46 protein-coding genes and 2 pseudogenes are annotated in these 55,407 nt (G+C 58.0%); 22 read left to right on the plus strand and 26 right to left on the minus strand.

Translation table 11 applies throughout. The annotated features are described in order from the left end of the window. Positions 1-185: 185 nt before the first annotated feature. The 6 genes from BW686_RS23610 to BW686_RS23635 all read right to left on the minus strand — a co-directional run bounded on the left by BW686_RS23610 (position 186) and on the right by BW686_RS23635 (position 5,487). Entirely contained in the window at positions 186-731 is a 546-nt protein-coding gene (locus BW686_RS23610) for a C40 family peptidase (protein WP_084920006.1), read from the minus strand. A gap of 94 nt (positions 732-825) precedes the next feature. Beyond that, a complete protein-coding gene (locus BW686_RS23615; RefSeq protein WP_084920009.1) occupies positions 826-1,557 on the minus strand; it encodes a C40 family peptidase in 732 nt (243 codons plus the stop codon). A gap of 74 nt (positions 1,558-1,631) precedes the next feature. After that, on the minus strand, positions 1,632-2,396 hold the full coding sequence (locus BW686_RS23620; RefSeq protein ID WP_179149364.1) for an NAD-dependent deacylase: 765 nt from the start codon (positions 2,394-2,396) through the stop codon (positions 1,632-1,634). After that, positions 2,390-3,094 carry a DnaA regulatory inactivator Hda gene (gene hda, locus BW686_RS23625; protein WP_007251488.1) on the minus strand — a complete coding sequence of 235 codons (705 nt, stop codon included), beginning with the start codon at positions 3,092-3,094 and terminating at the stop codon, positions 2,390-2,392. Before hda ends, BW686_RS23620 begins: the two co-directional genes overlap by 7 nt. A 215-nt stretch (positions 3,095-3,309) precedes the next feature. Further along, positions 3,310-4,383, minus strand: coding sequence for an AI-2E family transporter (locus BW686_RS23630; protein WP_084920114.1), 1,074 nt, complete (start codon positions 4,381-4,383; stop codon positions 3,310-3,312). Between the two features lie 39 nt (positions 4,384-4,422). Continuing rightward, positions 4,423-5,487: a DUF2066 domain-containing protein gene (locus BW686_RS23635; protein ID WP_084920012.1), complete on the minus strand. Its 1,065-nt coding sequence runs from the start codon at positions 5,485-5,487 to the stop codon at positions 4,423-4,425. 340 nt (positions 5,488-5,827) lie between these two features. On the opposite strand from BW686_RS23635, the gene purM reads away from it, so the two are divergent. From purM to BW686_RS23660, 4 genes are all read left to right on the plus strand, one after another. Next, a complete protein-coding gene (gene purM / locus BW686_RS23645; protein WP_004884166.1) occupies positions 5,828-6,886 on the plus strand; it encodes a phosphoribosylformylglycinamidine cyclo-ligase in 1,059 nt (352 codons plus the stop codon). Beyond that, positions 6,886-7,536, plus strand: coding sequence for a phosphoribosylglycinamide formyltransferase (purN, locus tag BW686_RS23650; RefSeq protein WP_084920015.1), 651 nt, complete (start codon positions 6,886-6,888; stop codon positions 7,534-7,536). Before purM ends, purN begins: the two co-directional genes overlap by 1 nt. An 8-nt stretch (positions 7,537-7,544) precedes the next feature. Continuing rightward, on the plus strand, positions 7,545-8,258 hold the full coding sequence (locus BW686_RS23655; protein ID WP_084920017.1) for a DUF3108 domain-containing protein: 714 nt from the start codon (positions 7,545-7,547) through the stop codon (positions 8,256-8,258). Between the two features lie 445 nt (positions 8,259-8,703). Beyond that, complete coding sequence (locus BW686_RS23660) at positions 8,704-8,883, plus strand: hypothetical protein (protein ID WP_084920021.1); 180 nt, start codon at positions 8,704-8,706, stop codon at positions 8,881-8,883. Positions 8,884-8,966: 83 nt separating this feature from the next. Here the strand turns inward: BW686_RS23660 and BW686_RS23665 are convergent, their stop codons facing one another. The 5 genes from BW686_RS23665 to cysM form a co-directional block, all read right to left on the minus strand. Beyond that, entirely contained in the window at positions 8,967-9,506 is a 540-nt protein-coding gene (locus BW686_RS23665; RefSeq protein ID WP_084920024.1) for a DUF2058 domain-containing protein, read from the minus strand. 30 nt (positions 9,507-9,536) lie between these two features. Then, entirely contained in the window at positions 9,537-10,370 is an 834-nt protein-coding gene (gene mazG / locus BW686_RS23670) for a nucleoside triphosphate pyrophosphohydrolase (RefSeq protein ID WP_084920026.1), read from the minus strand. 27 nt (positions 10,371-10,397) lie between these two features. After that, the gene (gene relA, locus BW686_RS23675) at positions 10,398-12,641 is read right to left on the minus strand and encodes a GTP diphosphokinase (protein WP_084920029.1); all 2,244 of its coding nucleotides are present in this window, start codon (positions 12,639-12,641) and stop codon (positions 10,398-10,400) included. A 156-nt stretch (positions 12,642-12,797) separates the two neighbouring features. Next, positions 12,798-14,153 carry a 23S rRNA (uracil(1939)-C(5))-methyltransferase RlmD gene (rlmD, locus tag BW686_RS23680; protein ID WP_084920031.1) on the minus strand — a complete coding sequence of 452 codons (1,356 nt, stop codon included), beginning with the start codon at positions 14,151-14,153 and terminating at the stop codon, positions 12,798-12,800. Continuing rightward, on the minus strand, positions 14,153-15,055 hold the full coding sequence (gene cysM / locus BW686_RS23685) for a cysteine synthase CysM (protein WP_084920034.1): 903 nt from the start codon (positions 15,053-15,055) through the stop codon (positions 14,153-14,155). Before cysM ends, rlmD begins: the two co-directional genes overlap by 1 nt. A gap of 263 nt (positions 15,056-15,318) precedes the next feature. Here cysM and BW686_RS23690 point away from each other — a divergent pair, with 263 nt between their 5' ends. The 3 genes from BW686_RS23690 to BW686_RS23700 all read left to right on the plus strand — a co-directional run bounded on the left by BW686_RS23690 (position 15,319) and on the right by BW686_RS23700 (position 19,117). Next, positions 15,319-18,072, plus strand: coding sequence for a response regulator (locus BW686_RS23690; RefSeq protein WP_084920037.1), 2,754 nt, complete (start codon positions 15,319-15,321; stop codon positions 18,070-18,072). Between the two features lie 203 nt (positions 18,073-18,275). After that, positions 18,276-18,713, plus strand: coding sequence for a hypothetical protein (locus BW686_RS23695; protein ID WP_084920040.1), 438 nt, complete (start codon positions 18,276-18,278; stop codon positions 18,711-18,713). Continuing rightward, entirely contained in the window at positions 18,710-19,117 is a 408-nt protein-coding gene (locus BW686_RS23700) for an META domain-containing protein (protein ID WP_084920043.1), read from the plus strand. The genes BW686_RS23695 and BW686_RS23700 overlap by 4 nt, the downstream gene beginning before the upstream one ends. Before the next feature lie 594 nt (positions 19,118-19,711). Here the strand turns inward: BW686_RS23700 and BW686_RS23710 are convergent. Beyond that, on the minus strand, positions 19,712-20,179 hold the full coding sequence (locus BW686_RS23710) for a TlpA disulfide reductase family protein (protein WP_084920049.1): 468 nt from the start codon (positions 20,177-20,179) through the stop codon (positions 19,712-19,714). 145 nt (positions 20,180-20,324) lie between these two features. Between BW686_RS23710 and arsC the strand changes: the two genes are divergently transcribed. The 3 genes from arsC to BW686_RS23725 all read left to right on the plus strand — a co-directional run bounded on the left by arsC (position 20,325) and on the right by BW686_RS23725 (position 22,052). Then, complete coding sequence (gene arsC / locus BW686_RS23715) at positions 20,325-20,678, plus strand: arsenate reductase (glutaredoxin) (RefSeq protein ID WP_084920052.1); 354 nt, start codon at positions 20,325-20,327, stop codon at positions 20,676-20,678. Beyond that, entirely contained in the window at positions 20,675-21,280 is a 606-nt protein-coding gene (gene wrbA / locus BW686_RS23720; protein ID WP_084920054.1) for an NAD(P)H:quinone oxidoreductase, read from the plus strand. The genes arsC and wrbA overlap by 4 nt, the downstream gene beginning before the upstream one ends. Positions 21,281-21,380: 100 nt before the next feature. Then, a complete protein-coding gene (locus BW686_RS23725; RefSeq protein WP_084920056.1) occupies positions 21,381-22,052 on the plus strand; it encodes a DNA-3-methyladenine glycosylase I in 672 nt (223 codons plus the stop codon). Between the two features lie 6 nt (positions 22,053-22,058). Here BW686_RS23725 and ttcA read toward each other — a convergent pair whose 3' ends face one another. Beyond that, on the minus strand, positions 22,059-22,883 hold the full coding sequence (gene ttcA, locus BW686_RS23730; protein WP_084920059.1) for a tRNA 2-thiocytidine(32) synthetase TtcA: 825 nt from the start codon (positions 22,881-22,883) through the stop codon (positions 22,059-22,061). A gap of 195 nt (positions 22,884-23,078) precedes the next feature. Between ttcA and BW686_RS23735 the strand changes: the two genes are divergently transcribed. Further along, positions 23,079-23,573 (plus strand): SprT family zinc-dependent metalloprotease, encoded by a 495-nt coding sequence (locus BW686_RS23735; protein WP_084920061.1) that lies wholly within the window; start codon positions 23,079-23,081, stop codon positions 23,571-23,573. A gap of 67 nt (positions 23,574-23,640) precedes the next feature. Here the strand turns inward: BW686_RS23735 and BW686_RS23740 are convergent, their stop codons facing one another. The 4 genes and pseudogenes from BW686_RS23740 to BW686_RS23755 all read right to left on the minus strand — a co-directional run bounded on the left by BW686_RS23740 (position 23,641) and on the right by BW686_RS23755 (position 27,763). Then, the gene (locus tag BW686_RS23740; RefSeq protein ID WP_084920062.1) at positions 23,641-24,993 is read right to left on the minus strand and encodes a dicarboxylate/amino acid:cation symporter; all 1,353 of its coding nucleotides are present in this window, start codon (positions 24,991-24,993) and stop codon (positions 23,641-23,643) included. Positions 24,994-25,374: 381 nt separating this feature from the next. After that, positions 25,375-26,721: an ATP-binding protein gene (locus BW686_RS23745; protein WP_084920064.1), complete on the minus strand. Its 1,347-nt coding sequence runs from the start codon at positions 26,719-26,721 to the stop codon at positions 25,375-25,377. After that, a pseudogene (locus BW686_RS23750) lies at positions 26,718-27,385 on the minus strand (response regulator). Before BW686_RS23750 ends, BW686_RS23745 begins: the two are co-directional and overlap by 4 nt. Positions 27,386-27,412: 27 nt before the next feature. Beyond that, positions 27,413-27,763 (minus strand): hypothetical protein, encoded by a 351-nt coding sequence (locus BW686_RS23755; RefSeq protein ID WP_084920066.1) that lies wholly within the window; start codon positions 27,761-27,763, stop codon positions 27,413-27,415. Positions 27,764-27,939: 176 nt separating this feature from the next. Here BW686_RS23755 and BW686_RS23760 point away from each other — a divergent pair, with 176 nt between their 5' ends. Beyond that, positions 27,940-28,728, plus strand: coding sequence for a dienelactone hydrolase family protein (locus BW686_RS23760; protein WP_084920069.1), 789 nt, complete (start codon positions 27,940-27,942; stop codon positions 28,726-28,728). Between the two features lie 377 nt (positions 28,729-29,105). Here the strand turns inward: BW686_RS23760 and BW686_RS26945 are convergent, their stop codons facing one another. Further along, the gene (locus BW686_RS26945) at positions 29,106-29,639 is read right to left on the minus strand and encodes an REP-associated tyrosine transposase (protein ID WP_084920071.1); all 534 of its coding nucleotides are present in this window, start codon (positions 29,637-29,639) and stop codon (positions 29,106-29,108) included. 344 nt (positions 29,640-29,983) lie between these two features. On the opposite strand from BW686_RS26945, the gene BW686_RS23775 reads away from it, so the two are divergent. Continuing rightward, entirely contained in the window at positions 29,984-30,709 is a 726-nt protein-coding gene (locus BW686_RS23775) for a 4'-phosphopantetheinyl transferase family protein (RefSeq protein WP_218775760.1), read from the plus strand. Here BW686_RS23775 and fhuF read toward each other — a convergent pair whose 3' ends face one another. The 3 genes from fhuF to BW686_RS23790 are packed head-to-tail and all read right to left on the minus strand — an operon-like array spanning position 30,710 to position 33,754. Continuing rightward, positions 30,710-31,444: a siderophore-iron reductase FhuF gene (gene fhuF / locus BW686_RS23780; protein ID WP_084920074.1), complete on the minus strand. Its 735-nt coding sequence runs from the start codon at positions 31,442-31,444 to the stop codon at positions 30,710-30,712. Next, positions 31,402-33,012: an ATP-binding protein gene (locus BW686_RS23785; RefSeq protein ID WP_084920076.1), complete on the minus strand. Its 1,611-nt coding sequence runs from the start codon at positions 33,010-33,012 to the stop codon at positions 31,402-31,404. Before BW686_RS23785 ends, fhuF begins: the two co-directional genes overlap by 43 nt. 4 nt (positions 33,013-33,016) lie before the next feature. Then, complete coding sequence (locus BW686_RS23790) at positions 33,017-33,754, minus strand: response regulator (protein WP_084920078.1); 738 nt, start codon at positions 33,752-33,754, stop codon at positions 33,017-33,019. A gap of 719 nt (positions 33,755-34,473) precedes the next feature. On the opposite strand from BW686_RS23790, the gene BW686_RS23795 reads away from it, so the two are divergent. The 5 genes from BW686_RS23795 to BW686_RS23820 all read left to right on the plus strand — a co-directional run bounded on the left by BW686_RS23795 (position 34,474) and on the right by BW686_RS23820 (position 44,025). Then, positions 34,474-37,386: a ribonucleoside-diphosphate reductase subunit alpha gene (locus BW686_RS23795; protein ID WP_084920080.1), complete on the plus strand. Its 2,913-nt coding sequence runs from the start codon at positions 34,474-34,476 to the stop codon at positions 37,384-37,386. Between the two features lie 442 nt (positions 37,387-37,828). After that, complete coding sequence (locus BW686_RS23800) at positions 37,829-39,076, plus strand: ribonucleotide-diphosphate reductase subunit beta (RefSeq protein WP_003393710.1); 1,248 nt, start codon at positions 37,829-37,831, stop codon at positions 39,074-39,076. Positions 39,077-40,500: 1,424 nt separating this feature from the next. Next, positions 40,501-41,766 (plus strand): nucleotidyltransferase domain-containing protein, encoded by a 1,266-nt coding sequence (locus tag BW686_RS23810; protein WP_084920085.1) that lies wholly within the window; start codon positions 40,501-40,503, stop codon positions 41,764-41,766. After that, the gene (locus BW686_RS23815; RefSeq protein ID WP_084920088.1) at positions 41,750-43,534 is read left to right on the plus strand and encodes a ThiF family adenylyltransferase; all 1,785 of its coding nucleotides are present in this window, start codon (positions 41,750-41,752) and stop codon (positions 43,532-43,534) included. The genes BW686_RS23810 and BW686_RS23815 overlap by 17 nt, the downstream gene beginning before the upstream one ends. Next, entirely contained in the window at positions 43,531-44,025 is a 495-nt protein-coding gene (locus BW686_RS23820; protein ID WP_084920090.1) for a Mov34/MPN/PAD-1 family protein, read from the plus strand. Before BW686_RS23815 ends, BW686_RS23820 begins: the two co-directional genes overlap by 4 nt. Here BW686_RS23820 and BW686_RS23825 read toward each other — a convergent pair whose 3' ends face one another. Continuing rightward, positions 44,026-44,577 (minus strand): 3'-5' exonuclease, encoded by a 552-nt coding sequence (locus BW686_RS23825; RefSeq protein WP_084920093.1) that lies wholly within the window; start codon positions 44,575-44,577, stop codon positions 44,026-44,028. 945 nt (positions 44,578-45,522) lie between these two features. Here BW686_RS23825 and BW686_RS23835 point away from each other — a divergent pair. Then, positions 45,523-46,635 (plus strand): SAVED domain-containing protein, encoded by a 1,113-nt coding sequence (locus BW686_RS23835; protein ID WP_084920096.1) that lies wholly within the window; start codon positions 45,523-45,525, stop codon positions 46,633-46,635. Positions 46,636-47,244: 609 nt separating this feature from the next. On the opposite strand, the gene BW686_RS23840 is transcribed toward BW686_RS23835, so the two are convergent. Further along, a complete protein-coding gene (locus BW686_RS23840; RefSeq protein ID WP_084920098.1) occupies positions 47,245-47,991 on the minus strand; it encodes a hypothetical protein in 747 nt (248 codons plus the stop codon). A gap of 247 nt (positions 47,992-48,238) precedes the next feature. Between BW686_RS23840 and BW686_RS23845 the strand changes: the two genes are divergently transcribed. Beyond that, a complete protein-coding gene (locus BW686_RS23845; protein WP_084920101.1) occupies positions 48,239-48,586 on the plus strand; it encodes an aldehyde dehydrogenase family protein in 348 nt (115 codons plus the stop codon). Positions 48,587-48,831: 245 nt separating this feature from the next. Beyond that, positions 48,832-50,133 (plus strand): SAVED domain-containing protein, encoded by a 1,302-nt coding sequence (locus BW686_RS23850; RefSeq protein WP_084920103.1) that lies wholly within the window; start codon positions 48,832-48,834, stop codon positions 50,131-50,133. 33 nt (positions 50,134-50,166) lie between these two features. On the opposite strand, the pseudogene BW686_RS23855 reads toward BW686_RS23850, so the two are convergent. The 3 genes and pseudogenes from BW686_RS23855 to BW686_RS23865 all read right to left on the minus strand — a co-directional run bounded on the left by BW686_RS23855 (position 50,167) and on the right by BW686_RS23865 (position 54,614). Further along, positions 50,167-51,329: pseudogene (locus BW686_RS23855) on the minus strand (IS3 family transposase). Positions 51,330-51,807: 478 nt separating this feature from the next. Beyond that, on the minus strand, positions 51,808-53,064 hold the full coding sequence (locus tag BW686_RS23860) for an McrC family protein (RefSeq protein WP_084920105.1): 1,257 nt from the start codon (positions 53,062-53,064) through the stop codon (positions 51,808-51,810). Further along, the gene (locus BW686_RS23865; RefSeq protein ID WP_084920107.1) at positions 53,061-54,614 is read right to left on the minus strand and encodes an McrB family protein; all 1,554 of its coding nucleotides are present in this window, start codon (positions 54,612-54,614) and stop codon (positions 53,061-53,063) included. Before BW686_RS23865 ends, BW686_RS23860 begins: the two co-directional genes overlap by 4 nt. 369 nt (positions 54,615-54,983) lie before the next feature. Here BW686_RS23865 and BW686_RS23870 point away from each other — a divergent pair. Beyond that, positions 54,984-55,407 (plus strand): DUF6861 domain-containing protein (locus tag BW686_RS23870; RefSeq protein ID WP_373271061.1); only part of this gene is annotated, 424 nt, incomplete at its 3' end.

Genomic DNA, 55,407 nt, shown 5'->3' on the forward strand with positions numbered 1-55,407 from the left:
AGTTGAGATTTATCGTTCCCTACGCTCCAGCGTGGGAATGCAGTTCTCGACGCTCTGCGTCGCCAAGAGGACGCAGAGCGTCCTGAACGGCATGGCGACGCGGAGCGTCGCACGATAGTTGAAATAAACGCGGCGCGGCGCACTACAGGTTTGCTGCAGGTTGGTAGATCGCGGGCAAGGAAGCGCTACGGCCGAATCTGCGCCAGGCTCGCTGGCTGGATCACGCGCTTGGCGTTGAGGTAGGCGCGCTGCCAGTAGGGTTTGTCGAGGCTGTCGAGTTTGACCGTGCCTCCGCTGGCCGGGGCATGCACGAAGCGGCCTTCGCCGACGTAGATGCCTGCGTGGGAGACCTGCGAGCCACCGGACGTGGCGAAGAACACCAGATCCCCTGACTGCAATTGCTCGCGACGAATATTCGGCGCGCCCATCACGATCATCTCGCGGGTGGAGCGTGGCAGGGAGATACCCGCCGCATCCCGATAGACATACCCTATGAGACCGCTGCAATCAAAACCGGAGTCAGGCGTGTTGCCGCCCCATCGATAAGGCGTGCCGACAAGCCCCAACGCGCGAAACAGCACGTCTTCGGCAGCCGGAGAGAGAATCTGGGGAGGTGCGGTGACCACCGGACGCTGAACGATCCGGGGCGCTTTGGGCGGAGGCGGCGCGCTGGCACAGGCGCCTAGCAACGCAGCAACAGAGATGACTATCAGGCGCAAAGCAATCGACATACACACAACAACCTGATCCGGGTGCGGCTTACGCTGCCGAGAAGCTCAAAAACGCAGAAAGACCCGAAGGTCTTTGTCAGCGATTTCTATTGGTTCACTTGTTCACGTTGCGCCGCTTTGGCGCGGTCTTGACTGTAGTCGATGTCATCGCTGTTGTCTGCGTGTCAGCCGCTGCAGATTTTACAGCCACTGTACCGGGCGCCATCGCCAAAGGCCGCTTGGCCTCGATGAAGGTCTTGCTCCAGTAGGCATCATCGAGGCTGTCGATGCGCACCCCGCCGCTGCGGCGGCTGCTGGAATGAATGAATTGCTGATTGCCAGCGTAGATCGCTGCATGGCTGACACGACCGCGGCCGCGGGTGCTGAAGAACAGCAGATCGCCAGGCTTGAGGTTGCCGCGCGAAACCAGCGGCGCGTCAACGTTGATCATTTCACGAGTGGAGCGCGGCAGGCTCATGCCAGCCTCTTCACGGAACAGATAACCGATGAAACCGCTGCAATCGAAGCCCGAACGGGTCGACGTGCCGCCGAACTGGTAGCGCGTACCGATCAGCGACTTGCCGCGTTCAAGGATACTGTCGGCCAGAACCGGCAGTTTGTAAGATTTGTTGTCAGCGAACTGAGCCAGTTCGTCTTCAGTGGCCAGTTCGTCCTGCAAGGCTGCCGCATCAGCGCGACGGGCTGCGGACTGTGCCGTTACCGTGTTCTGGTAATGCGGAACCGGCTGAGCCTGCTCTTGCTGTGCAACCGGCATATTGGCCGAGCAACCGAAGAGGAAGGTGACAAGTGCGAGAGGCACGAGGGGTGCGAAGCGAACAACTTGCATGGGCACAACCGTGGCTGACTTCTAAGAAGCCGAGACTATGCCCGCAATCAAAGCGATTTGCAAATTCAATCGAACTAGATGTGACTTATGAGTTCGGCCATGACATGTGCCGCGCGGCACTGCAGAAAAACGTCCATTTGCGCGCTGTGATCAGTGGGCTGTGGATTGATTTCTGCGGTAAATCCCCCGGAAACACGGGTGCGGATGACCGGCTCATGAATGTAGGGGAAGCTGGCGGTGGTGCCGATACTCAACACCGCGTCATAGCCTATAGCCAGTTGTTCATACAGTGTTTCCAATGCCCTTTCCGGGAGCATTTCCTGAAAAAGAACGACGGGCGGTCGCAGAATGCCACTACAGCTGCGGCATAACGGCGGCAATGGACGCTGCAAATGCTCACTCAGTTGAGAATCCTGCGCACCACACGACTGACAGAACAACGGCGAAAGCTGCCCGTGAATCTCGATCAGGCGCTCGGGCGGACTGCCAGCGGCGCGATGATAACCGTCGACATTCTGGGTCAGCACCCAGCACTCGGGTTTGAGGCGCTGCAACTGGGCGATGGCGTAATGAGCCACATTGGGCTCGCCGCCCAGGCACGCCTTGCCCAGTTCGGCGATATATTTCCAGCACAGTTCAGGGTCACGGCGCAGCATCGGCCCGGACAGGGCCACTTCTATCGGCAGGCCGTCATCCGTCTTGCCGTTGTAGAGCCCGCCGACGCCGCGGTAGGTCGGCAACCCGGAATCCGCCGACAACCCGGCGCCAGTGATCACCAGAATCCGCTTTGCATGGCGTAACGCTGCTGCGGTTTGCAGGATCAGCGCCTGATCTACCACCCAAGCGTCTCTTTAAGGAAGGGAATGGTCAGCTTGCGTTTTTCCTGAAGCGAGGCCTGATCGAGGCGCTCCAGCAATTCGAACAAGGCGCTCATGCTGCGCGTACCGCGCGTCAGGATGAAATGGCCGACATCGTCGGTCAGGTGCAGGCCGCGGCGTGAGGCGCGCAGTTGCAGCGCTCGCAGTTTGTCCTCGTCGGACAGCCCGCGCATCTGGAACACCAGCGCCATGGTCAGACGGGATTTGAGGTCGGGGAGTTTGACCGGCAGTTCGCGAGGCGACTTGGACGCTGCAATCAATAGACGACGGCCGCTATCACGCAAACGATTGAACAGGTGAAACAGGGCTTCTTCCCAGTCCGGCTTGCCGACCACGGCTTGCAGGTCGTCGAGGCAGACCAGCTCGTACTGTTCAAGGTGGTCGAACAGCTCGATACCTTCATCGATGACTTCCGCCAATGGCAGGTACACCGCCGGCTCGCCCATCTGCTCGAAACGCAGGCACGCTGCCTGCAGCAGATGCGTGCGCCCTACTCCGTCCTTGCCCCACAGGTAAATGAGGCTTTCCGTCCAGCCGGCATCGGCTTCGCACAGCCGCTCGACATAGCCGAGTGCAGCGGCATTGGCGCCTGGATAGTAATTGACGAAAGTGGCGTCATCACGCAGACGCACACTCAGGGGCAGCTGAATCGGTTTCATGCTGACTAACGGCTCATGCAAACCGTCAAGGGCCTCTGTGTAAAGTACGCGAAGTTTATACCCGTGAGGCGGGTCGCACAATGCGACAGACCTCAAGCAAAATCAAAGGTTTGCAGCAGCGCGGCGAATGCGGGGATGGAGAAAGGAGGTTTGGCGCGCGGCCCACGCCATTCCAACGGCCTCTTGCGCAGCGCTGCGCAGAGGCCGTGTTCAGCTTACAGCTCCGGATCTTCCGCACCGGCGTAGATTTCCGAGTCCTTGTAGACGTCGTGCATGTGGCGCACCAGCACCATGATCACCGCCGCGACCGGCAAGGCCAGCAAAATGCCGGTGAAACCGAACAGTTCGCCCCCTGCCAGAATCGCAAAAATCACGGCGACCGGGTGCAGACCGATGCGATCGCCCACCAGCAGCGGCGTGAGCACCATGCCTTCGAGGGCCTGACCGATCATGAACACCGCCACGATCCCCATCATCGGGTACAGGTCACCCCCGAACTGGAACAACCCGGCCACCAGCGCCGAACCGATGCCGATCACGAAGCCCATATAAGGCACGATGGCAGCCAGACCGGCGATCACGCCGATCAACAGCCCCAACTCCAGACCGACCAGCATCAGACCGGCCGCGTAGATCACACCCAGCCCGACCATGACCAGCAACTGGCCGCGAATGAACGCCCCCAGCACTTCATGACATTCGCCCGCGAGTTTGACGATCTGGCTTTCACGCTGGCGCGGCAACAGACCACGAATCTTGCCGGTCATGATGTCCCAGTCACGCAACAGATAGAAGCAGACCACCGGGATCAGCACCAGATTGGTCAGCCAGCCGATCAGCGCCAGGCTGGACGCCGTGGCCTGCGACAGCACGACGGAGACGATGTCCCCGGCCTGCCCCATGTGCTCGGAAATGGCCGCCTTTATCTTGTCGAACTTCCAGAAGCCGTCCGCCAGACCAAACTTCGCCTGCACCCACGGCATGGCCGAATGCTGCAACCAATCGAGGATCTGCGGTGCCAGCTCGTACAGGCGAAACAGCTGCTTGGCCAGCATCGGTACCAGCACCAGCAGCAAGGTCATCAGCACCAGCGTGAACAGGCCGAAAACTGCCACCACGCTCAAGGTTCTGGACAAGCCCGCACGCTCCAGACGGTCCACCAGCGGATCGCCCATGTACGCCAGTAGCAACGCCACCAGAAAAGGAGTGAGGATCGTGTGCAGCAACACCACGAAAGCGACCAGCAAAGCCAGCCCGCCGATCCAGAACCAACGCCGCGTATCAGTCATCAACATCCCTCAACCCAATGGAAAAGCGTTCTTGCCGAATTACCAGCGGAAATACAGCTGTGGCGCAGACGCCGGGACAATCATCGGCGCCTGAGCGGGTGCAACGGGAGCGGCCGCATCGACAGGCGCAGCGGGCGCTGCCGCAACCTCACTGGCAGGCACTTCCTGCAGTTTGGCCAGCGACATCTGCGAGCGTAGCTGATCGGTGCTGCCACTGACGTCGAACACCATCCGGTCACCCTCGACAGAACTCAGACGCACGCCGAACGGTTCAAGTAACTGAAGCAGTTGCGCATAACGCTCAAGTGTCATGCCTTGCACCTGGATCGACAGGCCGGTAGACGCACCGGGCTTGGTCACAAAGCGCGGGGCCAGACGCTCGCTCACGGACAACAGCACCGCGTCGGCCAACGCTTCGGAGGTTGCACCCGTCGCGGTGCCCTGCTCGCGTTGATCGCCCAGCCACAGGCGCCATTTGCCCTGCCATTGCCCGGCGTCTTCCTTGGCATGCACCGCCAGGATCGCGTCGGCGCCGTAGCGCTCGGAGGCTTCCTTGAGCGGCGCCGGATCGGTGGCCTCCAGCGTCTTGGCATTGCCGATACCTTGTTCACCCAGGTCGGCAAGCGGCAAGCGCAACGGCAGACCCCGGTGCTGTGCGGCGCGTCGCAACGGTTCGGCAGCCGCCTGACCATCGCCGACCAGGTTGGCGCCTTCGACCGAGTCGTTCAGCCACCAGCCCAGAATCGACGGACGGTTGCTGCCCCAGATCGACAACCCGGCGTCACGCAAGGCGCGCTCAGTGGTTGCCGGATCGAAATCCACCAACAGGGTTTCCGGCGGACCGGCTTCATAGCCGTACTGGCTGATGATCTGCTGCGGGTCCTTGCGCAACGCGGCGATGGCTGAACCCTGCACCGCCTTGGCGTCGCCGGTCAAGCGCAGCACCAGCGTGTCGACGGCGGCCTGGGTAGCGCGAGTGCGCTCGTCGGGCGACTGACCGTTGACCGGTTCACGCACCTGATAAAGATTGCTCACCGTTTCGGCAAGGCTGGGAAGGCTGATCAGGGATAGACAGCCGACGAGAAGGATTCTGGAAAAACGCATGGACAGTTCCCGAACGGAAAAAAGTAAAAGAAGCAGCTTCAGGAGGTACACAGCCTGGGACAGCCGTGAGCCACCAATCATTCAATTTCGGCATAAAGTACACCTTAAACGTCTGCACTCGCACTGATCGTACCGGCCAGAACAGGTTTATTTAGTGCAACACGGCCCCTGTTGTCGGCGCAAGGATGGCCCCTAGGGAGCAAGCCTGATAAAATCGCGCGCCTTCGCAGACCGGCAATCGCCACGGCCCAACCTTAACATCGCCTTGCAACGCGGTGCTGAACGGGTCCTAACGCAGCGGTCGATACCTCCGAATCCCCCCTAAAGGCCTGGATTTTCTATGAGCAAGCAACCCTCCCTGAGCTATAAAGACGCCGGTGTAGACATCGACGCCGGTGAAGCATTGGTCGAACGCATCAAGAGCGTCGCCAAGCGCACCAAGCGTCCGGAAGTCATGGGCGGCCTGGGAGGTTTCGGCGCCCTTTGCGAAATCCCGGCGGGCTACAAGCAACCGGTTCTGGTTTCCGGCACCGACGGCGTGGGCACCAAGCTGCGCCTGGCCCTGAACCTGAACAAGCACGACAGCATCGGCATCGACCTGGTCGCCATGTGCGTCAACGACCTGGTGGTGTGCGGCGCCGAGCCGCTGTTCTTTCTCGATTACTACGCCACCGGCAAGCTCAACGTCGAAACCGCCACTCAGGTGGTGACCGGAATCGGCGCGGGCTGCGAACTGGCCGGCTGCTCGCTGGTCGGCGGCGAGACCGCTGAAATGCCGGGCATGTATGAAGGCGAAGATTATGACCTGGCAGGCTTTTGCGTCGGCGTCGTGGAAAAGGCCGAGATCATCGACGGCTCGAAAGTCGCTGCCGGTGACGCCCTGCTTGCCCTGCCATCGTCCGGCCCGCACTCCAACGGTTACTCGCTGATCCGCAAGATCATCGAAGTCGCCGGTGCCGACATCGAAAACATCCAACTGGACGGCAAGCCACTGACCGAACTGCTGATGGCGCCGACCCGCATCTACGTAAAACCTTTGCTCAAGCTGATCAAGGAAACCGGCGCGGTCAAGGCGATGGCCCACATCACCGGTGGCGGCCTGCTGGACAACATCCCCCGCGTTCTGCCGCAAGGCGCACAGGCGGTGGTCGATGTCGCCAGCTGGCAGCGTCCGGCCGTCTTCGACTGGTTGCAGCAGCAAGGCAACGTCGAAGAGAACGAAATGCACCGTGTGCTGAACTGCGGCGTCGGCATGGTCATCTGCGTGGCTCAGGAACACGTCGAAACAGCCCTGAACGTTCTGCGTGAAGCCGGCGAGCAGCCGTGGGTGATCGGCCAGATCGCTACCGCTGCCGAAGGCGCTGCACAAGTCGAGCTGAAAAACCTCAAGGCGCATTGATGCCAGCCATCTGCGAGGTCGTGGTGCTGCTGTCCGGCACCGGCGGCAACCTGCAAGCCATGATCGACAGCTTCAAGGACGAGGCCAGCCCGGTCCGCATCCGCGCGGTGATTTCCAACCGTGCCGATGCGTTCGGGCTGCAGCGCGCCAGAGACGCGGGCATCGAAGCCTGCGTACTGGATCACACCGCCTACGAAGGTCGCGAGGCCTTCGATGCGGCGCTGATGGAACTGATCGACACGTTTCAACCACAACTGGTGGTACTGGCCGGATTCATGCGCATCCTCAGTGCAGGGTTCGTTCGTCACTATCAGGGGCGCCTGCTGAATATTCACCCTTCCCTGCTGCCGCGTTACAAAGGCTTGCACACGCACAAGCGCGTGCTGGAGGCCGGCGACGCCGAGCATGGGTGCAGCGTGCATTTTGTCACTGAGGAACTCGATGGCGGCCCACTGGTCGTACAGGCAGTTATTTCGGTACAGTTGGACGACACGCCAGCGGCGCTCGCGCAACGGGTTCACGCTCAAGAGCACCGTATTTACCCACTGGCTATTCGCTGGTTTGCCGAAGGTCGATTGGCCCTTGGTGAACATGGCGCATTACTGGATAACCAGTTACTCCCGGCCAGCGGCCATCTGATTCGACATTAGGAGATATTATGCGTCGCGCTCTGCTCTTCGCTTTCGCTCTGCTCGCATTGCCTGCCGTACAGGCCGCAGACCTTCAACCCTTCTCCGCCAGCTACACCGCCGACTGGAAACAGCTGCCGATGAGCGGCACCGCCGAACGCAGCCTGGAAGCCGGCGCCAACGGCACCTGGACCCTGAGTTTCAAAGCATCGATGATGATCGCCAGCCTGACGGAAGTCAGCACGCTGAAGGTCGACAAGGACACCCTGCTGCCACAGACCTACAGCTTCGAGCGTAGCGGCCTGGGCAAATCCAAGAAGGTCGATCTGGCCTTTGACTGGAACACCAAGTTCGTCACCGGGACCGACCGTGGCGATGCAATCAAGCTGCCGCTTAACCGGGGCATTCTCGACAAGTCCACTTATCAGCTGGCGTTGCAACACGACATCGCCGAGGGCAAGAAGAGCATGAGCTACCAGGTCGTCGACGGCGACGAAGTGGACACTTATGACTTCCGCGTACTGGGCTCGGAAAAGGTCACCACTAAGACCGGCCAGGTCGACGCCATCAAGGTCGAGCGCGTGCGTGACCCGACGCAAAGCAAGCGCACCACCGTGCTGTGGTTCGCCAAGGACTGGGACTACCTGCTGGTCCGCCTGCAACAGGTTGAAACCGACGGCAAGGAATACAACATTGTGCTGCTCGACGGCACCGTCAACGGCAAGGCCGTCAAAGGCACCTGATTGACCTGACCGCCGCCGCGACACAGAGCCCCGCTTTCAGCGGGGCTTTTTTATGCCTTCTCGTTCCGCACGGCCCAGTGGAATGCCCTTCGTACCGCGCCGCCTGCTCAAGACCGGACGCGGAGCGTCCAGAACAGCGCTACCACGCAGAGCGTGGGAGCGATAATGCACGGACTCGCTACCACGCAGAGCACGGGAGCGATAATGCACGGGCTCTCGCTCCGCACGCTCACGGCACATGAAAAATCCTTCACTTAGCCATGAATCCGCTGAAAGCCTCGCCATACGTGGCCTGTAGCCACACTGACGATTTATGAACCGCCGGGAACCTGAACGGGCTATTTACTTAGGCAGCTAACAACTTCTATAAAAGAGTCCTGCGACACATCGCCGCAGTATCCAGAGGCCTAACCATCAAGGCCATTAAAGTCAGGAGCTTACTACTATGACTGTCAGAGTTACTGAACGCGACGACGCCCACCTCTCCCACGAAGCCGTAGCCGACGGCATCCAGATCTGGGATGTGCATCAACAGGACCAGCTCGTGGGGATGTTCCACGTCGAGGCCGAGGCCCTTCGCTACAAGGAAGAGCTGGAAGCGAAGGAAAGCCAGGGCAATCACTGAGCACCTTCCCTGAACCAGAAACCCCAAGAACAAGAAAAGACAAAACCCGCAGAATGCGGGTTTTGTTTTAACCGGTCAGCGGGTTACCACATCAGGTCATCGGGCACCTGGTACGCCGCGTACGGATCATCGGCATCCGGCGCTTCGGTCGGCGTGTTGAGCAACACGACACGGCGCGGGTCGCGCTCCTGAATCTTCAGCGCAGCTTCGCGCGGAATGATTTCGTAACCGCCACCGTGATGCACGATCGCCAGCGAGCCACTGCTGAGCTTGTTGCGCACCAGCGCATTGACCGAGATCCGCTTGACCTTCTTGTCGTCAACGAAGTTGTAGTAGTCCTCGGTGATCAGCTTGGGCAGGCGTGACACTTCGATCAGTTGCTTGACCTGAGCGGTACGCGCCTTCTGCTCGACCTTCTCTTGCTGCTGACGGTTCAGTTCCTGGTCACGCTTGGCCTTCTCGGCCATCGCTTCCTGAGCCGCACGCTTTTGCGAGTCGTCGGCCTGAGCCTGCCCTTTGTGTACCAGACGCTGTTCTTTCTGCTTTTCTTTGCCGACCTGCTTGGCCTGCTTTTGGTTGACCAGACCTGCCTTGAGCAACTGATCGCGAAGGGAAAGGCTCATTGTCTACTCACTTATGCCGTTACCGCACGCTCAGCCGCAGCCGGGCGTGCTCTTTTCCTGACGTTTGGCTTCGCCCCACAACGCATCCATCTCTTCGAGTGTGTACTCTTCAATGGGACGCTGAAGGTGGCGCGATGCCTGTTCAATGAATCGAAAGCGTCTGTCGAATTTGCTGTTGGCCGCGCGTAACGCCGTTTCCGGATCAACGTTGAGGTGCCGGGCCAGATTCACGACGCTGAACAGCAGATCACCGACTTCTTCAGCGATGGCTTCAGCATCATTGTCGACCATCGCTTCGAGAATTTCATCGAGTTCTTCACGCACCTTGTCGACCACCGGCAAGGCCGCAGGCCAGTCGAAACCGACCTGTGATGCACGCTTCTGCAGTTTGGTGGCACGACTCAGCGCCGGCAAGGCACCTGGCACATCATCCAGCAGCGACAACTGCTCAGGCACTCCGGACTTTTCGGCGCGTTCCTCGGCCTTGATTTCGTCCCAGCGGCGGTTGACCTGCTCATCGGTCAGACGCGGGGTTTCCGGCGGCGCATACAGTTCGCCGGTCGGGAACACGTGGGGGTGGCGACGCAGTAACTTGCGCGTGATTCCGTCCACCACACCGTCGAACTCGAAGCGCCCTTCTTCCTTGGCCAGTTGCGCGTAAAAGACCACCTGAAACAGCAGGTCGCCCAGTTCACCCTGCAGATGATCGAGATCGCCCTGCTCGATGGCATCCGCCACTTCGTAGGCTTCTTCCAGCGTGTGCGGGACGATACTGGCGTAGGTCTGCTTCAAGTCCCAGGGGCAGCCGAACTGCGGATCACGCAGCCGGGCCATGAGATAAAGCAGGTCCTGAACGGTGTACACGGGGCTCCCGTGGGTCGGCGCTGACACTTACGGCGTCCTGTTTCTGCGTGTTTCGATGATGTTCGGCAACTGGGAGATGCGCCCCAGCAACCGCCCCAGCGCATCCAGCCCCGGAATCTCGATGGTCAGGGACATGAGCGCAGTGTTGTCTTCCTTGTTCGAGCGGGTGTTGACCGCCAGCACGTTGATGCGCTCGTTGAGCAGCACCTGAGTGACGTCACGCAGCAGCCCGGAACGGTCGTAGGCGCGGATGATGATGTCCACCGGATAGGTGAGCACCGGCACCGGCCCCCAGCTGACCTGGATGATCCGCTCGGGTTCGCGACCGCCCAGTTGCAGCACCGAGGCGCAATCCTGGCGGTGGATGCTAACGCCGCGGCCTTGAGTGATGTAACCGACAATCGCGTCGCCCGGCAGCGGCTGGCAGCAGCCAGCCATTTGCGTCATCAGGTTGCCGACGCCCTGAATCTGAATGTCGCCGCGCTTGCCGGGCTTGTAGCCGGTGGCCTTGCGCGGAATCAGCTCCAGCTGTTCATTGACCCGATCCGGCTCGACCTGCTGCTGAGCCAGGTTGACCAACTGCGCCAGCCGCAGATCGCCCGCCCCCAAGGCCGCGAACATGTCGTCGGCGGTCTTGTGGTTGGCCTTGTCCGCCAGTTTGTCGAAGTCGACCTGCGGCAGCGCAAGACGCGCCAGCTCACGCTCGATCAGGGTCCTGCCAGCCGCGACGTTCTGGTCACGCGCCTGCAATTTGAACCAGTGAACGATCTTGGCCCGCGCCCGGGACGTGGTGATGTAGCCCAGGTTGGAGTTCAGCCAGTCGCGGCTCGGCGTACCGTGCTTGCTGGTGATGATCTCGACCTGCTCGCCGGTCTGCAGGCTGTAGTTGAGCGGCACGATGCGGCCGTTGATCTTCGCACCACGGCAGTTATGGCCGATCTCGGTGTGTACCCGATAGGCGAAGTCCAGCGGCGTCGCGCCCTTGGGCAGGTCGATGGCGTGGCCGTCAGGGGTGAAGACATAGACGCGATCGGGTTCGATATCGACCCGCAACTGCTCGGCCAGACCCCCGATGTCGCCCAGTTCTTCATGCCATTCCAGAACCTGACGCAGCCAGGAAATCTTCTCTTCGTAATGATTGGAGCCGGATTTGACGTCGGTGCCCTTGTAGCGCCAGTGCGCGCAAACGCCCAGCTCGGCTTCTTCGTGCATGGCGTGGGTGCGGATCTGCACTTCCAGCACCTTGCCTTCCGGCCCGATGACGGCCGTGTGCAGCGAGCGGTAGCCGTTTTCCTTGGGGTTGGCGATGTAGTCGTCAAACTCCTTGGGAATATGCCGCCACAGCGTATGCACAATCCCCAGCGCGGTGTAGCAGTCGCGCATTTCCGGGACCAGCACGCGCAACGCACGCACGTCGTAGATCTGGCTGAACGCCAGGCCCTTGCGCTGCATTTTGCGCCAGATGGAGTAGATGTGCTTGGCACGGCCGCTGATGTCAGCCGTCACGCCGGTGGCTTGCAGCTCGTTGTCCAGCTCGGACATGACTTCGCTGATGAAGCGCTCGCGATCCAGCCGGCGCTCGTGCAGCAATTTGGCGATCTGTTTGTACTGATCAGGCTCCAGGTAGCGGAAAGACAGGTCTTCCAGCTCCCACTTGATGTGACCGATGCCCAGCCGATGCGCCAGCGGCGCATAGATATCGAAGACCTCGCGGGCCACCCGGTTGCGCTTTTCGTCATCGGCGTTCTTCACCGCACGAATCGCGCAGGTGCGCTCGGCCAGCTTGATCAGGGCGACGCGCACGTCGTCGACCATCGCGACCAGCATCTTGCGCAGGTTTTCGACCTGCGCCTGGCTGCCCAGCACCAGCGACTGCCGGGGGCTGAGGCTGGCGCTGATCGCCGCCATGCGCAGCACACCGTCGATCAGTTTGGCGACCGTCGGGCCAAAGTGCTGTTCGACCTCCGGCAACGGGATCACGCCTTCGCGCACACCGCGGTAGATGACCGCAGCGACCAGAGAATCCTGATCCAGCTTGAGGTCAGCAAGGATTTCAGCGATTTCCAGACCCGTCTGGAAACTGGAGGTGCCTTCTGCCCAATGATTCTTGTGGACCTTGTCGTTCTGCTCGGCTTGCCGGGCAAATTCACAGGCCTGCTTCATGACTTCCCGGTCCAGGACCAGGTCGACGCTGACAATATGATCGAGCCATGCGTCGAGATTGATACTGCCGTCTGTGTTTATCGGCTGGTTCGCTCTCACCTGTACCATGCTGCTTACCTTCCCTACGGCGCGATGAATAGCGCCATCAGTCGCCAGCCTTCTGAGCGAATGCCACTTGCCGGGCAAGCAAGGACCGGCATTCGCGGGCCAGTCGGATTAAATGAGATTCCCTGTCAGCCGCTGGACTCTATCCAATGAAGCCGCTCACTTACTCATTTCAAATAAAGCCATCGCCTCGACATGCGCCGTCTGTGGAAACATATCGAGGATTCCGGCACGTTTTAATCGGTAGCCCTGATTCACCAGCTCGACCGTGTCACGAGCCAGTGTTGCCGGGTTGCACGACACATAAAGCAGCCGCCGGGCGCCTGTTTTGCGGATCTGGCGAACCACTTCGAAGGCCCCGTCACGCGGCGGGTCCAAGAGTACCGCAGAAAACCCGTCCACTGCCCACTCGGCATGTATCAGCGGCTGGGAAAGATCCGCCTGAAAAAACTGCACATTGTGCAGATCATTACTCATTGCGTTGACGGCTGCACGTTCGACCATCGTCGCAACGCCTTCCACCGCCACCACTTCTTTTGCCAGCCCCGCCAGCGGCAAGGCAAAATTGCCCAGGCCGCAAAACAGGTCCATCACACGTTCATCCGCCGCAGGTGCCAGCCATTGCAGCGCTTGCTCGATCATCGCGGTATTGACCGCCGCATTGACCTGAATGAAATCCCCCGGACGCCACGCCAGTTGCAGGTTCCACGGCTCCAGCCGATAGCCCAGCGTATCGCCTGGGCTGACCGGTTGCGGCTCGCCTTCGCCGTGCAGCCAGAGCTGCGCGTCATGCGCCGAACAGAACGCTTGCAGGGTGGCCAGATCGGCCTCTGCCAACGGCGCGGTATGACGCAACAGCAGCGCAGTCGAAGAGCCGCTGAACAGTTCGACGTGACCCAGCACTTGGGGCTTGCTGAAACTTTTCAGCATCGCCGGCAACTGACTCATGACCGGTTGCAAGGCCTGTACCAGCACCGGACATTCCTCGATGCTGACGATGTCCTGACTGGCCGCCGCACGAAAGCCGACGTCCAGCCGTTTGGCCTTGGCGTCCCAGCGCACCGCGACCCGCGCGCGTCGGCGATAGGCCAGTTCGGACCCGCTCAGGGGCGCGGCCCACTCGTCCGGCACCACGTTCGCGACCCGCAGCAATTGCTCGGCGAGCATGCGCTGTTTCAGGGCAAGCTGCTCTTCATAGGGCACGTGCTGAACGCTGCACCCGCCGCAACGCCCGAAATAATCGCAGGCGGGCGCGCGACGCATGTCGCTGGCAACAAACACGCGCTCGGTGCGCGCTTCGACGACCTTGCCCCGTGCATTGAGCACCCGCGCCTCGACCTCTTCGCCGGCCAGACTGCCCGCGACGAACCAGGTCCTGCCCTCGACAAACGCGATGCCGCGCCCGTCGTCAGACAGGCGTTCGATCGTCAGCCGCTGCTTTTTACCGGCAGGCACCTGCACGCTCTTGACGCCGCCGGTGGGCTGGAAGCGCAGGCCTCTTTCATGCTTGGCCATCAGTTGGGCGTGTCGTAGATACCGGTCGACAGGTAACGGTCGCCTCGGTCACAGATGATTGCCACAATCGTGGCGTTTTCGACTTCACGGGCGATGCGCAGCGCACCCGCCACCGAACCGCCGGACGACACCCCGCAGAAGATCCCCTCTTCCCGGGCCAGCCGACGCATGGCTTCTTCGGCTTCGACCTGCCCCATATCGATGATGCGATCAACACGGCTCGACTGATAGATTTTGGGCAGGTATTCGGTCGGCCAGCGACGAATGCCGGGAATGGACGCGCCTTCCATCGGTTGCAGACCGACGATCTGCACGTCGGGATTCTGTTCCTTGAGGTAGCGCGAGGTGCCCATGATGGTGCCGGTAGTGCCCATCGAGCTGACAAAATGTGTGACGGTGCCGGCGGTCTGCTGCCAGATTTCCGGCCCCGTGGACGTGTAATGCGCCTCGGGATTGTCGCCATTGGCGAACTGATCGAGCACCTTGCCACGCCCTTCGGCCTGCATGCGGTCGGCCAGATCGCGAGCGCCCTCCATGCCTTCCTCCTTGCTGACCAGAATCAGCTCGGCGCCATAGGCCGTCATGGCGGCCTTGCGTTCGGCACTGGAGTTGTCCGGCATGATCAGGACCATGCGGTAACCCTTGATCGCCGCAGCCATCGCCAGCGCGATGCCGGTGTTACCGGAAGTGGCTTCGATCAGCGTATCGCCCGGATGAATCTGGCCGCGCAGTTCGGCACGGGTGATCATCGACAGCGCCGGACGGTCTTTTACCGAACCCGCAGGGTTGTTACCTTCCAGTTTCAACAGGACGGTATTGCTGGTATGGCCGGCCATGCGTTGCAGACGCACGAGCGGGGTGTTGCCGACGCAATCGGCGATGGTTGGATACTGCAGGGTCATGGCGTATTCGCGGTCCAGTCTGCGGGGGCGCCTATCATAACGGCAAACGCTCAAAGCCCATATCACGCAAAGTGCGGTAGATATTCCCAAAAGGCATAACGCGCATTTTATGACAGCCTGCGATTGGCGTGGTTTTTGAAGGAAATCGCATCACGGCATGCCCACACCTTCGTTAAATGGCTAAACTCGTCCGCTGATGCCGATACAGACGGGCAGCCGATGCCCGATATCGACAGATTGATACCTGTTGCTGGAGAGAAAGCGTGCTGACCAAGCTGGGTATAAAAGGCCGTGTGCTGCTGCTGACAATTTTGCCTGCCAGCCTGATGGCCGCGACGCTGGGCAGTTATTTCACCTGGATGCAGCTCAATGAACTGCAAAGCCAGTTGCTGCAGCGCGGCGAAATGGTCGCTCAGGACCTGGCGCCTCTGTCGGCCAATGCGCTGGGGCGCAAGGACAAAGTGCTGTTGAGCCGTATCGCCTCGCAGACACTTGAGCAGACCGACGTGCGCGCCGTGTCGTTCCTGGATGTTGATCGCACGCCTCTGGCCCACGCCGGCCCGACCATGATCAGCCCGGTGCCAATCGGCAACAGCTCGCAACTGCTCAGCTCCACCGGCAACGACGCCACCCGCTACCTGCTGCCGGTGTTCGGCCATCAACGGCACCTGACCAGCCCGATCATCCCCGCCGAAGCCGACACGCTGCTGGGCTGGGTCGAGCTGGAAATTTCCCACAACGGCACTCTGCTGCGCGGCTACCGAAGCCTGTTCGCCAGCCTGCTGCTGATTCTCACCGGGCTGGCCGTTACCGCCACCCTGGCCGTGCGCATGAGCCGGACCATCAACGGCCCGATGAGTCAGATCAAGCAGGCGGTGTCACAACTCAAGGACGGCAACCTCGAAACCCGCCTGCCGCCGCTGGGCAGCCGAGAGCTGGACGAGCTGGCGTCAGGCATCAATCGCATGGCGGCCACGCTGCAAAACGCGCAGGAAGAACTGCAGCTCAGCATCGATCAGGCCACCGAAGACGTCAGGCAAAACCTGGAAACCATCGAGATCCAGAACATCGAGCTGGACCTGGCGCGCAAGGAGGCGCTCGAAGCCAGCCGAATCAAGTCGGAGTTTCTGGCCAACATGAGCCATGAAATCCGCACGCCATTGAACGGCATTCTGGGCTTTACGCACCTGCTGCAAAAAAGCGAACTGACGCCGCGCCAGTTCGATTATCTGGGCACTATCGAAAAGTCAGCCGACAACCTGCTGAGCATCATCAACGAGATCCTCGACTTCTCGAAAATCGAGGCCGGCAAGCTGGTGCTCGACAACATTCCGTTCAACCTGCGTGACCTGCTGCAGGACACCCTGACCATTCTTGCCCCGGCGGCCCATGCCAAGCAGCTTGAGCTGGTCAGTCTGGTGTACCGCGACACACCGCTGGCACTGTCTGGCGACCCGTTGCGCCTCCGGCAGATCCTGACCAATCTGGTCAGCAACGCGATCAAGTTCACCCGTGAAGGCACCATCGTCGCGCGCGCCATGCTGGAAGATGAAACCGAAGAACACGCGCAATTGCGCATCAGCGTGCAAGACACCGGGATCGGCCTGTCCAGTCAGGATGTGCGGGCGCTGTTCCAGGCCTTCAGCCAGGCGGACAACTCGCTGTCCCGCCAGCCGGGCGGCACCGGCCTGGGGCTGGTCATTTCCAAGCGCTTGATCGAACAGATGGGCGGCGAGATCGGTGTCGACAGCACGCCGGGCGAAGGCTCGGAGTTCTGGATCAGCCTGAAACTGCCCAAGGCCCGTGAAGACAAGGAAGAGTCGCTCAATATTCCACTGGGCGGGCTGCGCGCCGCAGTGCTTGAGCATCACGACCTTGCACGTCAGGCGCTGGAGCATCAGCTGGAAGACTGCGGCTTGCAGACCATCGTCTTCAACAACCTGGAAAACCTGCTCAACGGTGTGACGGCGGCGCACGAGACACCGGCAGCGATTGACCTGGCAGTGCTCGGCGTCACCGCACTGGAAATATCCCCGGAGCGGCTGCGCCAGCACATCTGGGACCTGGAAAACCTCAACTGCAAAGTCATGGTGCTGTGCCCGACCACCGAGCATGCGCTGTTCCAGTTGGCCGTCCACGACGTTTACACCCAGTTGCAGGCCAAACCGGCCTGCACCCGCAAACTGCAAAAAGCGTTGTCCGAGCTGATTGCCCCACGGGCGGTTCGTGCCGACATCGGGCCGCCGCTGTCGAGCCGTGCGCCTCGAGTACTGTGCGTGGATGACAACCCGGCCAATCTGCTGCTGGTGCAGACCCTGCTCGAAGACATGGGCGCCGAGGTTGCCGCCGTCGAGGGCGGCTACGCAGCGGTCAATGCCGTGCAGCAGGAAGCGTTCGACCTGGTGCTGATGGACGTGCAGATGCCAGGCATGGACGGGCGTCAGGCCACCGAGGCGATTCGCGCCTGGGAAGCTGAACGCAGCCAGAGCTCCCTGCCGATCGTGGCCCTCACCGCTCACGCGATGGCCAATGAAAAGCGCTCGCTGCTGCAGAGCGGCATGGACGACTACCTGACCAAGCCGATCAGTGAGCGGCAACTGGCTCAGGTGGTCCTCAAATGGACCGGGCTGGCGCTGCGCAACCCGGCACCGGAACGCCAGACTGAAGCACTCGAAGTGCATGTCGGCCCGCTGGTACTGGATCACGAAGAGGGCTTGCGCCTGGCGGCAGGCAAACCGGATCTGGCCGCCGACATGCTGGCCATGCTACTGGCCTCTCTCGACGCCGACCATGAAGCCATCCGCACGGCCCGGGCCAATCAGGACATGCTGGGCTTGATCGAGCGGGTTCACCGCCTGCACGGCGCGACCCGCTACTGCGGCGTGCCACAGCTGCGCACCGCCTGCCAGCGCGCCGAAACCCTTCTCAAGCAAAACGCGCCACACACTGAAGATGCGCTGGATGATCTGGAGAAAGCCATCATCCGCCTGGAGGCCGAAGCGCGAGTGTCGGCGTGATGACAGCGCTCGGTCCTCACAATCGGGGTCGATGAGCCCATGACCGGACACCGCTCGCTCCCCACGCTCCAGCGGGGCAATGCCGTTCCGGACGCTCTGCGTCCAACGCTCAATCCAAGGCGCTGCACATCATCGGCTCGACGCCCGATGGGCCTGCCCGCCGTGCAGAGCGTGATAGGATGCGCGCAATTTTTGGAGGATCCATGGCCGAACACGATTTTCGCTACAGCATGCTCAACCCGCAGCACACCCTGACCGAATGCCGCACCTTGGCGCCCGGCCGTTACCAGGTCACTGGCAACGGCGGCTCGCTGCATGACAATGACCAGTTGCTGGTGACCATCAAGGGCAGCAAAAGCCTGCACATGCGCCTGACCGTCGAGAAAGTCCGGCACTTGATCAACCCGCCAGGCCAATGGATTGCAGTGGCCAAAGGCCCGGTATTTGATGAGCTGGCGATCCACCAGTGGCAAGTCCACTGCGACAGCTGCAACGCCGAGCTGAATTTCGAGTTCATGGTAGAGAGCAAGCTGGGCGTCAAGGCGCAGAAACCCGCTGCCGCCGCACGCATCGCGGAGCTGGGCTGGAAAACCGAGGGAGAAAAACACGTTTGCAAGAAGTGCCAGGAGAAGGCGGCATGAAACAGTTTGCGCTCTTGAGCCTGATCGGCGGCGCGCTGCTGGCCGGCTGCACCGCTGACCCGTTGCCGATTCATCAGGATCACAGTTACGTGATGGAATGGATCGGCGAACGCCCGCTGATCGATAACAGCCGTTTGACCATGACCTTGGGGGCCGATGGCCGCGCCTATGGCAATGCCGGCTGCAATCATTGGTTTGCGCCTTACACCCTGAACGATCACACCATCAGCTTCGGCGCAGTGGGCAAGACCCGCAAGATGTGCGCCCCGGCCTTGATGGAGCAGGAACAGCGTTTCATCAAAGCCATCAGCAGCGTGCAACGTTGGGACATTTCACCCATCGAGCAACTGCGCCTGTGGCCTGCGCAAGGCAAGCCGCTGCGCTTCTGGCTCGAAGATAGCTGAGGCTTGCGGTCTTGAGATGACTATCGTTCCAACGCTCCGCGTCACACAGCGGTTCTGCGAAATCAGGTGAGTTGGGGTTCGACTCAGGTCAGCTTTTGATTATCGTGCCGACGCTCCGCGTGGGCATGCAGTTCTGGACGCTCTGCGTCCTCTTTGTGGCGCTTAGCGTCACACAAGGGTTCTGCGATTTCAGATAGATTGAGGTTCGACTCAAGGCACCTTTTCGCCCCTCGGCGAGTTACTTTGATGGGGCCAAAGTAACCAAAGCCCCTGGCTCCGTTTCCGGCCCGACTTCGTCGGGTTCCTTCGCCCTGTCACTGATCCGGGGGTCGCCGCAACGGGCCATCCATGGCCCGGTGCGGCTAGCCTGGCGTCCTGCCAGGCTACCCCCGGATCAGCGCCAGGACTCAGCCGTCACTTACGTCGCACTCTGCGTCGTCAGTGCCATTGCGGTTAAAAAGCACTGCAGTTCGTGACGCTATGCATCACAGCTCTACGTCACACCGCGTAGTCAAGATCGGGCGCGGAGCGTGGCAATTTGCATCCCCGTGCTGGAGCACAGTGAGCAATGATCTCAACTAATGGCGTCTCTGCTCAGCCCTCCCCGCGCAGCGCCTTGAGCTTCTGAATCACGGTCGCCGCCGATTGCTCACCCAGCAGTTGCTCGCGCATCTTGCCTTTGTCATCAATGATGTAAGTCACCGGCAGCGCTTCGGAAGGCGGCAGGCTGTATTGTTCAGCCGGGTCCTGAGCCAGCACGGTGAACTTGATACCCAGCGCGTTCGCGGCGTTTTTCAGTTCATCGCCTTGCAAGTTGTCGAAGTTGACGCCCAGCACTGTCACCTGCTTGTCCTTGAGCTGCTCGGACAGCGCATTGAATTCCGGAACCTCGGTACGGCACGGGCCACACCATTCGGCCCAATAGTTCACCACCAGCCAGTGGCCTTTTATACGCTCGCTGGCGACCTTTTCACCGTTCTGGTCGGTGCCCAGGTCCACGCCACAGCCGCTGAGCAGCAGACTGCCGAAAAGTATCACCGCCGCTGTCAATCGCATTGCCATTTATGTCCTTCCTCGCCTCGTTCCGCCTGCGTGACTGATAGCAGGCTTTCTTATACCCAAGCCACGACTATTGGCCATCCGATATGTCGAACAGCGTCATCACTGGGTAGAATACGCCCCACCCCATACAAGATGCGACCTGCAAATGACCGATCTGACGCTGTATCACAACCCGCGCTGCACCAAATCCCGCGGCGCGCTGGAACTGCTTCAGGCGCGTGACCTGAGCCCGGACGTCGTTCTGTATCTGGAAACCCCGCCCGACGCCGCCACTTTGCGTGACCTGCTCGGCAAGCTGGGCATCAGTGCCCGGCAACTGCTGCGCACCGGTGAAGAGGATTACAAGCAACTCAATCTGGCCGACCCGAGCCTGAGCGACGAGCACCTGATTGCCGCCATGGCTGCCCACCCCAAACTGATCGAGCGTCCGATTCTGGTCGCAGGCGACAAGGCCGTGATTGGCCGTCCACCCGAGAACATTCTGGAGCTGCTGCCGTGAGCACACCTTACATTCTGGTTCTGTATTACAGCCGCAACGGCTCCACCAGCGAAATGGCCCGGCAGATCGCCCGGGGTGTCGAACTGGGCGGCATGGAAGCGCGACTGCGCACCGTACCCGCCATTTCTGCCGACTGTGAAGCGACCGCGCCGGACATCCCGGAAAACGGCGCGCTGTATGCAAGCCTCGACGACCTGAAGAACTGCTCCGGCCTGGCACTGGGCAGCCCGACCCGCTTCGGCAACATGGCCGCGCCGCTGAAATACTTTCTGGACGGCACCAGCAACCTGTGGCTGACCGGCGCACTGGTCGGTAAACCTGGCGGCGTGTTCACCTCCACCGCCAGCCTGCACGGCGGCCAGGAAACCACGCTGATGTCGATGCTGTTGCCGTTGCTGCACCACGGCATGTTGATCATGGGCCTGCCCTACAGCGAAGCGGCATTGATCGAAACCACGGGCGGCGGCACGCCATACGGCGCCAGCCACCACGCCGGTGCGGATGGCAAACGCCCACTGGACCGTCACGAAACCGATTTGTGTCGCGCCCTTGGCCAGCGCCTGGCGAAAACGGCATTGCAACTGGACACGCCGCGCCATTGAATCGGCGCAGCGTGTTCAAGGCATTCCGTTAAATCGCAAACTTGCAGCGCAAGGGCGGGTCTGAGCCCTTGACCTGCCTGTTTAATTCTCTGGAGAACCGATGCACGACTACAAATGGCTGAACGAGTATTGCCTGAATCGATTCGGTTCCGCCAAAGCACTGGAAGCTCACCTGCCCACGCCCAAGACCCCGAAACAACTGCACGCCATCAGCGCCGACCGCTACCTGTCGACCATGGCCCTGCGGGTGTTTCGTGCCGGCCTGAAACACAGCCTGGTGGACTCCAAGTGGCCAGCGTTCGAGGAAGTCTTTTTCCGCTTCGACCCTGAGAAAGTCGTGCTGATGGGGGCCGACCATCTGGAGCGGCTGATGCAGGACGCGCGCATCATTCGCCATTTGGGCAAGCTCAAAAGCGTGCCGCGCAATGCGCAACTGATTCTGGACATCGAACAGGAACACGGCAGTTTCGGCAAATTCATCGCTGAATGGCCTGTCGATAACATCACCGGCCTGTGGCAATACCTCGCCAAACACGGCAACCAGATGGGCGGCCTGTCATCGCCGCGTTTTCTGCGCATGGTGGGCAAGGACACGTTTATCCCGACCTGGGACGTGGTCGCCGCCTTGAATGCGCAGGACATTGTCGACCGCGTGCCGACCAGCAAACGCGATCAGGCCATCGTGCAGGACGTGTTCAACCAATGGCACGCCGAAAGCGGCAGGCCCATGTGCCAGCTTTCAGCGATGCTGTCCTTCACCGTCAACCACTGATCGCGATCAGATATTGACCACATTGACGAACCGCGACGCAGCGGTTTCGTCGATGCGCAGGCTGGTGAAGTCGAACAGGTTGCGGTCGGCCAACTGTGACGGTTGCACGTTCTGCAAGGCGCGGAAGATGCTGTCGGTACGACCCGGCGTCTTGCGCTCCCAGTCGATCAGCATGTCCTTGACCACCTGGCGTTGCAGGTTTTCCTGCGAGCCGCAGAGGTTGCACGGGATGATCGGGAACTGCTTGAAATCCGAATAAGCCTGAATGTCCTTCTCGTGACAGTAGGCCAACGGGCGAATCACCACGTTGCGACCGTCATCGGCACGCAGCTTGGGCGGCATGGCCTTGAGCGAGCCATTGAAAAACATGTTGAGAAAAAACGTCTCGACGATATCGTCGCGATGATGCCCCAGCGCCATTTTGGTCGCACCGATTTCGTCGGCGAAGGTGTACAGCGTGCCGCGACGCAGGCGCGAACACAGCGAGCAGGTGGTCTTGCCTTCCGGAATCAGCTCCTTGACCACCGAATACGTGTCTTTCTCGACAATGTGGTACTCGACGCCCAGTGCCTTCAGGTAAGCAGGCAGCACATGCTCGGGAAAGCCCGGCTGCTTCTGGTCCATGTTGACCGCAACAAGGTCGAACCTGATCGGTGCCACTTTCTGCAGGTGCAGCAATACGTCGAGCAGGGTGTAGCTGTCCTTGCCACCGGACAGGCAGACCATGACCTTGTCACCCTCTTCGATCATGTTGAAGTCGGCAACCGCCTCGCCGGCCAGCCGACGCAGACGTTTCTGCAGTTTGTTCTGATTGACTGAAAGGGTGCCCATTGATGAGAGGTATCCGCTAACGGTGGCGTGAGAAAAGCCGGACATTTTACGCATAACCGACGCATCGTTAAACAGGCTGCGCTCATGCCGTTCAGGCTGGCCACAACGCCGGATCAGAAATGACCATCGGGCAGTCAGCATTTTCAGAGCGTAGCCACATTGCGGCATACTTGGCGCACTGGAGAACCTCAAAGCATGCCCGAACAACTCAATGCCCGCGTCGAAACCTGTTATCAGCAGGCCGAAGCGTTTTTCAAGCGAACCTTCAAACGCCCGGTCGTCAGTTTTCAACTGCGCGGCCAAAAAGCAGGCGTCGCGCACCTGCATGAAAACCTGCTACGTTTCAATCCACAGCTCTACACGGAAAACGCCGAGGACTTCCTGCGCCAGACCGTGCCGCACGAAGTCGCGCACCTGATCGCTCATCAACTGTTCGGTGGCAGCATCCAGCCGCACGGTGAAGAGTGGCAATTGATCATGCGCGGCGTCTATGAGCTGCCGCCGAACCGCTGCCATACCTACGCAATCAAGCGCCGTAGCGTGATCCGCTACATTTACCGTTGCCCGTGCCCGGACAGCGACTTCCCGTTCTCGGCCCAGCGCCACAGCATGGTGCGCAAGGGGCGCCGCTACCTGTGTCGCCGTTGCCGTGAACCACTGGTGTTCAGCGGCGAGACGCGTACCGAATAGCCCACCGGCAATCAGCAGGCATAAAAAAACCCATCCGAAGATGGGTTTTTTCATGCCTGAGGGCTAATCAGACCGTTTTGGTGGTATTCACCGCAGCAGCCGGAGTCGGGCCTTCGGCAACGCCGAGGTCGTCTTCAGGGCGGGTTTCCAGGATGGCGCTGCCACCGGAAGCCAGTTCGGATTGCAGCTTGTCGGTGTCCAGCTCGCCGACCCACTTGGCAACCACGACGGTCGCAACAGCGTTACCCACCAGGTTGGTCAGGGCGCGGGCTTCGGACATGAAGCGGTCGATACCCAGAATCAGCGCCAGACCGGCAACCGGCAGGTGGCCAACAGCCGACAGGGTCGCGGCCAGTACGATGAAGCCGCTACCGGTCACGCCGGCAGCACCTTTGGACGACAGCAGCAACACCAGCAACAGAGTGATCTGGTGAGTGATGTCCATGTGCGTGTTGGTCGCCTGAGCGATGAACACCGCAGCCATGGTCAGGTAGATCGACGTACCGTCCAGGTTGAACGAGTAGCCGGTCGGGATGACCAGACCTACGACGGACTTCTGGGCACCCAGACGTTCCATCTTGATCAGCATGCGCGGCAGGGCCGATTCCGACGAGGAAGTACCCAAGACGATCAGCAGCTCTTCACGGATGTAGCGAACCAGCTTGAAGACGCTGAAACCGTGAGCGCGGCAGATTGCACCCAGCACCAGCACCACAAACAGCACGCAAGTGATGTAGAAGCAGATCATCAACTGACCCAGCTGCACCAGCGAGCTAACCCCATAGGCGCCGATGGTGAAGGCCATGGCACCGAACGCACCGATAGGCGCCAGCTTCATGATCATGTTGATGATGTTGAACATCACGTGGGCGAAGCGATCGATGAAGTCCAGCACCGGCTTGCCGTAGGCACCCAGGCGATGCAGGGCGAAACCGAAGATCACCGAGAACATCAGGACTTGCAGGATATCGCCATTGGCAAACGCGCCGACGATGGTGTTCGGAATGACGTTGAGGATAAAGCCGACGATGCTCTGGTCTTTACCGGCCGTCACGTAAGCCGCGATCTTCGAAGCGTCTAGCGTGCTGACGTCGATGTTCATGCCGGCACCCGGCTGAACCACGTTCACGACGATCAGACCGATCAGCAGGGCGATGGTCGAAACGATCTCGAAGTACAGCAGCGCATAACCGCCGGTCTTGCCGACCGACTTCATGTTCTGCATGCCGGCGATACCGCTGACAACGGTACAGAAGATGATCGGAGCGATGACCATCTTGATCAGCTTGATGAACCCGTCACCCAGCGGCTTGAGGGCCTTGCCGGTGTCAGGGTAGAAGTGGCCGATCAGGATACCGATGACAATCGCTACGATTACCTGAAAATAGAGGGACTTGTAGATGGGCTGACGAGTCGTCATTGCAGTTTTCCTCAAGGGCATCGTCGGCATCGTTACCTGATGCACGCGAGCCTATAAAGCGCTAACCCTCCTGCACTGGAGGGATTTGTTTTGTCGAGCTGCGCAAGGCAGACATCTACCCTCTGAATAGCAATAGCCGTGCCATGCCGTCAAAATGCCATCAAAGCCCCGTCAAGCAAGGCGCATACGGGTAACGATAGACGGAACAGGAGAGATGAGGTGGCGGTTTTCCGCCGTATGGAGGGTAAATAGCAGAAACAGTGGCGGGTATCCGCCTTTCGGCGATCTTGAGGGAAGCAAATCCGGACACCCGCCACCCTGTCTCAAGCGCACAGCACAGCGCGACGGCCTGATTCTCGTTCCGACGCTGCACGCTGATCTTCACTGCGCCAGAAAATGAATCCTGAACGCCGCCCCGCCCAGCGGCGAATCCCCCAGGGTCAGTTGTGCGCCGTAGCTTTCGATGATGTCCTTGACCACCGCCAGGCCAATGCCTTGCCCGGGGTTCTGGCGGTCCAGTCGTTCGCCGCGTTCAAGGATGCGCGCGCGCTGGCTTTGCGGGACGCCGGGGCCGTCGTCTTCGATGCAGAGTTCATCACCGGTCGCAGAGTGCCTGAAGCTCACACGCACTTCGCTCAGGCACAGCCGGTAAGCGTTTTCCAGCAGGTTGCCCAGCATCTCCAGCAGTGCGCCCTCTTCCATATGCACCTGGCAATGTTCCGGCAGGTCGAGGGTGGCATGGACCTGTTTGTCGCGATAGACCTTGTCCAGCGTGTTGCACAGGCTTTCGACCACTGGCCGCAGCATGACGTTATGCCGTACCAGACCGCTCTTGCGCAGGCTGGCACGTTGCAGTTGATAGCCGATCTGCTGGCTCATGCGTTCGATCTGCGATTGCAGAACCCGAGCCTGTTCCACGTCTTCGGGCCGCTTGGCGATGTTTTCACTGACGCCCTGCAACACCGCCAGCGGTGTTTTCAGGCTGTGGGCCAGATCGTCGAGGGAGTCGCGGTAACGAATGCGCTGCTCACGCTCGCTGCGCAGCAGGCGGTTGAGGGAGTCGGTCAGGCGCAACAGTTCGCTGGGATGCTCTTCGCTCAGGCTGTCGCGCACGCCCGATTCGACCTGATCCAGCTCCTGACTCAAGCCGCGTAAGGCACGCAGCCCCCAGGTCAGGCCCATCCACAGCAACCCGAGCAGGACCACCAACGCCGCGCCGAAGCCCAGATAAAGCTTGCGCCGCAAGCCGTCGATGGTTTCCTGATAACCGCGCAGCGGCTGAACCGCGACGATGCTGAAGGCCGCGTTACGGCCGCCAAGCAGGCGAATTTCGACATCGTAGACGAAGTATTCCTCGCCATTGATTTCCTTGACCTTGGTGAACTCGCTGCCCTGCCCGTCATAACTGGGGTGGTAATCGATGTCTTCGCCTTCGGTGGACAGCGAACGCCAGACCATCTGCCCCTGGCGGTTATAGATGTAGCCCAGCAAGCGGCTGCCGGGCAGATTGAATTGTTCGCCGGGCAACACCGACGGCATCATCAGGTGGCCGTCTTCGACCCGTGCGGCGGAAATCATGGTGGTGACATCGGACGCCAGCCGCTGCTCGATTGCCCCGCGTAACGCCAGGCTGAACGCGCCCTGCAAAGCAGGCAGCATCAGCAACATGAAGATCACCGCTAACGTGGCGGCACCCAGCATCAGGCGCAGGCGAAGCGAACGAATCACGTACAGCGCTCATTGAACAGGTAGCCCATGCCACGCACGGTTTCGATGGGTTTGAAGGCCACGCTGCTATCCAGCTTGCGGCGCAGACGACCGACCAGCACTTCGATCACGTTCGGATCGCGCTCGTCGTCATCAGGATAGAGCTGTTCCATCAAGCGCTCTTTGGGCACCACTTGCTGATGATGGAGCATGAGGTATTCGAGGATGCGGTATTCGTAGGCGGTCAACGCCAACGGCTGCTCGGCCAGCGCTGCATGCTTGCGAGCAACAGCGGGCCAGCCGTGATCGTCGACTGAATGAACCCGCTGGAGCGCCGCAGCAGGGCATTGAGGCGCGCCTCAAGCTCTTCGAACTGGAAGGGTTTGACCACGTAGTCGTCAGCCCCGGCAGCCAGCCCTTCGACCTTGTCCTGCCAGTTGCCGCGTGCGGTCAGGATCAGAATCGGAAACGCCTTGCCCAGTGCGCGCAACTGACGAATCAGGTCCAGCCCGCCGATCCCCGGCAGCCCCAGGTCGATCACAGCCAGGTCATGATTGAATTGCGCAACCTGATACAACGCTTCTTCGGCGTTGGCCACCGCTTCCACCACATGCCCCGCTTCGGTCAGACGGGTTCTCAGGTGGTGACGCAGCAGCGCTTCATCCTCAACTACCAACAACTTCATGCAGCTCTCCCAGGCACAATCACAGCCTCAAGACAAAGAATGAAACGACATCGTCGCCTCAGTACTCAACAGGTGGGCGCTGACGGGCACGTGCTGTGTCACATCATAGCTGCCCAGCAGGATTTCGCGGCTGACAGGCACGCCATTGTGAGTCCCTGTCAGGTTGCCGTAAACCGGCGATGAATAGAGTGTCCCCACCGACACGTTGGCGTGGGCCGGCTCTCCAAGCGAGCGCCCCCAGCTGTTGACATCATCCAGGCGCTCGCTGGTCTTGCCGAATTCGATACGCGCAACATCAAGTCTGGCATCGCCAGCCTGCGCCGCTGCACTGCCCCCCAGAAAAGCCAGGGCCAGGAAAAACTTGTTGAGGTTCAACATATCGACTCCTTTTGCGCTCGGGGACGCCGTCAAGGTAGGGCTCAACAGTAATCGCGCCGGGCTGAACCCCGACTGAACACTGCTTGAACCGGCGCTGAACAGTCGTGCGCGCCACGTACGGCAGAATCGGCTATCGTTGGGCGTTCATGCTGCACACACCCGAGAAGGAGCTGAACATGCGTTTGTGGATTGCAATGATCATGATGGGCCTGGCCGGGTTCGCCCAAGCCGCGATCAAGACCGAGCAGATTGATTACAAAAGTGCCGACGGGACAAAACTGGTGGGGTATTACGCCTACGACGACGCCGTGAAAGGCCAGCGTCCGGGGATTCTGGTGGTTCACGAATGGTGGGGGCTGAACGACTACGCCAAGCGCCGCGCCCGTGACCTGGCGGCATTGGGTTACAGCGCAATGGCCATCGACATGTACGGCGAGGGCAAGAACACCGAGCACCCGAAAGACGCGATGGCGTTCATGCAGGCTGCACTCAAGGACAGCGATGCTGCCGACAAGCGCTTTGACGCAGGCCTCGAGCAGTTGAAGCAGCAGCCACAGACCGACCCGGCCAAAATCGCCGCCATCGGCTACTGCTTCGGCGGCAAGATCGTGCTGGACGCCGCCCGTCGCGGCGAACCGCTGCTGGGCGTGGTCAGCTTCCACGGCGCACTGGTCACCAACACCCCGGCCAAACCGGGCATCAAAGTGCCGATGCTGGTCGAGCATGGCGCCAAGGACAGCATGGTCACCCCGGAAAACGTTGCCGCGTTCAAGAAGGAAATGGACGACGCCAAGGCCGACTATAAATTCGTCAGCATCGAAGGCGCCAAACACGGCTTCACCAACCCCGACGCCGACCGCCTCAGCCACGGCGAACACGGCGGCCCGGACATCGGCTACGACAAGGCTGCCGATGAGAGTTCCTGGGCGGACATGAAAGAGTTTTTCAAGAAGATATTTGGTTGAGCGATAGCTGACACTCCGCGTCCGCCCGAAACTGGGAGGACGCAGAGCGTCCAGAAAGGCATGCGACGCAGAGCGCCGCACGATAGTTGATCATCGTTCCCTATGCTCCAGCGTGGGAATGCAGTTCCCGACGCTCTGCGTCGCAAAGGGGACGCAGAACGTCCGGAAAGGCATACGACGCAGAGCGTCGCACGATAGTTGATCATCGTTCCCTACGCTCCAGCGTGGGAATGCAGTTCTCGACGCTCTGCGTCGTCAAGAGGACGCGGAGCGTCCGGAAAGGCATGCGACGCAGAGCGACGCACGATAGTTGATCATCGTTCCGCACGCTCCAGCGTGGGAATGCAGTTCCCGACGCTCTGCGTCGCAACAATGCGTCAATACCAGCGCTGAATATCGATCAAACCGCGCTGTCCCTCATAATCACGAGCGCTGGAGTATCTCCAATGCTCACCTACATCCACATAACCTCTCTTTACCGGGTTATGGTGAATGTAATCGAGCTTCTGCCGCATAACCTTTTCATTCCACACAAGCTCGGCATGAGCCCCCTCCTGCCAGACTTGATAAACCCTGTCACTCTTGTGCAAGCGCTTGACGAACCGCAGACGCTCCAACGTGCTCTCAGCGCTCATTTTTTCGAGGTGATCAACTATCTGTCTGGCGGTGAAGGACTTGAAGCTGTTCACACACTTGTCCAGCTCAGGCGCCTGAGCTACGAAGTGCAGATGATTTTCCAGAACAACGTACCCGTAAAGTCGTAGTCCTTGATGAGCCTGCTGATAACGCCATGCGCTCAACAGAATGTCCACCAGAGCAGGCCGAGTAAAAAGCGGCAACCACTCCACTACCGTACACGTCAGAAAATGAGGTTTTTCAGGTTCTGTGATGGTGTACCTGCTTCGGCCCATGAGTTCATCCTTGAATCGTCAGAAGCCTGAAGGCTACATCCTGATCGAGTGCGCTGGAAACGATGAAAGTGTGACCTGTTTTTATTCGCCAAGAGGACGCAGAGCGTCCGGAAAGGCATGCGACGCAGAGCGTCGCACGATAGTTAAGATAGTTGAGATCATCGTTCCCTACGCTCCAGCGTGGGAATGCAGTTCTCGACGCTCTGCGTCGCCAAGAGGACGCGGAGCGTCCGGAAAGGCGTACGACGCGGAGCGCCGCACGATAGTTGCGATTCTCGTTCCGCACGCTCCAGCGTGGGAATGCGCTCTTCCCTCCGCTCCAATCCCCCGGCAAAATGCCGTCCATGACTCAACGACCCGATCTCCCCATCTGCTGCCCTGAACTTGTCCAGCACTGGCCGCTGCCGCACGCCGTGCCTGGGGCGGTGCTGGTCAGTGGGTATTTTGATCCGCTCAAGCTGGCCGAGGGCGACTTTCAGCGCTGCGCGGTAGGGACTCCGGCGAGCATTCAGCGCTCGGTTGCCAAGCGCCAGGCCGAGTTTCTCGCGGGCAGGCTCTGCGCACGGGAAGCCATGCGCCAGCTGGATGGTCGCCTGCACATCCCCACCCTCGGTGAAGACCGTGCGCCGGTCTGGCCCGGCGATGTCTGTGGTTCTATCACCCACAGCACCGGTTGGGCCGCTGCCGTGGTTGCCCACTCGCGGCAGTGGCGTGGGTTGGGGCTGGACACGGAAAACCTGATGAGCCACGACCGTGCCTCGCGACTGGCCGGGGAAATCCTGACCGCTGCCGAGCTGGCCGACATGGCAGCAGGCCCGCAAGATCAAGTGGCGTTGCGCGTCACCCTGACTTTTTCGATCAAGGAAGCATTGTTCAAGGCGCTCTACCCCATCGTGCAAAAGCGCTTTTACTTTGAGGACGCGCAACTGCTGGAATGGTCCGCCGATGGCAGCGCTCGTCTGCGCTTGTTGATCGACCTGTCCAGCGAATGGCATGCGGGCAAGGAACTGGAAGGCCAGTTCAGCGTGACGGGCGATCACCTGTTGAGCCTGATCGCCGTCGAAAGCTGATCAACCAGGCAGCGGGCAATGTTCGCAGCGTCCGACCCACTCGACCCGATGGCTCAGGCAGCACACACGCCGCTGCCGACGCGGTGGGGCGCCGTCCGGCTGCGGCACATAACACACCGCCTGGAACAACGGATTGCCCTGCCCGTCCGGCCTTTTTCTTTCGTTCAACAGCGCCAGCCCTGCCGCCAGGGACACGTCGCTGCACGTGGCCAACTCGGCAAGACAGCCTTCCAGATAATCCCCGGCGCTGCTCCACAACACCGCGCCCGGCAGTCCGCCATAGGCACTCAACGCCGCAATGAAAGGCTGCAGATGATCGTCAATAAAGCCGGCATACAGTTGAGACGTGGCGGCCGAAACCTCGCCTTGCCCCCTCAGCCTGACGCCGCCCGGCACCCCGCGCTCGTCCAGCGCCACACCCACCTGATCAAGCGACAGCGGCCAGTGCCGGCCATGCACCAGGCTGGCAACCAGCACTGGCGGAATCAGTTGCATGAAATAGAACTTGGCCCATTGCGAGACCAGCACCGGCAACTGGCTGGGCATCAATGCCGGCCCGTACACCCTCAGCAGCAGTTGATCGAGCCGCTCAGCCCGCAGCAGATCAGGCAACGCCACCACCGGGCGCGGATCATCTGACGCGAGCAGTGTGCGGCCAAAACGCGCAAGCGCCCCGCTGAACAGGGCCGAACTCAACGCGGCACCTGCGTACGCGGCCAGGACAGGCTGAAACACGCACCGCCCAGACTGACGCTGTTACCCACCAACGCACGGCCCTCGTGCCAGTTGATGATCCGCCGCACAATCGACAGCCCCAGCCCATGCCCGCCCGACGCTCGGGTGCGGCTGTCATCAATGCGCATGAACGGCGTGAATATCTGCTCCCACGCCTCTTCAGGAACGCCGGGGCCGTCGTCCTCCACGTCAATGCGACACTGCTGCAAGCCCAGTCGATAGCTGATGCGCACTTCGTTCTCGGCATGGCGCATCGCATTGCTGACCAGGTTCTGCACCGCCCGATGCAGATAGCGCGGCTCGGCCTCGACCCAGGCCGGCTGGCCCTCTTCAGGCGTCAGGCAGTCGCCCCGTGTGACCCGCACATCAGCGCGCAATGGCGCCAGTTCGGCGATGACCTGATCGATCAGCGCTTCCAGATCAACCCGTTGAAAATTCAGGGTCGGCGCGCCTTGCTCCAGGCGCGCGTAGGTGAGCATTTCGTCCACCAGCTTGTCGAGGTCCTGAATATCGCTGTCCATGCCACGCATGTACTTGAGCCGCGCCTCTGGCGTGGTGGCATCGCTGACCATCTCCAGCCCGAAACGCAGACGCGCCACTGGCGTGCGCAGCTCATGAGACACCGCCCGCACCAGTTCGCGCTGGATCATCAGCGAGCGCTGCAGGTTCTCGGCCATGCTGTTGAACGCTGCCGCCACGCGCCCCACCGAATCGGAACCCTCGGTGGGCACACGGGTTTGCAGGCTGCCTTGCGCGATCAGCGTGGCGGCGGCTTCCAGTTCCAGCACGCGACGCTCAAGACGCCGCACCAGCAGATACACCACAAGACCGATGAAACACAGCCCCAGCAAGGCGATCAGCAGCAACCAGTGCAGCGGATAAGGATTCATCTGATACAGCGGGCCGATTTCCAGCACCCAGTTGGTGTCGACAATCCCGGCCAGCACGCGGATGGAATCGCCACCCTTGCCCAGCGCCATCACCGTGTCGCCTTCATAAACGCGACGCCGCTGGTCATCGTCCAGGTCGGCCTGATCCAGCGCCAGCAGGTGCAGGTCGAAACCGAACCCCTTGTCGATGCGCAGGGCCTGCAGGCGTGCCGGTTGCTCATCGACCGGAAACCGCACCAGTTCGTCGATCAACAGGTAAATCGTCGCCCGCGCCAATTGCTCGGTGATCTGCTGCACTTCGCCGGTCAACAGCAGCGGCTCCTTGTCACTCAATTGACGGTAGACCTTGGCGGCGTGCGGGCCGATCTGCTCGACCACCACTTGCCCACGGGCCAGCCGACCGCGCGCGCCGCTGTCCAGTTGCGCCTGCTCGATGCTTTGCAGGCTCAAGGGAATCCCCAGCAAACGCTCCCAGACCGCCAGGGCGCGGCGGCGCTCGATGCCGTTGAGCGGAACCAGGTTGTCGGCCATTACGGTAAACGTGCCGTGGGCCAGACGCTCGCGGTACTGCTCGCCGCGCGCCTGGTTGAGCACATGCAGGGCCAGTACGCCGAGCAGCGCGACCAGCACCAACACGCCGAGCATGCCGCCGTATATGCGCAGAAAGATCGAGTTCATCAGGTCAGCCGCTGAACACGTGGCCGCTCATGTCCTGCGCCGCTTCAGGCACAAACAGATAGCCCTTGCTGCGCACGGTCTTGATCAGACGCGGGTGAATGGGATCGTCGCCGATCTTCGGCCGGATACGTGAAATGCGCACGTCAATGGAGCGATCCTGCCCGTCGTAACCCACGCCGCGCAGTGCGGTGAAGATTTCTTCGCGGGACAATGTACGACCGGCGTTGGCCACCAACAGCCACAGCAGATCGAACTCGGCGCCGGTCAGCTCGATGCTCTGTTCGCGCAGCCAGGCCTCACGCAGCGCGTTGTCCACCACCAGCGGCCCGAACACCAGACGGCGCAGCTCGGCAGCGGGCACTTGCGGCGCTTCGCTGCGGCGCAGTAAGGCGTTGATGCGCGCCAGCAGCACACGGGGGTGGACCGGTTTGCAGACGAAATCATCGGCGCCGGTGTCCAGCCCCTGAATCTGATCGGTGTCGTCGGTGCGGGCGGTGAGCATCAGGATCGGCCCGTCGTATCGGTCGCGCACGGTGCGGCAGATGCTGAAGCCGTCTTCACCGGGCAGCATCAGGTCGAGGATCACCAGGTCAGGCTGTTCATCGATGATCCGCGCCGCCGCCAGCGCGCCATTGCCTTCTATGGCCACGCTCAGGCCGTGGTTCTGCAGGTAATCGCTGGTCAGTTCGGCCAGTCGCTGGTCATCTTCGACAATAAGCACGTGCGAGGTGTGTGGCTGCAAAAGAAACTCCTTTGTTGTTTTTGAAACCCACGGCTGCGGCGCCTGATAAAGCAGGGCTGCGACGTCAGGTCGCAGCCTGTTCGCCACCGAGTGTAGCAAGTGGCAGCGGGACCACACCGCTTAGCACATGACATGCCAGATGGCCCTTTTCATGCGTTTTTTTGTGATAGGGTTCGCGCCCTCAAAAATCTGCAACGCGTCGCCAGTGCCGACAAAAAACGGTGACAAACGGTCACGATCCAGTAGTTATGCGGCCTACACGCATGGTGTGCGATTCATACACAAACTACACACACTTTATCCACAGGCCGTGCGTTGCAATTCATGTCCAAAACGCATTATCTTGTAGCCCGACGACGAGGGACACCCTACATGTAGGGTTTTCATTCAGAAACCCAGCACAACTCAATCGACAAGTTCAAGCACTTTTCTTGCGTTTGCGGGGTTGAAATTGAGGCCGTTTTCAGTAACCAGAACGCGTGCGCTCGTACCAGAGCCACGCCGTACACGGTTTGCAACATCGAACACGCATTCTTCAACAGAATTTCAAAGGATCGGGCTTGGCCCGGTCCTTTTTGGCTTCAAAACCTGGAAGCGGTGACAGATTCCGCTTCCGCCTTCGTTTTGGAGCCTTTGGGTCGCCCTTTTGCGACTGGCTGCTCGAAACGAAACGGTGGGCAGCAATGCCCGAACAAACTTAAAGGAACGTGGAGTCACACATGCAAACAGACACAACTCGCGAGAACTCGCCGACCGGCGCGCCGCAGACAAGCCAGACCCCACAGGACCTGTCTGCCACCGCTCCCGGTCAACTGCGCGTGATCAAGCGTAACGGCACTGTCGTCCCTTACACGGATGACAAGATCACCGTTGCCATCACCAAGGCGTTTCTTGCAGTTGAGGGCGGCAATGCTGCCGCCTCGTCGCGCATCCACGACACCGTTGCACGCCTGACCGAGCAGGTCAGCGCCACGTTCAAGCGTCGCATGCCTTCGGGCGGCACCATCCACATCGAAGAAATCCAGGATCAGGTCGAACTGGCACTGATGCGCGCCGGCGAGCAGAAAGTGGCGCGCGACTACGTCATCTACCGTGATTCCCGCGCCAAGGAGCGTGCCGTTCGTGCGCCCGAAGAGCAGGTCCAGGCTCACCCGTCGATCCGCATCACCCGCGCCGACGGCAGCTTCGCGCCGCTGGACATGGGTCGTCTGAACACCATCGTGACCGAAGCGTGTGAAGGCCTGGCTGAAGTCGACGCCAACCTGATCCAGACCGAAACCCTGAAAAACCTTTACGACGGCGTCGCGCTGAAAGACGTCAACACCGCACTGGTGATGACCGCGCGTACCCTGGTCGAGCGCGAGCCGAACTACTCGTTCGTCACCGCCCGCCTGCTGATGGACACCCTGCGCGCCGAAGGCCTGGGTTTCCTCGGTGTCGCCGACAGCGCCACCCATCACGAAATGGCCGACCTGTACGCCAAGGCGCTGCCTGCCTACGTCGCCACCGGCATCAAGTTCGAACTGCTCAACCCTGTGCTGGCCGAATTCGACCTCGAAAAACTCGGCAAGGCGATCAACCACGAGCGTGATCAGCAGTTCACTTACCTGGGCCTGCAAACCCTGTACGACCGTTACTTCATCCACAAGGATGGCGTGCGTTTCGAACTGCCGCAGATCTTCTTCATGCGCGTGGCCATGGGCCTGGCGATCGAAGAGAAAGCCCGTGAAGACCGTGCCATCGAGTTCTACAACCTGCTGTCGTCGTTCGACTACATGTCGTCGACCCCGACACTGTTCAACGCCGGCACCTTGCGTCCACAGCTGTCCAGTTGCTACCTGACCACCGTGCCGGATGACCTGTCGGGCATCTACCACGCCATCCACGACAACGCCATGCTGTCCAAATTCGCAGGCGGTCTGGGCAACGACTGGACGCCGGTTCGCGCGCTGGGCTCGTACATCAAGGGCACCAACGGCAAATCGCAAGGCGTCGTGCCGTTCCTGAAAGTGGTCAACGACACCGCCGTTGCGGTCAACCAGGGCGGCCAGCGCAAGGGCGCTGTCTGTGCCTACCTGGAAACCTGGCACATGGACATCGAAGAGTTCATCGAGCTGCGCAAGAACACCGGTGATGATCGTCGTCGTACCCACGACATGAACACCGCCAACTGGATCCCTGACCTGTTCATGAAGCGCGTCTTCGACGACGGCCCGTGGACCCTGTTCTCGCCCTCCGAAGTGCCGGACCTGCACGACCTGACCGGCAAAGCCTTCCAGGAGCGTTACGAGTACTACGAAGCGCTGACCGAATACCCGGGCAAGGTGAAATTGTTCAAGACCATCCAGGCCAAGGATCTGTGGCGCAAGATGCTCTCGATGCTGTTCGAAACCGGCCACCCTTGGCTGACCTTCAAAGACCCGTGCAACCTGCGCAGCCCGCAGCAGCACGTGGGCGTGGTTCACAGCTCGAACCTGTGTACCGAGATCACCCTGAACACCAACAAGGACGAGATCGCGGTCTGCAACCTGGGCTCGATCAACCTGCCGAACCACATCGTCAACGGCAAACTGGACACCGACAAGCTCAAGCGCACCGTCGACGTCGCCGTTCGCATGCTCGATAACGTCATCGACATCAACTACTACTCCGTGCCGCAGGCCAAGAACTCCAACCTGCGCCACCGTCCGGTCGGCCTGGGCATCATGGGCTTCCAGGACGCGCTGTACCTGCAACACATCCCGTACGGTTCGGATGCTGCCGTGCAGTTCGCCGACACGTCGATGGAAGCGGTCAGCTACTACGCGATCCAGGCGTCTTGCGACCTGGCCGACGAGCGCGGTGCCTACGAGACGTTCCAGGGTTCACTGTGGTCCAAGGGCATCCTGCCGCTGGATTCGCAGCAGATCCTGATCGAGCAGCGTGGCGAGAAGTACATCAGCGTCGACCTGAAGGAAACCCTGGACTGGGCGCCGGTTCGTGCCCGCGTGCAGAAAGGTATCCGCAACTCGAACATCATGGCCATCGCACCGACCGCCACCATTGCCAACATCACTGGCGTGTCGCAGTCGATCGAACCGACCTATCAGAACCTTTACGTGAAATCGAACCTGTCCGGCGAATTCACCGTGATCAACCCGTACCTGGTTCGCGACCTCAAGGCCCGCGACCTGTGGGACTCGGTCATGATCAACGACCTGAAGTACTACGACGGTTCGGTGCAACAGATCGAGCGCATCCCGCAGGAGCTCAAGGAGCTTTACGCGACGGCTTTCGAAGTGGACACCAAGTGGATCGTCGACGCGGCAAGCCGTCGTCAGAAGTGGATCGACCAGGCTCAGTCACTGAACCTGTACATCGCTGGCGCCTCGGGCAAGAAGCTGGACGTGACCTACCGCATGGCCTGGTACCGTGGTCTGAAAACCACCTACTACCTCCGTGCCCTGGCCGCGACCAGCACCGAGAAGTCCACCGTCAACACCGGCAAGCTCAACGCAGTATCGAGCGGCGGCCACGGCCCGGACGACTCGGCGATCACCGCCCCGCGCCCAACCGAAGCTGCACCGGCCGGCCCGGCCCCAGTGCCAAAGGCGTGCGCAATCGACGAGCCGGATTGTGAGGCTTGCCAGTAAGGCAAACCCACCTCGCCCCACAGGAAAAACACAACCCTGTGGGAGCGAGAGGCCAACAAGCCTGACGCTGTACCTGTAGGAGCGGACTTGTCCGCAAAGAGGCCAACAAGCCGAATGCTGACTTGTAGACTCCTGTAGGAGCGGACTTGTCCGCGAAGAGGCCAACAAGCCGAATGCTGACTTGTAGACTCCTGTAGGAGCGGACTTGTCCGCGAAGAGGCCAACAAGCCGAATGCTGACTTGTAGACTCCTGTAGGAGCGGACTTGTCCGCGAAGAGGTCGGCAAGGACACACATGCCCTTGCCACCCTCCTCTTCACCCAAAGGCCTCAAAAGCTAAAAATTCATGTTCCTTGCGCGCAACACCTTAAAAGCAAGCAACACCCCCTCTAGATCCAACAGGTCAGTCCACCCGACTGACCCTCAAGCAGGAGCAGTACACCATGCTGAGCTGGGACGAATTCGATAAAGAAGACGGCGAAGTAGTCGCCAAAGCGACCAACGCCGGTCACGCCAACGAAGCCAACATGGACCGCCTCGACAGCGCCGGTGGCCTCGCAGCCCAGGAAGCCCGCGCCGTCACCGCCGCCGACTCCGCTGCCCTGATCCGCGCCAAGAAAGCGCTGGACGCACTGGACGTCGCTGAAGGCCTGGCCGAACTCGAAGGCGCCAGCGCCCGCGTCGCCGTTGACGAAAAGATGATGATCAACTGCCGCGCCGACCTCAACCAGCTCGTACCTTTCAAGTACGACTGGGCCTGGCAGAAATACCTGGACGGTTGCGCAAACCACTGGATGCCGCAAGAAGTCAACATGACCGCCGACATCGCCCTCTGGAAAAACCCGGAAGGCCTGACCGACGACGAACGCCGCATCGTCATGCGCAACCTGGGCTTCTTCTCCACCGCCGACTCGCTGGTTGCCAACAACCTCGTACTGGCCGTGTACCGCCTGATCACCAACCCGGAGTGCCGCCAGTACATCCTGCGCCAGGCCTTCGAAGAAGCGATCCACACCCACGCCTACCAGTACTGCATCGAATCGCTGGCCATGGATGAAGGCGAGATCTTCAACATGTACCACGAGATCCCGTCGGTCGCCAAAAAAGCAGCCTGGGGCCTGAAGTACACCCGTTCGATCTCCGATCCGAAGTTCGAAACCGGCACCGTCGACACCGACAAAGAACTGCTGCGCAACCTGATCGCCTACTACTGCGTACTGGAGGGCATCTTCTTCTATTGCGGCTTCACCCAGATCCTCTCCATGGGCCGCCGCAACAAGATGACCGGCGTCGCCGAGCAGTTCCAGTACATCCTGCGCGACGAGTCCATGCACTTGAACTTCGGCATCGACGTGATCAACCAGATCAAAATCGAAAACCCACACCTGTGGGATGCCGAAATGAAAGAAGAAGCCACGCAGATGATCCTGCAAGGCACCCAGCTCGAAATCGAATACGCCCGCGACACCATGCCCCGCGGCGTACTCGGCATGAACGCAGCGATGATGGAGGATTACCTGAAATTCATCGCTAACCGCCGCCTGAGCCAGATTGGCTTGAAGGAAGAGTATCCAGGGACTACTAATCCGTTCCCTTGGATGAGCGAGATCATGGACTTGAAGAAAGAGAAGAACTTCTTTGAGACGCGGGTTATTGAGTATCAGACGGGTGGGGCTTTGAGCTGGGATTGATGGTCTCGCCCCCATTTGTCACGAAGGTCTGACACAATGTCACGATAACTTGACTCATGAGGCGTTTCCCTCCCTGCTTTTCAGCAAGAATCGGACGAATCTCAATTTCTCCGAATCTCCGCAACGAATAAGCGTATGAAATAAAAAAGCCACCTGAGCCGCAAGGACCAAGGTGGCTTTTTCGTATAAAGCTTCGGACGTTTTTTGCTGAACAGAGCGCGGAGCCAACAGCCAACTTGCGCTCTATGCGCTTTCCCCCAAATGGAAAGATAAAGCCATGATGTTGACCGAAGCGATAGGCCGCACACAGTAGAAGCGAGAAATTTATCGCACTCCGAATTAATCAATACCGCCCGCCTCCGCCTTAATCGAGGTTTCACGAGTTGTTTGTCTCACCCCCCATAAAAATGTTATCACTCTTGCAGGCAAGGTCGCCCCCTGCCACAAAAGCGTGCCTAGAGTGGATGCCACTGAAACTTGCTTCCAGGTGCACACTAAGCAGCAAGGGGTCCCAAGCCAACCTTAGGCGAAACATTGCTGGCGACTCCGCGATCACCTCCAAATATTCTGGATTGCTGTTCATGCGACGAACAAATACGGATTCTGCGAATTCTCATATCAATCCCATCGCACGTTAATCGGGCCAAGCTCTGGCGCACTGCGCACTCGTAAAGCCCGAGGTACGCTTCGATGACAACAGGTGCCGAACGTTATGATCTACCAGAGGTTCATGGCAGCTATTATGAGGATCATGCCCATGGGAAAAGGATAGGACAAAGCCATCTTAGGCCGCAGAAGACATACCAAGCACGCAGTACTTTTTCCGTTCCAGCGCAATGCACTGTGAGGGGCACGAACATAGTGACCTTACTCTACCCCCATCGAGTGCGACGCATTTAGTCGTGCTCAAGAGTTCTACTAACGCACTGTAAAATAAAGGTTTCAATTCAAAAAACGTTATAGCAGAAACCCTTAATTTTTTTCAAAATTCAGCTTTGACTTTAACTAACGAACGTGGTTAGATTGGATCCAGAAGCCCTCATTCAGATAACACCTGTTCAAAGATCGAGTTGATGGCTGCAATAATTTTGACGCTCAAAAAAGTCAAAAATTTGCCACCGAGTTAGCTGGAGGGCGATGAGCGACGAATCAATGATTTTTAACCAACCCCTATAAAAAATTAGTATCTACGGCGTGGTCATTTCATCGCTATGACATGTAAGCCTAACTGAAATTTCGACTAATCGCTTTTAAGCGCAAAAAACAATACTCAGCAAGTTCGTGCAACGCCTTCGCCATACGGCTTTGGCTAGATGTCCTGATGCTATACGAAACCAGAATAGGCATGCCTGTAAAGCTGACTCACGTTAGTAATAGGCGAGACCTATACGTCTTAAAAATGGCTCTTTCTGACGAGGCTTGATATGACTATTCAAGATGAACAAACCAGACGTTTCAGCTGGGAGCACCTGCTGCTCCGTGCCGCTCGCGACATTTCACTGACAAAAAGCCAGTACGAAACTATCGATGGTAGGTACAACCAGCTGGAAAAAATTCTTTCGGCATCAGCCGATCCATTGCTTGCTGGGGCCCATATTTTCCCACAAGGCTCGATGCGTCTGAAAACAACTATCAACCCTGTTGATGATGCGCCTGAAGATCTCGGTACCATTGATGCCGACGCAATTGTCTGGCTACCCAATGCGGGTGGCGCAGAGGCTACCGCCGTTTTGAATGCAATTGAAAAGCGCTTTAGCGAGGGCACTCGAGTCACAGCGAAAATTGTCCCGCTCCGCCGTGGCATTCGTATCGTATACGCTGACGAGAATCCAGGCTTTCACATTGACGTGACTCCGGCGCGCGCGATAAATGGAAATCGTGAAACCAAGGGTGAAGGCAAGCTGGAGGTGCCCGACCGGGAAATGGGTTGGAAGCCCAGCAGCCCCATTCCATACGCCAACTGGCTTAATGACGCATCTGACAAACATATTGTGCTCAAATCGTTAGCAGGGTTTGAAGCGTTTACGATGGACAGTCGCGACTTGGTCGTAGGTTCGGCAACCCAAGATCCACTTCCAACCTACCAAGATTACGACGACAACGACCCATTGCGTGCGACGATAAAGCTGCTGAAACGGCACCGAGACGAGTGGGCGATTGAAACAAGAAATGAAAGCCACCGCCCGATCTCAGCAGTAATTACCACGCTCGCGACACATGCCTACTTACAGGTGGTGCAAGAATCTCATTTCTTGCCGCTCCGTCCACTGGACGCGATTATCAAGATTGTGGAAAAAATGCCGAGCTTCGTTTCACAGGCGTTCGGACAGTATCAGGTCTTGAACCCCCAAGATTCAGGTGAGAATTTCGCTGAAAAGTGGAATCGGCCAAAAGATGGTGCGGAGTACCGTCAAGCGTTTTATAACTGGCACGCAAGCGCGACAGTTTCGATGATGCTGGGGTTGAAAACCCATGAATCTGAAGAAGCTTTCGCTCGGGCAATGAATTCAAGCTTTGGTATCGGAAAGAAACTGATCAACGAAGCCAATCGTGAGATTCCAAAGAATTGGACCCTACCCGGGCGCAAGGAAGGCACCACGCACAACTCGGTTACTCTGGCCGCTCTAACTGGCATTACAGCCAGTAGTAAACCTCAAGCGAGTGTGAAGCCCGTTGAACGCCTTGGTTGATGCAACTCATAGCCCAGAGGTTGAGCGCGGAGTTGCCGCGCTCAACCAGCTTCTGGGAACGGAAGCTGCCGCCCTTCTAACTCCCGCAAAAACTCGGGACGGCGAAGTCGTCTGTTTTTCTTTCCCTATTCCGTCTGATTACACCGGCAAACCTAGAACATTGCGCATCGCGTTTCCGCGCGATTTCCCTCGCGCATCGCTCAAACTCAATGTAGAGCCCTCCCCTTGGCTTGAGTGGCCCCACGCCATGAAATCAGGGCTATGCCTGCATGGGTTTCGTGAAAAACCTATTACCGGTACGCCAGAAACAGTTGTGCAGGATAGCCTCTCACGCTTTAGCACCATCCTAAATTTCGTCATAGAGGGTTCAGATCCCGACATACGCGATGCCGAGTTTCGCAATGAAATCACCAGCTACTGGAACACTCAGCTTGGCGTATCTCCCCAAGATCTGTTGCTTTTAGCGCGCCCGATATCAGGCTCAGAGCTTTATGCGACTAGCGACCCTCGGCCATCGCGACGAAATCACACTGCATGGCTCGCGACCAGCATTGAAGCACTGAGAATCCATTTCAGACGCATCGCCGGACTTAACGTAAAAATTAGGTCACCTGCGATACCTGGTTTCTACCTAAAGCTGCAGACATTCCCTAGCGTGCGCATCCCTGACGCCGATCGTTTAATTGAATGGTTGACGCCACATCTCAATCCAGACGACTGCAGAAAGTTTCTGGACTGGTTCGCAGGCCATGGATCCTTGGCAAATCGCTGGATCGTATTTGAGCTGCCAGGCCCAGACGGCTCCCCGGTTTATTGCCTAGACGTTCGCTCCTACAGCAAACAACCAGACCACGGCCGTTGGTATGGCTTCCGATCGGCACGTCGATGGTCGGGAAAGAATCAGCCAAATCATGTTCCCGCTCTCGTACGCAGTGCCATCATTAACATTCTTGACCGGAATGACATTCTGTCACGAGATCTTAGCGGCGCTGCCGTAAACTTGGAAAAGGCTCGCGTCGTCATGGTTGGCGTTGGATCGCTTGGCAGCACCGTAGCCCAACAGCTGGCAAGGTCAGGTATCGGCGAGATTATTCTGATCGACCCAGATGTCCTCGAGTCTGCCAACTTAGGGCGCCATGTACTCGGCGCCGATGATTTAGGGAAATATAAAGCCATTGCGCTTGCCGAAAAAATCACTCGCGATCTACCGACCGTTAAAGCCACCCCCTATGTAGACTTCGCGGAAATGCTGCTTATCTCGAAGCCAGGATTGTTCGAAAATTCCGATGTGGTCATCGTTACTACTGCCGACTGGTCATCCGAGGTTGCGTTATGGCGTAGGAAATCCACCGGCACTCGATGGGGTTTACTGCAGGCCTGGAGTGAACCGCACACCCTCATTGGCCATGCCTTGCTGGCTCCAGCGGGCGAATCTGATGGACGCGACCTCTTCGATGACAGTGGTAACTTCAACTTTAAATATACCGAATGGCCAAAAGGTCACGGCGTCATCTCTATCCCGGCCTGTGGCCAAAGCTTCATCCCCGGAGGCGCTTCAGGTATGGCGAACGTCTCGTCCATGGTAGCGCAAACGGCGTTGAGATCCTTGACCGCACAACTCAATGAGCAGACATGGGTTACGACGATCTATAGGCCACATGATGCAGCCGATCGCGGAGGCATCTATAAAGGCCCAAAACTGGAAAATGGGGTCCAACATATTGTCCTAGAGCGAGAATGGCCGACGCCTGAAGGTGTGGAGGCATGACTGCAATTGCATGGAGCTGGTGTTGGCCTGAAATTAACAGCTGTTTGCCTGTGTCCCAAAGCGTTGCTCATGTCTTTAATCAGCACCGACAAGGCTTGTGGCGCTCTGAGCGAGGGGGGCAATTGTTCGTCGATCTTTCCAACCCGAATGGACTGATCATGACGTTGGCCACACCTCCCCACCCAAGAGATAGAGCAGGAAGGATATGGTTGGAGCTCGACGGCGAACGCTGCCAACGGGAGATTGAGTCGGCGAATGCCAAAGGACTTCGACTTGTGGGCTATTGGCACACTCACCCGCAAACCGTCCCTGTAATCTCTCCGACAGACGTAACTAGCTTCTCAAAATTCGCGAGGCGCTATTCCAATGAGCTGCCACACCCGATTGCTGTTATCGTTGGCCAGTCAACCGAACCTAGCGGTATCAAGGCCTGGTCATTCAGAAACGGGGCATGCCTCGAAGCAACGATAAGCGACGATAAGCGACGTTGATTATCCCTGAGCGGCCCTACGGCGGAGCATTAAGTCGAATAGCTCCGCCTGATAGCGGGCGTCATCCAGCGCATTGTGGGTGGCAGAGCCTCGTGGCTGCAATTGTTGCGCCATGTGCGAAGATTTAGTTTGCCTCCACTGAAGGTTGAAAGCCCCCATATAGAAAGCTTTCATGTCAAGAGCTGCAAAGCCAAAAGGATTTTCGCCTAAGTATTTGTGAAAGTAGAAATTCACAAACGACCAATCAAAGGGTGCGTTCAGCCCTACAAAAATCGCTTTTTGGCCGTTTACGTTGACCTGCGAAACCCACTCAGCAAGCTTCTTCATCGCCTCGAATGGCGTAAGGCCTGTTTTAGCTAATTCACCAAGATCGAATCCCGTTACACCTAGGGATTCGGGGTCATGCTTTGGGCTATCCGGCTTTATCTCCAAATAGATCGCATCCTGTGCCCGCCCCACAACACAGGCCCCTAAAGAGAGCATACTAAACTCACCGGGTATCGGCCCAGAGGCCTCGATATCTACAGAAATATAGAGCTCTTCACTTTCCACTAATTTGCTCCTGACGTCAGACGTTGATGCATAGGTTAGAAAGAATATCAGAGCATCACTCTCTGTTCGAGCACCGATGCGCTCACAAGGAAGCCCTACCCCGGACGCCTCACAACAGGAGCCAATTCGATACTGATCAGTGTAAGCAGAGCCCAGCCAATCGGGTTCTGCTTGGACTATGAAATTCGGAAAGCTCTAATTTCTAGCCCCACCGAATTCTGCGTTCACCTATGGCGACCATCTCAGAACCAAGACAGTACTGATTTAGTAATAAATCACTACTGCGCAATAAACCAGCGCACTAGGCGTACGGTGTTCGCGCGAGCCTTGAGTCTACAGTGCTTACTCCATACTTGGATTCCCATTCCTTAAGTGTCTGGTAATTGCCCCCTCAGGTCTCAATCCCCTCCCCGGCATGAGGGTTCTCGCATCCTTCACATTACGGGCCCTACTGGTATTTTTGACTGGGTGAGTATCAATTTCTAACCGAATGGCAGGATCCAAAATCGCAACTACATCACGCATGCTATAACCATGTTCTCCGGACAGTGAACGCAACTTTTCCTCTAACTCAAAGTTCCTGCTTCAGAGCGTTATATTTTTCAAGCTTTCAGACTCTGCCGATTGATGGGCGAACATCTGCTCAAGCGCACGAAATTCTGCGAGCCTAGAAATGGCACACACCCATAGTTAACGAGGGAGTCAACAACATTCAATCATTGCTTGCGAAGTCAACCAAGCCTGATTTTTTCCGCCCTCCTTGAATCGATCAGGGATGATTCATTCTTCAGCGATAAATTAAGCCTATCCCTTTGGTCTCGTCCTCCCAGTTACAGCTGGAAACTTGCAAATCTTGGTGGCTTTTTCGCGCGCCTTCCCTGATTATTTTCGGCAACGACGCACTGCTGTAAGCAGACCCACACACTTCAAAATAAGGATTTATGGATGCTTAAGGAAGAATTGCTGAGCTGGGGACGAAAAATCGTCGACTGGTTCGTTCGCCCCAAAAATATTGGCGTCTGCCTTATCCGCTATGGGACGGTGATTATTGGAGCCTCACTCGCCGGAGGCCTGGTTGGGACAATCAGGTACATAAGCGCATCGACCCAACTGCAAGCAAACATAGATACCACTGGAGGACCAGCTGCGTGGATGGCTATCGCCGCTTTCGTTGTAGGAGTGCTGATGATCTTCGTAGGAGTTCTCCTAAACCTTCAGAGCCAAAAACAGCTGGCCCGGCAACGGGTGCTCTTGCTTGAGCAAAAAGGGCTGTTCAAGATCGATAGCCCGTTGGACGCAGCGGTCAAGAATACGGTCGGAGGCACAGTTGATACCATCCTCGTCGATATACGGGAGGGGGTTATAGAAGGGCGCATCTCTCAACCAGAAATTGCCCTACAAAAGGTAGTGGACGGCAGAGGTGACTTGGTGCGCCGTCTCGATGGACAGAATAAAAACGATATCACGATCGCCTATGGTGGACTCATGCCTGTGCCGTTCACCTTCCTCACTGGCTGCTTGCTGGATGACGAAGGGGGTGGAATCAAAGTGTTCGACTGGGACCGGTTGGGTGCAGGCCAGTGGCGCCTCATTCAAAGTGATGTTGATGACGGGCAGCGACTAGTGGCTGTAACCAACCTCGTCGATGTTGGAGAGCAAATCGTGCTCGCTCTTTCAATATCATATCCGGTCGATGAACCTGCGATAGCAGCTACCTTCTTAAACATTCAAATCATGCACATGAAAATTAATGAGCTGTCGTCCAACGCTCACTGGTCTTTGGAAAAGCAAAGCGCTTTAGCCGAGCAGTTCCTTCAAGTGCTGAAAGAACTTTCTGGCCGAGGGGTGAAGCACATTCATCTGGTTATCGCCGCCCCGAATAGCGTGGTCTTCAATCTCGGGCGTATTTACGACAGGAGACTTTTACCAGCCGCAACCGTTTACCAATACGAGCGTACTTGCATCCCGCCCTATCCATGGGGAGTCGCGCTCCCTTCTCACAGTCTTACTCAGCCAACAATCGTGCACACTCACCGCCACGTTTCAGCAGGCCCTTAGGATTGAATGGCTGACCAACCAAAGCGGAGAGGGAAATTCGCCTCTGTCTAACGTCCAACAACGGGCCGCGCTTATACGCTGGCCCGTTCAATCAACGGCCGATGAGGCCTACTCACTCGCTCTCGGCGATCCAATCGCAATGCCAGGACCTGACGCTGCACTGCATAGCCTGCATCCACATCCAGTCGAGGCATTTGCTCAGCTTCGGAGCTATCGCTAACTCAGAGTGCTGTGAACAAACAAATTCGTAAGCGTCCGGCCAAGACATCTACCCCTCCTCGCAAAGCCAAGGCATGGTATGCACTTAAATTGGTGATGATTGGAAGCTCACAACAGCGTGGCCAACGGCCTGTTCCATGATCGTCATGGAGCGGCTCATTGCCGCAGGGGTGAAGTTGCTACAGAGCGTGCTTGCTCATCTACAGGGTCGCTGCGCTCAAGCCTGGATACGGCCCAGGCGGTGATTTTTGGAATCGTCGGAATTTCAGATCATCCGATCCCACTTCTAGTACGCCGCGCCCATTTCGCATTTCGCATTGCGCGCGGCGTTAGGATGGGCGGCTATGCCTTGCCGACATCACGTATTGATATCGAGATTACGCTGCGGAATCATGTGTGCATTCGGTAGCCAAAACTGAGATCTTTGATCATTTTTATCGTCTTTTCTACGGCATCTGGCAACGGGGCAAAAATCGACTCCAATTGGGTAAAGTAATCTTGTGTGACCGCCCAGAAATGCCCTGGCATTTCGTGATCTGCCAGATTCTCAAACACCCCACCTTTGCCAAAAATCCGTTCCAGGTACATAGCTACCCCATGGAGTTTAGACTGCCAATTCCACGGATAAACATCTTTCATTTCGTCCGACATTTTCATCGAGGGCTGAATGATGGCTGTTCCGTGAGATAGCACGTTTCTCAGTGCAAACAGCACCGTGATAGCTTCTTTAGTTTCCGGCTTGACGGCCTTGTCGACGGACACATCGAGGTACAGTTCGATGTGTCGCTTCAACGCTTCCCACCCTCCACTCATTTCTACTTCGGCTTGAAATTTCGCTAACAGTTGCTCCATTTTATTTAGGGCGGTCTGTCCAGCCGCACTGCCCTGAGCGACTGCTTCGTTGACATCGTGACGAAGCCTGTGGGTGAGAATGCTGCGAAGCGTACCCTCGATGATTGACGCATTGAGGATGAGGATTGCGAACGCGTTATTGTAGTTGACCCAGTCAACTGGATCTTCATTCTTACTCTCAGCACGATAGCTCTCCAAACGCCATAGTCTTCGGTGTTCTAAGCCGAGAGTTTCGTACGCAATAACCAGTGACGATGCCGTTTCGAAAACTTTAAACGCTGCCATAATCTATTCCTTCGAGGGATTGTCCATTGCTCACGCGGCTGGGCCACCGTGCTTTAGGGGAGGGATGGCTCCTTGCGCAGTAATCTGATCGGCTGCGCGGGCTATTTCATGAGTGCTGAGTTAACGACCTCCAAAGCAGAGAAGTCGTCCACTGGTTAGGGCATTGGTTGGTCCGCTGAATGTATCGGGTTCGTATGCCTGCGCCTACCACCGCGCGTGCCCATAGCTTTGGTGGCGATTCAACTTCGTGCCAGTAACAGTCATCGATAATCCCTCTAACAATGCACGGATTGTTCAGGAAGAGCAGTTCTCCCCCTTGGTCCCAATCATTGCCTACGACGACATCGACCAAACGATTCAGTGGGCGAACGACAGTCCGTTCGGTCTGGGTGGTTCCATTTGGGGCCGGGATGTGAAACGCGCTGTTGCGGTCGCCAATCAGATCGACGCCGGTACTGTCTGGGTCAACGAGATACATAACTCAAGCATAGATATGCCGTTCGGCGGTCACAAACAATCCGGCCTGGGAACCGAACATGGGCATGAAGGCCGACTGCTCTTTACCAATCCTAAAGTCATTGCGATTAAGAAGTAGCCCATCGGTGCTCAGCCCACATCTGGCCTGGCTGTCGGTGAACTGAAGGTTCAGGCCAGCTGATTCCTCCTCAGCTAGGAATCAAAACTGGGGGCTCCAGACCGGCGAAATGATCCCCGGCTCGAGCGCCCAGCGCCTAAGGAGGTACCCGAGCTCAAACATTTCCCCGTTGTATACGCGGCCTCCCCACGCATCATGAGGAGTGCTAGTATGCGCCGCTATGTATATAGATACAGGCACACTTTATGGAATCAGCATCTGCTAAGCCGCCAAAAAACACTGCCGAAAAAAATGCTCCAACCAAGTCGAAAGATAAAGGACGCAATGGCGATTTGGGCGAAAGAGACCAGCGCTTATTGTGGGGGCGCGCTGCTGGTAGGTGCCAACGCTGCAACATTGATGTCAGCCGGGATCGTCTGAGCTGGAGAGCCTACAACCTCTCGGAAAATGCTCACGTCACGGCGTCCTCCGTCAATGGTGTCCGTGGAACAACGGAGAATTCTGCGGCTCTTGCTGACAAGCTGGAAAATCACCTCCTCTTATGCCGCGATTGTCACAAGATCATTGATGACAAACGTCGGGGAGAGATGCTTTTTCCCACAGACTTGTTGCTCAAGCTAAAGCACGACCAGGAAGCTTTGGTACAACGTCTCATGGCACTCGCTAAGAAACCGCAGAGTGTAGCTGTCTATATCAGTGCGGCTGTTGGGCAAACACGCCTGCAACCACTTGTGATCGATGACATTAATACGGCAATCGTAAACGCCGGCTTAATCCCAGCGCTAAACCACCCCATCCACATCGACCTGCTTGCCCTTCTTGAAGTCGATACACTTGATAGCGATCCAGCGTTCTGGGCAATGGCAGTCAAGCTGACCCGGCAAAGGCTGGAAGCCAAGATCCTTGAAGGAGCACACAAAAAATTTAGCGAGGTCGAGCATTTCAGTTTATTTGGGATAGCGCCAATCCCTGTATTGGCTTTGCTGGGCAATCTCATCCCTGACACACGTAAGGCCATGATTTACGAGCCCGTGTGGGACGAAATCAACCCCGGTCGCGAACCGCTTCGTCCAATAATCGATATTGATATTCATCAGTATGATCGAGACCCTGAAACTTGGTGCTGGCCTGAAGAACGCAGACAACCTTCGCCGGTCTTCAGCCACCTCCACCGAGCTGGCCCCACTCTCCAAGAAGGTGGCGATATTGCAGTATTATGCGAGTTGTCCTTCCCAACTCACCTGGATTTGGTCGAAGCCGCTCTTCCGGGTGTACCGGTTTACCATTTCTTCGCAAGCGACATAACCCCCGATATCATCCAAGCGCCCGCGGACGTAAAGGCCTTCACGGCCGCATTCAGAAAACTATTAAGCAAGCTTGAGCGTGATCATGGACACAACGCGCATGTGCATGTATTCGGATCGCTACCGATATCCTGTGCCATAGCGCTGGGCCGGATTCAGGTGAAAGGAAGCGTTCCGATGACCATCCATAACCTGCAGCAAAATCCGAACCGCTATGAGCGCGGACTCACCTTGCCATCTTAGATCCACAACATTTGTGAGATCCAGCTGTAGTGGTCAACTGATCCCGGACATGACGTTAAGGTTTTTCTCGTACTGAGCGGGCGACAATCCATCATTGAACTGGTGTGGCCGAATCCAGTTGTAACGATGCATCAGGTAATGACTGATATCTCGCTGAGCCTCTTGGGCCGTCATATAGCCCAAGGTCGGTATCCACTCAGTTTTCAAGCTGCGGAATACACGCTCCATCGGCGAGTTATCGTAGCAATTACCTCGGCGACTCATGCTCTGGCGTATGCGGTATCGCCAAAGCCGCTGGCGAAACTGTCGGCTCCCGTATTGCGCGTCCTGGTCGGAATGAAACAGCAGGCACCGAAGCTTGCCGCGTTGCTCATAAGCCATGTCCAGCGCCTTGATCACCAAGTCCGTATCCGGTTTGTTTGAAAACGCCCAGCCCACCACCCGACGCGCATAAAGATCCATAACCACCGCCAGGTAATGCCATTTTCCTTGCGCCCAGATGTAGGTGATGTCGCCACACCAGACCTGATTGGGCGCGGGTACATTGAACTCTCGATTCAAAATGTTCGGAATGTCAGGCCGCTCCACTGTTGCTTTTTTATAAGCATGCGAGCCCGGTTGCTTGCTGATCAATCCCAGTTCCCGCATCAGGCCACGCACCTTGAACCGACCGATTTACTCGCCATCTTCTTGCATCATCGACACGATACTGCCGCTGCCGGCAGCGCTTCGACTTTGCCCGAACAATTCATTGACTCGGCTAAGTAAACGAACCCGCTCGGCGTCTGGAGCCCGACGCCGCTGGCAATAGTTGTAGTAACACGAGCGAGGTATCTCGAACGCTTCGCACAGCAACTCGATCGGCTCATGGGCACCTAGCTGATCGATCAGCGCAAGCGCTCGTGTTCTTCCGACATCAAGAGCGCGGTAGCCTTTTTTAAAATGGATTTCTCCCGCTCAAGACGAGCGATCCTGGCTTCCAGCTCCTGAATTTTCTGCTGCTCGGGCGTCATGGCTTTGCTCTGAGGCGTTACGCCATTGCGCTCCTGCTGGAGCTGGCTCACCCAGCGACGCAGCGCAGATTCCACCACCCCAAGCGAGCGGGCGGCTTCGATATGGCTATAGCCTTGGTCGAGCACGAGGCCTGCGGCCTCGCGTTTGAATTCAGCGGAGAAGGTACAGCGTTGTTTGGACATCAGACACCTCTATCTGGCGATATTCTCGCCTAAATGAGTGTCCGGAATCATTAGACCACTACAACTGAGCATGTCATCAAAGGCAACTGTGCTCAGTTTTGGGGTACTGGCTAACAGGGGGGCTAGCGCTTGGGTTCGTTGTGTTAGGGACGATGGTGTCCAGGTATTGCAACGCGCTCCCAAAAGTCTGGTCATTTTGGTGCCTTAACTCCAAAAGTCCACTAATTTTGACATTGCATGTTAAGTCATCAAGAAAAAAGCGTTAAAAATCAATGGGCCGTATGCTGAGCAAATCTGGAAAGTGGGGCTCGCTTGTAAAACCGTGTTAAGACCTGAAGCCATTTCATCCTGCATGAAATGGCTTCTGAAAAAAGTGTTGCCTACTGGCGGCCTTTTTTACTTCGACGGAACGGGAAGTCCTAAGCAGATGATTTAGAAAACACAGAACCATTAATTGATAGATGACGCATTTCAGTTATTAATGCGGTATCGCCCAAATCAAATATCCCGTATCAAGATCAAACGGAACCACCCACAACCTCAACCCCTCCGAAAACTCAAAAACCGGCAACGCCTCCACAAACGAGGCCCGCTTCGGATAGATCAGCACCAAATCCCCTTGCCCGCCCAGATATTTCTGTCCATACGCAAACAGCTGATAAAAATCCGCCTGATTCAGGCCATAATTTTTGCTGCCAAGCTCGCCGTCCAGCCGCTTCCATTTAGTGTCCAAAACCCAGCTCTTCCCTCCCTGCGTAATCATCAGATCAGGCCGCAGCTGGAAAACCTTCTTGCCCTTATGAGTACACAGATATTCGCTGCTGCGCTGGGTATGCAGCGTTGCATCTGACGGCAGTGAATCCCTCAGGCATGCAGCCACGTAGCGTTCGAACAGCTTTTCCATCGGGAATAGCAAGCTCATGCCCTGCCATTCGCCTGCAATCGCCAGTGGCGTTTGCTGTTGAATGATGAGTTCGCACCATGGCTTTACCGGCTGGTAATGGGCCATGAGCCGGTCGTGGCGCCACTGTTTAAAATCTTGAGTCGTGTCTCGGCTGCTTGGAATCTCTAGCAGTATTGAGCGCAGCTCATGGGATAAGCGCCAGTTGCTGGGATCTTGGGTGGTTTTGCAGACAATATCTAACGCTGTTTTGAGAAGGCGGTTCTCTGCCCGATCTGGTTGGAATATATCGTGGCGGATTTGAAATTGGTGCTGTCGGCCAGGTGGTTGGCGCATCTGGCGGGCGGTGTTGAGTTGGCCACGCAAATACCGCTGTTCTTCTTCCACGCGCTGGTAGTCGAAGCGAAGGCCGCGTTTGATAAGGTGATCGAGTGCTTCAAGAAAGCTGCTCATGACCCATTCAGTCAACGGCGCATCGAAGCGCTGTAACGCGGTTGCACCGACCTTGCGCGTCGGCAGGTCGAGTGACTTCTGAATCATGCGCCTAAGCAAAGCACGGCTTTGCTGAATGCAGTCGCCTTGTTCAAAATGCTTAGGCAGGATTTCGATACGCGTACCGCAGGGTGTCTCCAGCGCGCCAACGTAGTTGTCGAGTTTAAGCCAGCGGCGGCCTTCAACTTGAACCAACGCTGCGCCGGCTTTGCTAAAGCGTGAACTGGTTTCGCATAGCCAGTCGAAGGCCGAAAGCGACACTTGGGCTACATCCAGCGTCGGATTGGCGATATTACTGGTTGTCAGTCGGGCATATTCACGGACCGTGACAGTGGTTTTCACCCCTGCTGCTCGCCGAGAAACTTAATGATTTTGCGTCCAAGGCTTCGCGTGTTCAGCGCTGTGCCCGACGCCGACATAATGGAGATACCGTGTTTGCTCGCAAGCTCGCGCAACAGCGGCTTTGCAGGCTTTATGTACTGACCTCCGCGATACACATCGATACGACCATCGGCAGACTGCCTGATATCTACCCCATCGGTTCTAACGTCCTTAGCCTCCAGAGGAGTACTGGCACTCAGGTTGTGATCAATCACACCCAAATATGACTCAATTTTCTTAAAGGCAGACAGATTCAGCTCCCAACGCTCATTGCTCTGACCCACCGTGACCGCGTCCCCAAATAACGAGATGAGGTCTTGGGTCGGCTGAATCAGAAAACTATTCTCCGGAGCCTTGCGTTGGTCGTTGAGAACCCATTGGATACGCTGCCAATCTTCGAAGAAATACTCCTGGAGCAGCGGCAGGATTTGCCCGCGGAAGATACCTTCCAACCGCTCCAACGTGGGCTCGGCTCTGAGCGGCATGAAGTACGCGTGGCCAAGACAGTGGTCTCGATCAAGCAGGGCCGCTATGCGTTGATTCATCACGCTGAGCAATTCATCGATGGCAATGCCATCAACCTCTATTTCATCAAGCAGCTCTGGATTGGGCGGCACTTCGATAAAGGTGAAACGGCGACGCAAGGCAATGTCCAGCGCGGCCAACGACCGGTCGGCAGTGTTCATGGTGCCTATCAGGTGGATGTTGCCGGGGATACTGAAACGTTCTTTAGAGTAGGGCAGCGTGACTTCCAAAGCCTCGTCTGCGCCTGCTCGCTTGGAAGGTTCGATGAGTGTAATCAGCTCACCGAAAATGCGCGAGACGTTGCCTCGGTTGATCTCATCGATGATCAACACCTTAGCGTCGCTATGTTGAACGGGGGCAGGCTCAAATAAACCCTCCTCGTTTTGCCCCAGCATGTGCTCGACCATCGATGGCAGGAAGTTTTTGTAGCCGTTCACCAAAAACGGATCAAGGATAGAGCCCGGCACTTTCTTGTCCCAACGACCATTGCCCAGCTCTTCGATAGTGAGCGTGCCGGCGTCTACGTAAGAAGCAAGCGTATTCAGCAGACTCATGCCGATGGGAAGGTGTTTACCTTGGGGCTTCTCTATCTCAACCACTTCAGGCGTGGCGCGAGTCACTTTATAGCCTGTGCCGTAGCGATCACCGACCTTGAACGCACGGTACTTTCCGCTCAGTTCAGTCGCAACTGACTCGCAGAGGCTTTTGAAAACGCCTGAAACCACTTCGTACCGGATCTGGCCTTTCTCATCAGTTGTAGCACGAAGCCCTTCGACAAAGTCTTCATAGCTGAAGCTCTGGTGAAAGGTCACAAAGCGCACGTCGCCTGCTGCGAGCAGCTCGTCAAATCGAGTTTTCAGCGCTGATCGGTTATCAAGGTTTTTAGTAAGAAAAGGCTGATCAAGAATCTGCAACGTCGCTTCGACTGTGGCGTAGGTTTTCCCCGTACCGGGCGGACCGAAGAAAATCTGATTGAGCGAAGGCATTGCCGAACGTCCTTGTAGGAAAAGTCCGACAACAGTATCTAGATTGCCAGCATGGGTAAAGCGAAGTCCCGATAGCAACCACTCTGAATGGGTCTTGCGAGCAGTTCGTCAATAGTGGAGCACTTCTCTTTTTCGATGATCCACCGAAAAATTTTCTACGAACAGTGCTTGGAAAAAACGTAGATAATTCAAGGCACAGCGGCCGAAGAACATTCGAAGATCACGCTTGATGACTTATTGACATCATTGCCACCCGTTACCATGATGAGAAAAATGATGTCGCCCGAAGCCATACTGGGCACGTTAGAATTCGATGGCTCAAGGATCGAGGCTCGGGACTTACCTTTTTTCAAGGACAGGGATGAGTGAATGGATCTTTTAGCCAACGTCCCCAAATGGGACGACATCGAGCGAACCCTCGATAACAAATTCAACCATCTGAATCAGTCTTTTGATCAAGGCTGGGAAAGCGCGTCTGATGGTTGGAACGGCTTCACTCGACGAGTGAGTAACGAGGCTACGCTGGCCTTCGGCAGTATCGGCGGAAACCGCATCGAGTCGGTGAGATTGGCGATGGCCAAGTCCTACCCGATCATTCAGCTGAATCTGATGCGCAAGTGGGCGTCCATTGATATAACGGAAATCCTTCCTGTCTTGCTGCAATTGGTCAAAGAGGTCGCCATGATCATGGGCGGCAGCGTTGCCGTCGGGACTCTCGTTGGTGGCGCTGTCGGATCCCTTGCATTCGGGGCAGGCGCTTTACCAGGGGCCATGGTCGGTGGCGGCGTAGGCG

The sequence above is a fragment of the Pseudomonas syringae genome, from assembly GCF_002157375.1.
Lineage (GTDB): Bacteria > Pseudomonadota > Gammaproteobacteria > Pseudomonadales > Pseudomonadaceae > Aquipseudomonas > Aquipseudomonas syringae_T.

Bases quoted from the DNA above. Each gene is read 5' to 3' on its own strand.
- BW686_RS23740 (WP_084920062.1), bottom strand. From the start codon at position 24,993: ATGACGACTCGTCAGCCCATCTACAAGTCCCTCTATTTTCAGGTAATC.
- relA (WP_084920029.1), bottom strand. From the start codon at position 12,641: ATGGTACAGGTGAGAGCGAACCAGCCGATAAACACAGACGGCAGTATC.
- BW686_RS23710 (WP_084920049.1), bottom strand. From the start codon at position 20,179: ATGGCAATGCGATTGACAGCGGCGGTGATACTTTTCGGCAGTCTGCTG.
- hda (WP_007251488.1), bottom strand. From the start codon at position 3,094: ATGAAACCGATTCAGCTGCCCCTGAGTGTGCGTCTGCGTGATGACGCC.
- BW686_RS23655 (WP_084920017.1), top strand. From the start codon at position 7,545: ATGCGTCGCGCTCTGCTCTTCGCTTTCGCTCTGCTCGCATTGCCTGCC.
- BW686_RS23760 (WP_084920069.1), top strand. From the start codon at position 27,940: ATGCGTTTGTGGATTGCAATGATCATGATGGGCCTGGCCGGGTTCGCC.
- BW686_RS23635 (WP_084920012.1), bottom strand. From the start codon at position 5,487: ATGCGTTTTTCCAGAATCCTTCTCGTCGGCTGTCTATCCCTGATCAGC.
- BW686_RS23850 (WP_084920103.1), top strand. From the start codon at position 48,832: ATGGAATCAGCATCTGCTAAGCCGCCAAAAAACACTGCCGAAAAAAAT.
- BW686_RS23865 (WP_084920107.1), bottom strand. From the start codon at position 54,614: ATGCCTTCGCTCAATCAGATTTTCTTCGGTCCGCCCGGTACGGGGAAA.
- BW686_RS26945 (WP_084920071.1), bottom strand. From the start codon at position 29,639: ATGGGCCGAAGCAGGTACACCATCACAGAACCTGAAAAACCTCATTTT.
- BW686_RS23835 (WP_084920096.1), top strand. From the start codon at position 45,523: ATGCTTAAGGAAGAATTGCTGAGCTGGGGACGAAAAATCGTCGACTGG.
- BW686_RS23775 (WP_218775760.1), top strand. From the start codon at position 29,984: ATGACTCAACGACCCGATCTCCCCATCTGCTGCCCTGAACTTGTCCAG.
- BW686_RS23820 (WP_084920090.1), top strand. From the start codon at position 43,531: ATGACTGCAATTGCATGGAGCTGGTGTTGGCCTGAAATTAACAGCTGT.
- BW686_RS23735 (WP_084920061.1), top strand. From the start codon at position 23,079: ATGCCCGAACAACTCAATGCCCGCGTCGAAACCTGTTATCAGCAGGCC.
- BW686_RS23665 (WP_084920024.1), bottom strand. From the start codon at position 9,506: ATGAGCCTTTCCCTTCGCGATCAGTTGCTCAAGGCAGGTCTGGTCAAC.
- BW686_RS23630 (WP_084920114.1), bottom strand. From the start codon at position 4,383: ATGACTGATACGCGGCGTTGGTTCTGGATCGGCGGGCTGGCTTTGCTG.
- BW686_RS23810 (WP_084920085.1), top strand. From the start codon at position 40,501: ATGACTATTCAAGATGAACAAACCAGACGTTTCAGCTGGGAGCACCTG.
- arsC (WP_084920052.1), top strand. From the start codon at position 20,325: ATGACCGATCTGACGCTGTATCACAACCCGCGCTGCACCAAATCCCGC.
- purM (WP_004884166.1), top strand. From the start codon at position 5,828: ATGAGCAAGCAACCCTCCCTGAGCTATAAAGACGCCGGTGTAGACATC.
- BW686_RS23785 (WP_084920076.1), bottom strand. From the start codon at position 33,012: ATGAACTCGATCTTTCTGCGCATATACGGCGGCATGCTCGGCGTGTTG.
- BW686_RS23795 (WP_084920080.1), top strand. From the start codon at position 34,474: ATGCAAACAGACACAACTCGCGAGAACTCGCCGACCGGCGCGCCGCAG.
- BW686_RS23615 (WP_084920009.1), bottom strand. From the start codon at position 1,557: ATGCAAGTTGTTCGCTTCGCACCCCTCGTGCCTCTCGCACTTGTCACC.
- ttcA (WP_084920059.1), bottom strand. From the start codon at position 22,883: ATGGGCACCCTTTCAGTCAATCAGAACAAACTGCAGAAACGTCTGCGT.
- BW686_RS23660 (WP_084920021.1), top strand. From the start codon at position 8,704: ATGACTGTCAGAGTTACTGAACGCGACGACGCCCACCTCTCCCACGAA.
- BW686_RS23695 (WP_084920040.1), top strand. From the start codon at position 18,276: ATGGCCGAACACGATTTTCGCTACAGCATGCTCAACCCGCAGCACACC.
- purN (WP_084920015.1), top strand. From the start codon at position 6,886: ATGCCAGCCATCTGCGAGGTCGTGGTGCTGCTGTCCGGCACCGGCGGC.
- BW686_RS23610 (WP_084920006.1), bottom strand. From the start codon at position 731: ATGTCGATTGCTTTGCGCCTGATAGTCATCTCTGTTGCTGCGTTGCTA.
- cysM (WP_084920034.1), bottom strand. From the start codon at position 15,055: ATGACCCTGCAGTATCCAACCATCGCCGATTGCGTCGGCAACACCCCG.
- BW686_RS23725 (WP_084920056.1), top strand. From the start codon at position 21,381: ATGCACGACTACAAATGGCTGAACGAGTATTGCCTGAATCGATTCGGT.
- BW686_RS23840 (WP_084920098.1), bottom strand. From the start codon at position 47,991: ATGGCAGCGTTTAAAGTTTTCGAAACGGCATCGTCACTGGTTATTGCG.
- BW686_RS23700 (WP_084920043.1), top strand. From the start codon at position 18,710: ATGAAACAGTTTGCGCTCTTGAGCCTGATCGGCGGCGCGCTGCTGGCC.
- BW686_RS23755 (WP_084920066.1), bottom strand. From the start codon at position 27,763: ATGTTGAACCTCAACAAGTTTTTCCTGGCCCTGGCTTTTCTGGGGGGC.
- rlmD (WP_084920031.1), bottom strand. From the start codon at position 14,153: ATGGCCAAGCATGAAAGAGGCCTGCGCTTCCAGCCCACCGGCGGCGTC.
- BW686_RS23800 (WP_003393710.1), top strand. From the start codon at position 37,829: ATGCTGAGCTGGGACGAATTCGATAAAGAAGACGGCGAAGTAGTCGCC.